The organism is Moraxella sp. TY6, assembly GCF_048551375.1.
Classification (GTDB): Bacteria; Pseudomonadota; Gammaproteobacteria; order Pseudomonadales; family Moraxellaceae; genus Faucicola.
The window spans coordinates 57,672-115,342 of sequence record NZ_JBLYZJ010000006.1 but is presented as its reverse complement, the minus strand read 5'-3'; the positions used below and the strand labels follow the sequence as shown (position 1 = coordinate 115,342).

The following is a 57,671-nucleotide window of genomic DNA, read 5'->3' as shown; positions in this document are numbered from 1 at the left end:
CCCAAACGCCCCATGTACATCATGCAACACGCTACTGGTCAATCCCACGCCATCTTTACCGATTTGCTGAACCGTTTCTAGCCCTAGCCATCGCCCTTGCGGTAAGCGATGCAAATGAATTTGTAAATCCAAATTGGGAAATAACCATTCAATACCATTTGGCTGATGAATACGTGGCACGATGCCATTGGCACTATCGACCATCCCCATCAGATGCACGAAGTCAGAGGTTGGCATGGCTTTGCCGTTTTCGGTGACCATCTCGACATCGGTATTCACCCACACGATGCCCTCACCTTGACGGTTATTGGGGTCGGCTTTGAGGTAGATACTATTGATAAATCCCCCACCCCAATGCTTCATGCCATCCCAATCAGAGTAATTTTCGGGATGTCCGATATGGTCATCTTCTAGCCCTGCCACTGCTGAGGTGTCACTGGTCTGCATTCGCCATGCACGAGCCACGATACAGGTTTTACCATTGGCTTCCATCTTGGCTTCTATCAGCTCGATGGTGCGTCCACCACGAATGACTTGGGTGGTAATGCTAAAATCACCAAAATGAATCAAGCCAAAAATATCAAGGCTAATCCGACCAATTCGCATATCGGCACGAGGGAAAAACTTCTCAAGTTCATAGCTGAGTACCCCTGTCGAGGCTGCCATGTGTTGTTCATGTTCGTTCCATGCCCCTTGTGAGGGGTAGTTGGCGGTATAGTGGGCGGTGGTGATGTTGTCGGTGGTTACTCGATTGATAAGGGTGTAAAAGGTTGTCATAAAAGTCCTTTTTATTGCTGTCTGTTAAGTGCCAAAAATTTTAGCATAAAGCCCTGCTAAAAGGTGAATATCATTACACATCCATGATTTTATGCTATATTAACTCAACATTATTTCCTATATTCCCTTTTTCACCATTGAGAATACCGATGTCCGAGTTTTTCACTAGCCCTGCCATGCAAACATTTTTGGTAAATATCAGCCATTACCCCACGGTGATTTTTACCGCCTTGGTGCTATTTGTCACCTTATATTGGCTAGTATCGGTGTTCGGTTTGGTCGATGTGGATACCGATTTTCACGCTGATATGTCTGGAGATACAAACGGTTTTCACCATGCCCCACATGCTGATTTGCACGCAGACGCAAATACCCACCACGCTCACCATACCCACGCCCACCACCATGACGGTGATATGGGGCTAATTGCCAGTATTTTGCTAAAGTTTGGTTTGCAAGGCGTGCCAATTTTTATCATTTTGACGTTGTTTGGCTTGGTAGGTTGGGTGTTAAGTTATCTCAATGGTGTGTTACTTGAGGCGATTTTACCGCCCAGTTTGGCAAGTGGGATTGGCTATTTTGTCATTGCGACTTTTACTTTGCTTGCCATTAGCATTGTTAGTTTAGCCATTAGTGGGCTGATTGTCGCACCGATTCGCAAGCGTTTTGCCAGTTCACCTGTGACCAGTCATCATACGTTGGTCGGTCAAGTGGCTGTGGTGCGGACGATGACGGTCGATGATACACATGGCGAAGCGGTCATCAATGATGGCGGTGCAGGGTTGATTTTAAAGGTGCGAGCGTTTGATAAAAATTTTGTGCAGGGCGATACGGTGGTTTTGGTGGAGTATTTGGGCGATAGTAATGCCTACCGTGTTAAAGGATTGAATTGACTGGTTTTTTGAATTAGAAATCAACATTATAAAACTTTTGAGATAAATAAATGACAGAAAACGAGCAGAAAATTCAATTATTACTCGAACAATTATTGAAAGGTGATTTGGCAGAAGAGCATCAAGCCAAATTATTTGAGCAAATTTCGCAACTATCACCCGACCCTTACTGGAGTGATTTGGTATTTTGGTCAAATGATTTTTTTAATACAGATAATCGTTTTGATTATGCTAAATTTTTTCAAAAAATCGCTGAATATCCTAATAGTGAGCATGGCAGGCTACGAGCAGAAATTCATAGACTTTTAACCAATCTGTTTAACAAAAACTTTAATGAAATTAGCGAAGTAGCAACTATTAATCAACTAAATACTTTAATAGGTCATAGTCACTGGATAGATGATATATTTGTTAAAAATGATTATAAAAATCAAGATGGTAGCTTTAATTATAGTGATTTTTTAAATCAAATTTTGCCCCAACCACATAAAGTAAGCGAGTTTTTTAACTGAATTTTTCATTAACGAAGGTTATGCTAAATAAATTGCAAAACCACGCTATGAAACCATTTTTCAAACAAAATAGTTAAACCAAAAAAATTTTAAAGAGGAAATAAACATGGATATTCTAATTATGGTCGGCGTGGTCGTGGTCATCGTATTTGTATTTGTGATGGCACTGCTACTCATGCTCAAAGCCTTTTATTACAAAATTGACCAAGGCAATGCCTTAATTATCAATGGTATCAACAAAATTTCTGTGCGGTTTGACGGTGGTCTGGTTTGGCCCGTCATCAACCGCAAAGAACTTATGCGGATTGCCCTAATTCGCCTTGAGGTCGATAAACGTGGCAAAGAGGGCTTGATTTGCCGTGACAATATCCGAGCGGATATCTCGGTCGCCTTTTATCTGCGTGTCAACGAAACTGCCGAAGACGTGCTAAAAGTCGCCAAAACGGTCGGTGTCGAGCGAGCGTCCGACAAAGATGCCGTCAATGAGCTGTTTAATGCCAAATTTGCCGAAGCCCTCAAAACCGTGGGAAAACAAATTGATTTTATTAAACTTTTTGAAAATCGCCATGAATTTCGTGAACGCATTATCCGTGAAATTGGTAATGACTTGGGAGGTTATGTCCTCGAAGATGTGGCGATTGATTACCTTGAGCAAACCCCCAAAATCTCGCTTGACCCCAACAATATCCTAGATGCGGAAGGTATTCGCAAAATCACCGAAATCACTGCTGTGCAGAACGTGCATACCAATGAACTTGAGCGAAATCAAGAACTGGCAATCAAAAAGAAAAATGTCGAAACCGCCGAAGCCATGCTAGAGCTAGAACGCCAACAAGCCGATGCCACCGCCAAACAACGCCGTGAAGTCGCCTCGTCTATCGCTCGTGAGGAAGCCGAAACCAAACGCATTCAAGAAGAAGAACGCAAAAAAGCCGAAAGTGCGGTGATTTTGGTCGAGCAAGATTTGGCGGTGCAACGTGAAATCCAACAACGTGAAATCGAAGTCGCCAGCCAAAACCGTCTGCGTGCGGTGGCGATTGAAGAAGAAAAAGTCACCAAAGCCCGTGCGTTAGAAATCGTCTCTCGTGAGCGTGAAGTCGAGCTACAACGTATCGAAGCCGAACGAGCCATTGAGCAAGAGAAAAAAGAAATCGCCAATGTGGTGCGTGAGCGTGTCGCCGTGGATAAAACCGTGGCAATGGAAGAAGAGCGTATCAAAGAAGTCCGCCAAATCTCTGAAGCCGACCGTGCCAAACAAACCAAAATCTTGGCTGCCGAAGCCGAAGCCGAAGAAATCAAAGTCCGTCAGGTCAAAGAAGCCGAGGCTCAAGAGCTATCCGCTCGCCATAAAGCCCAAGAAATCATCACCCTTGCTCAAGCCAAACTCGATTCTGCTCAAAAAGAAGCCGATGCCAAAATTAAACTGGCAGAAGGTATCAAAGCCGAAGAATCTGCTCATGGCGTAGCCGAAGCGGTGATTCAAGAAGCCAAAGCCGTTGCCCTTGAGAAAGAAGGACTTGCCAAAGCCAATGTCATCAAAGCCACTGGCGAAGCCGAAGCCGAAGCTCGCCTTAAATCTGGTCAAGCCCAAGCGGTTGCCGACCGTGAAATTGGCTTGGCAAATGCCGAGGTCATTGCCGTGCGTGGCGAATCCAACGCCAAAGCCGAGCGAGAAGTGGGACTTGCCAAAGCCGAAGTCACTCGTCAGCACTTCAAAGCCGAAGCCGATGGCTTGGTGGAAAAATTCAATGCGATGGGTAGCATGAGCCAATCTGCTCGTGAGCATGAAGAATACCGTATGGGGCTGGAAACCGCTCTACAAGAGGCATTGGCATCCATTGAAGCAGGCAAAGAAATCGCCAAAGAAAATGCCGAAGTGCTTGCCACTGCCCTACAAAAAGCCAAAATCGACATTGTGGGCGGTGAGGAACATTTCTTTGATAACTTTGCCAAATCCTTGTCGATTGGTAAGGCGATTGATGGATTGGCAGGTAAATCCAATGTGTTAAATGGGTTAATTAATCATGTCATTGCTGATAAAGTCGCTAAATCGGTGAATGGTTTAGATAACCAAAATTCGGCAACAAATAACTCAGCAAACAATGCAGAATAATTTTTCAAATTTCAAAGAGAATTAACCTATGCAAAATGCCGTAGAAATCTACACAGCCAACGATGGTACGACCCACATTGATGTACGGTTTGATAACCAGACGGTTTGGTTGTCACAAGCCCAAATGGGTGAGTTATTTGGTAGGAATCAATCCGTTATTTCTAGGCACATTAATAATGCAGTTGAAGAAGGCGAAATTGAAGAAAAAAGCAATATGCAAAAAATGCATATTGCAAATTCCGACCGTCCTGTGGTTTTTTATGATTTAGAAACTATTATTTCTGTTGGCTATCGTGTTAAATCGTCACAGGGTGTTGCTTTTCGCAGATGGGCGACCCAACGTCTAAAAGACTATCTCATTCAAGGCTATGCGATTAATCAGCAACGCTTAAAGGAAAATCGACAGCAGTTTTTGCAGACATTGGAAGATTTAAAAGCCCTAACGCACAACAATCCTAATATTGAAACCAATGAGATTCTATCATTAATTCAAAAGTTTTCAGACACTTGGTTTACGCTAGATAGTTATGACAAAAATGCATTTCCAGAACAAGGCAACTCGCAGTCGATAGAAACGTCTAGCGAGGCGTTGCAAGGGATTTGGCGTTATTGAAAACCGAATTGATAAGTAAAGGCGAAGCAACTGAATTATTCGCCCAAGAAAAAACCGAGGGGGCATTGGCAGGGATTTTTGGCAATGTATTTCAGAGTGTGTTTGGGCAGGATGCGTATGCCACGATTGAAGAAAAATCCGCTCATTTGCTATATTTTATCATTAAAAATCATCCGTTTAATGATGGCAATAAACGAAGTGGTGCATTTGCATTTATTTGGTTATTGCAGAAATTTGGCTATGATTTTCGGGATAAAATCAATCCGCAAACGTTGACAACGTTGACGATTTTGATTGCAGAATCTGACCCTGCGGATAAAGATAAGATGGTGGGTGTGGTGAAATTGTTGTTAAATCCGTTAGGCTTAACAGCGTCAATAGATGATTAATAGCATTCATTAAACAAGGAGCATTACGATGTTTTGTTATCAATGTAAGACCGAGAGCCTAAAACCCACCAAATTGGATTTGGGGTTGCCTGCGTTACGTTGCGAGAAATGCCACGGTACGCATCTTGATTTACTGACTTATCGTGCATGGTCGGAGGACAATGCGTCTAGTATCGAGGCGGACAAGCAAAGTGATGAGCCTGTGGTGATTGATGAGTTGACCAATACCGAAAACGCCCTAATCTGTCAGCATTGCCATAAATTTATGCTGAAATACCGTATCAATAATGAGCATAACAATACGATTAATGTTTGTCATACTTGTTATGATGTGTGGCTAGACCAAGGTGAGTGGGAGTTGTTAAAACAGCTCAAAATCCAAGATAAGTTGACGGAGATTATGAGCGAGCCGTGGCAAAAGGATTTGCGAGAGCAAGCCAAAGAACAGGCGGTGAGTGAGCATTATCATCAGTTGTTGGGGGATGATTTTGAGAGGGTGAGTGAGTTTGGGAAATGGCTTGATAGTCACCCAAAACGTGCTGAAATTCGTTCGTTATTATTCGCTTAGGATTGATAGCTATTGTTAAAACTACATAAGGGTAACCATGAATAATACACCTAAAGTTTTTATTTCATCAACAATTTATGACTTTAAAGATTTACGGTCTGCTTTAAAATTTTATTTGGAGCAACATGGATATATTGTTTTTACTTCAGAAAGTAGTGACTTTAAAGTTGATGGAAATGTTCATAGTTACCATGCTTGTTTAAATCTTATAGATGAATGTGATTATTTTATTTTGCTCGTTGGCACTAGAGTTGGCGGTTGGTTCGATAAGACAAACAAAATAAGTATTACTAGACAGGAATACAGACACGCTTACAAACTACACCAACAAGGGAAGCTTGAAATTATATCATTTGTAAGACGTGATGTTTGGCAATTAAAAGAAACTAGGAATGAATTGGCTAAATATTTAAATAAACTTGAGTTATTTGATAAGGATTTAATAGAAAATGTAATAAATGCACCTACAAAGTTTTCCAACGATGCAGTATATATCTCAGATTTTGTTGAGGAGATCGGAAGAAATACCGATACAAAGAATGCTCTATCGGGTAAAGGAGAGTTACCTTCTGGAAACTGGATTAGGCAGTTTGAGAGTTTTAGAGAAATTGTGGACTCATTATATTCATTAATTTATTTAGGAGATTTAGAAGCAAAACTTTATATTGAGATTTTATTAAATGAATTGAAAATCTTTCAAGATAGTTTAAGAAAAGATTTAAAAAATAATAGATTTCTTATCCATACATCTGCGGAAAACTTATTAGAAAAAATTCGTTTGCCCTGCTCAATTGATGAAACTATTACTTTGCCTAGTTCTGAGTGGCAATTTTTTTCATTATCATGCTTGATGAATTGTATGACATCAAAGATTTCGATTGATGTGAATGTTATAAATGAAGTTTTGACTTCAAAAGCTTTTTTTAAATACGATTTAAAAAAGAAATCATATTCAAAGACACCGATATATTTAGCATTATCCAAGCTTAAGAAATGTATATTACTATTTGAAGCGAATAATAGGGATGTAAGTGGTTGGATGATGAAAATAAAAGAGATAAATAATAGAGGAAAGCGTATTGGGAGATATGAAATATTAACTTCTGATTTGTTAAACCTATTCTTTATTGGCGGTTCTTTTTCAAATATAAACCTCATCTCTAATGCTATTATCGAAGCATTACAAGGGAATGAATACAAAGCACCTGTACTATTTGACCATTCGGATTTAATGAAAAATTGTAAAGAGCTTGATAAAGATGAAATTAAAAGTATAAATGAATAATTTATTTTGGATTGTTCTATGAATAATGAAACCCAAGACCAACAAAGTAAAGCCGTCGCCACAGGCAACGCTTACGACTTAATCAAGAAACGCCTCACCGAGCAAGGCAACCGCTTGAGCCAACAAACCCAAGCGTTAAATGACGCACGCCTGTCCGAATTTGGCAACACCCAACTTCAACTACTCGCTCGCACCCCCATCCGCACCGAACACAACGCCCTCGCTCGTGACCTCGTGCAAGTCGGCAATTACCTACTATTTGGCTACAACACCCAAACAGGTATCAAGCAAGACACCACCCTTGATGACGTATTTGCCCTGTATCGGCTGATTGACCCCAATCAAGTTAGCCTCATTTCGGCAGACCATACGGACACTGCCGACACTGGGAATATTGGGAATACTGGAAATACTGACGACAACACCAACCCCTCGCCAGCCGAATATCACCTGCAAGCGGTGGATTTAGCCACCTCATTTTTGAGCCAAGGCAGTTTTAAACAAGACTTTGACGAGCTATACCGCTACTACAAACAGACCAAACTGCTACAGCTTACCCTCAAGGATAGTAAACTACTGCTTGCCTTTCAGATTGGCGAACGCATTAGCGATATCCGAGTATTTCGTTTTGGCATTAGCTTTGATGCCAACGCCCCAGACGGCTTGGCGATTCAGTATATCGACAATCGTGGCGAGCGAGATATCGCCCTGCCCCCTGCCTATGATTTTGACTGGACGGCGGTCACTCGTGAGCAACTGGTCAATGGCAAATATCCGCATAGCAATATTTTGGACACGATTTTTGTGTCAACGGTGGGCGGTTCGTTGACCGTCAAGCTTGATAATAATCCGAATATAGCGACAGGCATTTATCAAGAAAACGTGCAAGACAGCACCCAAGCGGTGAGCGATGCCAGTGTGTTTTATGCCAAAGTTGGCAGTTTGATTTTATTAAAGATTTTGCCGTATCGTGAGGATAATTACCGCTATTTGGTGTACAACAGTCTGACCGAGCAGGTCACTCGCCTTGATGCGATTGGGCAATCGTGCGTGCAGTTGCCCGAAAATCACGGCATTGTGTTTCCCAATGGCTATTATTTGCAAACAGGCGAACACAAGCGGTTTGATGAGCCGAGCAACAGCCAACACACTGATAATGCGTTGAGTTTTTTCAAAAAAATCGCCTCACCCAATGGCGAGGATGTGCTGTTTGTGTTTTATGACAGTGTCGCAGGGCTGTATGGACTGTTTGGCTATAATTTAATCAAAAAACAATTACAAAATCCGATTTTTTGTCATGGTTTTGCCCTTGCCCCCAATGGCGTGATGGTGCTGTTTAGCAGTGACGAGGTCACTCGTATTCATCCGATGCAGATTTGGCAAACGCCTTTTACCTCCGAAGAATACGCCAGTCAACAGGGCGAGGCGACTGGGTTTTATGGCAAAATCGGCAATAAAGCCCTTGTGCGAGGGATTGCTGATTTGTACAGTGTGGCACGGCTGATTGCCAATCAAAGCGTATCGCAAAAGCTATATCAACAGCTTGCCTCGACCGCCAGTAAGCTGTTTGACAGTTATTATTGGCTTGCCGAACCGCAATTGGCGGAATTGGCAGACACCATTCGACAAATCATTGATACCAGTGGGTTGGTAATTGATGAATTTGCCAAAGTCCAAGCCATCCAAAAACAAACCCAAACTGCCCTCGACACCGCCCACAGTGAGCAGACCGACCTACTGCGTCAAGTCAGCACCACGACTTTTGTGAACATTGGCGATTATGTCAATGCGTTGAGCCAACTGCGTCAGCAACAAGGGCGATTGATTAGCCTTGAGGGACTTCGCTACCTTGATACCGCTCGCCTAGACAGCCTCAAGGCAGACCTTAGCCAAGCCGAAAGCCAACTTGCCGAGCAGACGGTGGCGTTTTTGAGCGATAGCCAAGCGTTTGCCAGTTTTGACACGCTATTGACACAGCTTGACAGTCAGCGAGATTCGGCGACCACCCATGCCGAGCTTGAGCCGATTTTGACCACCATCAATGACACGGCTCATGGGCTGGATGTATTGACCGAGATTTTGGCGACCCTTGATGTCGCTGATGCCACGGTACGCACGCAGATTATCGACCAAATTTCGCAGGTTTATGCCAAACTCAACCAGTCCAAAGCCAAGCTCAATCACCAACGCCAAAGTTTTGGGGCGACTGAGGCGGTGGCACAGTTTTCGGCACAATTTCGCCTATTTAGCCAGTCGATTGCCAATGCGTTGTCGCTTGCCAACACGCCAGAGCAAGCCGATGAGCAGTTGGCACGGTTGTTGGTGCAACTTGAAGAGCTTGAGGGGCAATTTGTCGATGTCGAGGCGGTGCAAGTTCAATTTGGCGAAGAATTACTGGCAAAACGTGAAGAGGTCATCGACAGTTTTAAAGGGCATAAACAACGGCTACTGGACGAACGCAACAAAAAAGCCCAAAACTTAAGCGATTCCGCCCAACGAATGCTTGCCAGTATCGCCAAACGTGTGATGGCTAGTGGCACGACAGGCTTTAGCGATGAGGCGAGCCTTAACACTTACTTTGCCTCGGATGCCTTGGTGCAAAAAGTTAAAGGCATTGGTAAAACCTTGCGTGAACTGGGCTTTAGTGTCAAAGCTGACGACATTGACGCACGCCTCAAAGCCATCGCCACCGACAGCTACAAGGCTTTAAAGGATAAAACCGAGCTGTTTGAAAATGATGGTAATGTGATAAAACTGGGTAAACATCGGTTTTCTGTCAATAGTCAACCGCTAGATTTGACCCTGTTATCACGCCAAAATGACGACAATCAAGCGGTATTGACCCTGCATTTGACAGGCACGAATTTTTACCAAGCCATTGACAATGCCGAGCTAAACAGCCTATCCGAGTATTGGGATATGAGCCTGCCTAGTGAAACCAGTGAGATTTATCGTGGGGAATATTTGGCGTACAGTCTGCTACAATCCGCCAAACAAGGGCAAGACGGTTTGACCACCCAAAAGCTGTATCAAGCCTTTGAAATGAGCCACAACCTTGCAAACCCCGAAAATGACAGTCCGCTACTGGATTTGGTCAAAACTTATATCACGCCAAGTTATCAATTTGGCTACGAAAAAGGCATTCATGACCATGATGCGGTGTTGATATTGTTGCAGATTTTGCCGTTGCTACAGACTGCCAATTTACTCACCTTTGAGCCGACTGTGCGAGCGTTGGCACAGATTTTCTTTGAGCAGATTACTTTACATCAGCAAAATAAAACGTTCGTGGTGAGCCTGTCGAACCATAACGTTTCAAATCCCACTACCAACCCTTCGACAAGCCCTTCACCAAGTTTAGTGCAAGCGGAAACAGCATGGTTCACCCCCCATCAAGCCGAAATTCGCCATTGGCAAGACCGAGCGATTACTGCTTATCAATTACAACAAGCCCTACACAGTGACACCGCCAAAAATCTATTGGTGGCGGATATTCGTGCGGTTTTGGGCGAATTTGTCCAAGCCAAAATGCCAAATTTATTTAGCCAATCACAGATTGACTTAGCCAGTGACTATCTCGCTCAAGTTTTGGGGTTAGCAAAAATAGATTTAACAGCAAATCACACCCTCAATCAAATACCAAAAGCAAAAAGTTCAATATCGAGGCAAACGAGCGAAGATAGTACAAGTAGTACATCAAGCGAGTTTGACAAAGATAGTGGACTTTTTGGGAATGGTATTTTTTGGCAAACCACCCAACAAGCGAACACACTTTATCAAAAACTTGAAACCACCGTTGGGCTAGAGCGTTTTAACTATTTACAATCGGTGTTGTCGAAACTGAGCCATGAGCCAAAATCAGCCTATGAACTGGCGACCACATGGCTTAACGCTTTGCTAGATTTACTTCGCCAAAGTGACAGCCAATTAGCCGATGGCGTATCAGCCGACAAGTTGTCAATGGATAATCTATCGCATTATGTTGCCGAAACGGTGGCTATGTTGATGATTCGCAGTGATAAACAAACGCCCAACTTTCAGCGTGACATCAGTCCGATTTCGCTTGAAGTCAGTGTCAGTCGCTTATTGGGCGAACATCCCAAATTGCCGAATCAGACGCTTACCTTTAGCTTAGACAGTTTTTTAAGCCAACTTTATCAGCATGAACATACCGCCATTCCGAAGTTTCGCCAGTACCAACGCCTACGCCATGACCTACTGACCCAAGCACGGTTGGATTTACGCCTTGATGAATTTGTCGCTCGTCCGCTATCATCCTTTGTGCGTAACCGTTTGATTAATGACAGTTATTTGCCGATTATCGGTGATAATCTTGCCAAACAAATCGGCACATTGGGCGACAGCAAACGCACCGATTTGATGGGGTTGTTAATGCTGATTTCGCCCCCTGGATATGGCAAAACTACCTTGATGGAATATGTGGCAAACCGTTTGGGCTTGATTTTTATGAAAATCAACTGCCCTTCGCTGGGGCATGAGGTGACTTCGCTTGACCCTGCCAAAGCCCCCAATGCCACCGCCAGTCGAGAGCTAGAAAAGCTGAATTTAGCCCTCGAAATGGGCAACAATGTCATGTTGTATTTGGACGATATTCAGCATACTCATGCCGAATTTTTACAAAAATTTATCTCATTAACAGACGGCACAAGACGCATTGACGGCGTATGGCAAGGCGAAAGCAAAACCTACGATATGCGAGGCAAAAAATTCTGCGTGGTGATGGCGGGCAACCCCTACACCGAAACAGGCGAGGTGTTCAAAGTCCCAGATATGCTTGCCAACCGTGCCGATATCTACAACCTCGGCGACATGATGAACGGTATGGAACAGGTGTTTGCGTTAAGCTACCTCGAAAACGCCCTCACCAGTAACGCCATTCTCGCCCCACTTGCCAACCGTGACATGGCGGATGTGTATCAATTTATCGACTTGGCACAAGGCAAAATCACCGCATTGGGCGAACTTACCCACCCCTACGCCAACAGCGAAATCCAAGAAATCGTGGCGATTTTGCAAAAAATGCTTGCGGTGCAACAGGTCATTTTACAAGTCAATCAGCAGTATATCGCCTCTGCCTCGCAAGATGACAAATACCGCACCGAGCCTGCCTTTAAGCTACAGGGCAGTTATCGCAACATGAACAAAATGACCGAAAAACTCTCTGCCGTGATGAACGACAGCGAACTGCAACAACTGATTGGCGACCACTATCAAGGCGAGGCACAACTGCTCACCACAGGGGCGGAAAGCAACTTGCTAAAACTTGCCCAAATCCGAGGCGTGATGACCGAGGCAGAACAGGCTCGTTGGTCGCAAATCGTGGCGGACTTTTTACGCAACAAAGCGATGGGCGGTGACAGTAGCGACACAGGCAACCGCATGGTGGCTCAACTGGTGGACTTGGTGGCAGGCGTGCAAGGCATGAATCAGCAAGTCGGGCAATGGGTACAACAGCAACAAACTGCCCCAAATCTTGACGAAACCCAACAAGCCGAACATGAATTATTGTTAAAAATCAATGAAGTGTATGCCAAACAACAGCTTGAGCAACAAATGCTACAACAAGCCCAACAACAGCAATGGGTCAGCCAAAACAGCCAACACCTTGAAAACAGCCTGAATGTATTTGTGGAAAAAAGTTTTGCCAAAATTGGACAACTCTACCAACACCAACGCAAAGTCGAACTCCAGCAACAACAACAGCAACAGGCATTGCTCAAAGAACTGGCACTGACCCTCGTCACCGCCATCAATGCGTTAAAAGTGGTAAATCCAACGGATGAATCGGTATTGGCAAATGGTGAAACTAGCGACAAGCAAGCTCAAAGTAACAGTCAAACTAATAGCCAAGCGAACAGCCAACTGATTGAGGGGTTAAAACAAGCGTTAGAACCCATCGTCATGCGGTTGGATGAGAAACTGCAAATCGACATCAGCACCGACCAAACAGGTAAGCTGATAGTCAATAACTTGCAAAAACTCAATCAGATTTTTAGTGATTAATAAGTTAAATCAATGGATTTGGCAAAGCCTGCGACTGGTGATAAATAACCATAGCTTTTTTGTGTGATTTTCCCTTATAATAGTAAGGAAAATGAATCTGTGTAACTTTTATCGCACAAACTGATACAATACAGCATAATTGATATTCTCGTTATTGTTAAAAGTGAATCGATAACCTATTTCACCTATTTTGAGAGAACGTGACGAATGAAAAAAGTAGTTATGTTATCAGCGGTCAGCTTGCTTAGTGTAGCAGGTATCGCTGTCAGCCAAGCCGCTAATGAAACCGTGGTTGCATCAACCACCACAACCACGACCACCACTGTCACAACCACGACCGCCAGTTCAGCCAGTGCGACTGCTTCTGCACCTGTGGCAAGTGTGGCATCTGCTCCTGCTTCTGCCCCAAAAAAAGAAGAGCCAAAAATCCCTCAAGACCCACCTCAAACCGCAAAATTAGTGGCATTGTACCCTAATCTGATTGCTCGTATCGCCCCACAAGGCAAGGTATGTTTTGAAGGTCAAGAGTGTGATATCACTATCGCCGCTACTTTAGGCCCAGCCGACCCAAATAACCCTCGTGAAGGCAAAATGATTTATGAGGGCGTTTGCCAAACTTGTCATGGTGCAGGTTTGTTAGGTGCTCCAAAATATGGCAACAAAGGCGACTGGTCAGCTCGTATTGGTAAAGGCACAGCCACACTGCACCAACATGCTTTACAAGGCTTTAACGCCATGCCTGCCAAAGGTGGTAAAACTGACCTGTTAGATGTCGAAGTTACCAATGCCGTTGACTATATGGTTAATAGTGCCAAATAATTCCGACAATTTAGCGTTTGATAAAACAGTCCATTTTTATGGGCTGTTTTTGTTTTTGGGTGTATAATTTGGCTTTAATTTTCATGTTTAGTCACTATTAATAGCCTACTGTTTATATTTAGATACGATTAAAAAATGAATGAACTTAATGCAAACACGCCAGCCCTACAAATCAAAGGCTTAACCAAAACCTACACCAACGGTTTTACCGCCCTTAAAGGCATAGACCTGACCGTGCCACAAGGCGGATTTTTTGCCTTGCTGGGGGCAAACGGAGCAGGTAAATCCACCACCATCGGCATTATCAGTTCATTGTTCAAGCCGTCTAGTGGCTCGGTGTCGATTTTTGGCATTGATTTGTTAAAAAATCCTGCCAAAGCCAAAGAGTTTTTGGGCGTTGTTCCCCAAGAATTTAACTTTATGCAGTTTGAAAATGTCGAAGATATTCTGATTACCCAAGCAGGCTATTTTGGTATCCCTGCTAAGGAAGCCAGACCAAGGGCGGAAAAACTGCTGAAAGCATTGGGACTATGGGAAAAACGTGCCAATAAAGCACGTATGCTATCAGGTGGGATGAAACGCCGTTTGATGATTGCTAGAGCATTGATTCATAAGCCAAAATTATTGATTCTTGATGAACCGACCGCAGGGGTGGATATTGAACTTCGCCGTTCGATGTGGGAGTTTATGCAACAAATCAATACGGAAGAAGGTACGACCATCATTTTGACGACCCATTATCTTGAGGAAGCCGAGCAGTTGTGTAAGCACATTGCGATTTTGGACAAGGGCGAGATTCGGATTAACACCGATATGAAAAGCCTGTTGGCAAGCCTTGATGTGGAAACTTTTGTGCTGGATTTGAGCCAACCTGTGCATGAGCCGATTGTGCTTAACAAGGTTATCAAGTCTTATCAGCCAGACCCATCAAGCCTTGAGGTGACGCTGAATAAAGGGGAAAGTTTGAACAATGTATTTGCCCAGCTTACCGCCCAAAATGTGCAAATTGCCAGTATGCGGAATAAGTCCAATCGCTTGGAAGAGTTGTTTTTGAGTGTGGTGGATAAAAATCTGACAGAAAAACTGGGGAATTAAATGAATTTTCAAAAACAATGGGTCGCCTTTACCACGCTGACGATTAAAGAAATCCGCCGAATTTTACGCATTTGGCCTCAAACCCTACTGCCCCCTGCCATTACCATGAGCTTATATTTTATCATTTTTGGTAAAATGATTGGCTCACGAGTGGGCGACATGGGCGGTGTGCCGTATATGCAGTTTATCGTACCGGGGTTGATTATGATGGCGGTGATTACCAATAGCTACTCCAACGTGGTATCGAGTTTTTTTGGGACGAAGTTTCATGGCAATATCGAAGAGATGCTCGTCAGTCCGATTTCTAAACACACGATTTTATTGGGTTTTATCGCAGGTGGGCTATTTCGTGGTTTGGCGATTGGTTTGATTGTCACGCTGTTGGCGTTATTTTTTACCAAACTGACGTTGGTTCATGCGTTTGTCACCGTGTTTACCGTGGTGATGACTTCTGCCCTATTTTCGCTTGGCGGTATGATTAATGCGGTGTTTGCTCGCTCGTTTGATGATATTTCGATTGTGCCGAGTTTTGTGCTGACCCCATTGACCTATTTGGGTGGGGTGTTTTATTCGCTCAAGGATTTGCCCGAGTTTTGGCAAAATGTCAGCTTGATTAATCCGATTGTGTATATGGTGAATGCGTTTCGCTATGGGATTTTGGGGCATTCGGATGTCAATGTGTGGGGGTCGTTGGTGGCGATTGGGATTTTTACAGGGATTTTTTATGCAATTGCGTATTATTTGCTAAAAGATGGGTCGAGAGTAAGGCTATAAAATGTCAATCCCAAAAAAAGGCTCTCGGAAAATTGTTGTTAATGATGTTGAATATCGTTGGCGAGTTCGCCATAAAACTGACTACTGGAATTTAATGTCTGGTGACGGTTTAAACTTTGCTGTTGAAAAACAAGAAAATGGCAATTGCGTATTACACGTTATGTTAGATGGTTTTGGACATTTTGGCTCTTGGGCTGATAATCTTGAAACTTTAGTCATTACTCCAAAATTAGTCGCCCAAGCTATTGAAATTGCGTTAGAAAAAGGCTGGCAACCCGAACAAAACGGTAAAACATTTGAATTAAGCTTAAATTCGGAAGAACATAACTTTTAACCAATAAGACAAAACATGAATATTAATCACACCCCAGAAAATTCCAAACTCGGTCAAAGCACCGATTACCCAAAAACCTACAGCCCCCAAGTTCTCTACCCCATTCCACGAGAACTGGGCAGAGCCAAACTCGCCCTACCTGCCGAAAATTTAAGTATTGGTATGGACTGGTGGCACGCCTTTGAAGTGTCTTGGCTCAACCCACAAGGCATTTCGCAAGTCGCTATGGCTCGCCTTGCCATTCCTGCCACTTCGCCCAATATTGTCGAATCAAAATCGCTAAAACTCTACTTTAACAGCCTAAATTTTACCGAGTTTGACAATCAACAAGCAGTTAAAAACACCGTTGAAACCGACCTATCAGCCTGCGTACAAGCCAAAGTGACGATTGATATTTTTGACGTTAAAACCACCCAAAGCCTACCGATTAGCGAACCGCAAGGTGAATGTATCGACAATGCGTTAGACAACTGTTTATTTAATGGGAATAAAAAAATTGCGATTAGCCAAGACGTTGATAATTCATGTTTAGCCTTTGCCAAAACTGCTGAAACAGCGAGCCAACCTCAAATTTTCCATTCGCATTTACTGCGTTCAAACTGTCCTGTGACCAATCAACCAGACTGGGGAACGGTGGAAATTGTGATAGATAGTTTGCCGATTGATAAGGCAAGTTTGCTTGAGTATATTTTGACTTTCCGTCAGCATAATGGCTTTCACGAGCAGTGTGTTGAGCAGATTTTTAGTGATTTGACACAAGCCTTTTCGCCCAAAAATCTGATGGTACGTGCGTGGTACACACGGCGAGGCGGTATTGACATCAATCCATGTCGAGTGAGTGATTTGGCACTTTTACCGAAACCGACTCGACTAAATCGGCAGTGATTTTGGTCATCGTTTGGCGTAAAATAAACCAATTTATCGTAAGCTTTGGAAAACACAATGACAACCCATTCAACCCCAAAAATCGGTCAACTCATGCTAGATGTAGCAGGCACGACCCTCACCACCGAAGACCAACAACTCCTCGCCGACCCTCATGTCGGTGGCGTTATCCTATTCGGACGCAATGTCGAATCACCGACCCAAGTCCGAGAGCTTACCGACAGCATTCGAGCCGTCAATCCCAATATCTTGATTGCCGTTGACCAAGAGGGCGGACGAGTGGCTCGCTTTCGCCAAGGCTTTTCACCCATTCCACCGATGGGAAAGCTGGGTGAATTGTTCGACACCAACCCCATTAATGCCCTAGAGCTTGCCTTTGCCAGTGGCTATGTCATGGCAACCGAAGTGCTAGCCGTGGGCGTGGATTTTAGCTTTGCCCCTGTGCTAGATGTCAATGGTGTGAGTGCGGTAATTGGCGACAGGGCGTTTCATGCTCACCCAACTGCCATCACTGCCTTGTCAGCCGAGTTTATGCGTGGCATGAAATCCGCAGGCATGGCGACCACAGGTAAGCATTTCCCCGGACATGGCTCGGTTGCACCCGATTCGCACCATGCTGATGCCCATGATGACCGCAGTTTTGATGAGATTTATCAACAAGATATGCAACCCTTTATGCGGAATTTGTCGTTATTGGATGCGTTGATGCCTGCTCATGTGGTGTTTACCCAAATCGATGATAAACCAGCAGGTTTTTCGCCAAAATGGGTGCAAGGCATCATTCGTGAGCAGTTGGGGTTTGATGGGGTGGTGTTTTCGGACGATTTGTCGATGAAGGCCGCCCATGTCGCAGGGGATGCAGGCGATAGACTGATGTCGGCACTCAAGGCAGGCTGTGATATGGGGCTGGTGTGTAACGATAGGGAATCGGCATTGGTGGCGTTTGAACGGCTACAGCATGAGCGGATGGTGGCGAGTAGTCAAATCCGCCTTAACCGTATGCAGGCAGTGATTCCTCGTTGGCAAGGGTCGCTTGTGGATACGGCTAGTCAGTCCAACGTTTGGCAGGGCTACCAACAGCAAGTGGCAAAGCAGTTTGGGCAGTTTGGTTAGTGAATGGCTATATGAGTTTTTTGAGGTAATTGTTCGTTGAACTGGGTGGAAAGTTGCTCAGTTTATGGGTAAGATACGGTAATGGTTTTTTATCCATAAATTCAAATAAATGGTATCGCTATGCACTTAGATTCTTTGACGATTAAAAACTTTCGGATTTTGGAAGATGTGACGATTGAGAAATTGGGTCATGTGAATTTGATTGTGGGGAAAAATAATTCAGGAAAAAGTACCGTCCTTGAGGCGTTGGCTTTGTTAGCGAGTGGTTTTGACCTTAAAACGGTTCAAAAGCTGGTTGATAACAGAAATGTAAATAGACATGGTGTTTTAAAAATAGAATCAGAGCAAACTGAAACAATTCAGCCAAAATTTGATGAAAAGCTTTTTCTAAATTTACTGACTAGAGGTGAAGATTCTTCTCAAAATGTTATTGATATTGGTAGTAAAAGTTTTTATTTACAAGTAGGTTATGCTCAAAATCGTTATATTGGCTTTTTAGATTCTTCAAAATACATTAATGAATCAGATAATTACTTTACCTTGAAAAATCAATTCCCTAGTAACGACTTAATGATTCGTAGTAGCTTTAAGCTAATAAATAGTGGTTTAGTCACAGGTGTTAGCGGTATTGATTACCCACCATTTCCTAAATATCAATTTGTTGATACAGGTTCTATTAACATTGAAACTTTAGCAACCGAATGGGAGCAAATAGCCTTAACAAATGAGGAAGATTTAGTTGTTAAAATGCTTCAATTAATTGACGAAAATATTCAAAATATAGCATTTCTAACTGATACTAATACGAATTTTCGAGTTCCTTTTGTTCGTTTAAAGGGAGTAGAAAATAGAATTCCTTTACATAGTATGGGGGATGGAATATTTAGACTTTTGCAAATTATTTTTAAGGTAATAAATTCTCGCAATGGTTTTTTATTAATAGATGAATTTGAAAACGGCTTACATTACAGTGTACAACCCGAAGTATGGCGACTAATCTTTGAACTCGCCCACCGCTTTAACATCCAAGTATTCGCCACCACCCACAGTTGGGACACTATCGAAAGCTTCGCTCAAATCGCCAAAGAACGCACCGACATGGACGGCGTACTATTTCGTATGGGTCACAGCGTCCGCAAATCAGACAATGGCAAACTTATCGCCACTGTATTTGATGAAGAAAAACTGTATCACCTCACCAAAATACAAATGGAAGTACGCTAATGAAAAACACTAGCAACAAGCTTTTATTGGTAGAAGGCTATGGTGATAAACACTTTATTGAGCAGTTTTTGCAGTTTGAACAGCTAAACTTATCGCTGAATATTCAAGTCGTTTTGCCTGCGGAATTGGCACTCACGACCCCTAACACGGCTGTCAGAATCCAAAACAGCAAACAGGGCATTATGAATGTTTTGGGTTATGCGATTGAAGACTTGCCTCAAGGTCGCTATACGCATATTGGGGCATTGATGGACATGGATTTTCACCAATCCCCAAAACGCACGATTCAACAGCAAAATATCGACCAGTTGAGTGACGTATGTGAGCAATATGGTTTTCGCTTACGACAGCCAGTTGAACCCAGTCATGGCTTAGTCTTTGAACATATTGATTTTAACCCAATTGGCGTATGGCTCATGCCAAACAATCAAGATGAGGGCTATCTTGAAACGTGGTTAAAACTTACCTTAAATCCAAACCAACTGACCCAATGGCAACAGATTGAGCAGTTTATAGAAAGTTTTGATAAAGAGCATTTTAAACCGCAAGCCTTTGATAAAGCAAAGGTTTATACTTGGCTTGCAACCCAAAGCAAACCAACGCAAGATATTTCAAAAGCCCTTAACTTGGTGAATCAAGACAACATCATTTACCAAAATTTTAAAAACTGGCTGATTACTACTTTTCAATAATGAATTGAAAAAGTGATTACCATAATTTTAGCTGATTGATTTCATTGGCAATATTTTCTCTCGCCTGCCCTTCAAATTTTTCAACAAAATCATCCGTAAAATACAACCGTTCTCTATTCAAAAAATGCTTTAACGCTTTTTTACGGCTAAAATTATACAAAAACTTCGGAACGTGTTGATATTCAAGGCGAATCGCTTGGGCGTAAGCTTGATAAATCGCCTCACTTTGCCCCAAAATACTCAAATCCATATCCAAAAAATACGCCATATCGCTATCGGTTTTATCCGCCATTTCGTGTTTTTCGGTAGCCATGATAAAATCCACCACACGATTAACGACATCGTTTGGCAAACATTCGCCTAATTCATGGATAAAAAAATCCGCACTTTGGCGTTCATTACTACTGGGATTTTTACCTTGGGTTTGATAAATCACATCGTGATAAAAAATCGCCAATAGTACAACGCTCGGCTGTGCCAGTTGCGGTTTTATCCGTTCAAAGTGACTGAGCAAGGCTTGGATATGGGTGAGATTGTGATAATGGCGGTGAAGTTCATCATAATGTTGGGTCAGATTGTGCCAACAGTCAGAGATTTTATGCGGTGGTATAGCAAGCTGATTGAGTAGATTATCCAAGACGCTTTGCATAAAATCCCCTTTAATCTGCTAGTTCATCACACCTGGCGTTGGATTATCCAAAATACTTTGGGTTTGTTTAGCACGGAAATCGCTGACTTGTTTTGCCAAAGCTTCATCGCTAATTGCGAGCATCTGCACCGCAAGCAAGCCTGCGTTGAACGCCCCTGCCGTACCGATGGCAAGCGTTCCCACTGCCACACCTTTTGGCATTTGCACGATGGACAGCAAGCTATCCCAACCGCTTAACATTGACGATTTCACAGGCACACCCAGCACAGGCAAATCCGTCTGACTGGCACACATCCCCGGAAGATGAGCCGCCCCGCCTGCCCCTGCGATGATGATATTTAGCCCACGAGCTTTGGCGGTTTTGGCATACTCAAATAGGCGGTCTGGCGTGCGATGAGCCGATACCACTTCGCACTCGAATGGCACGCCAAATTCGGCTAGCAGTTGGGCGGTGTGTTGCATGGTATCCCAGTCGGACTGTGACCCCATGATGATGCCGACCTTAGGTTTAAAATCTGGGTCTTGACCTTGTGGGGAAGTAATGGGTGGGGGTAAAGTGGCGTTTGACATTTTAGTGCCTTCAGAGATTCATAATAAAGTTAACGATAATATCGCCAATCAAGATAATTGACAATAACATAATAAAAGTTTTGATACGCTTTTATGGATTAGCGATATTTTGGTCGATAATATTTGAGGCAATCTTTAACGAAAACATCGTCAGAATATTTGTTAACAATACTGTACGCCTTGATATTCGGTGCTGATACGAGTACCTGATGTGCCTTGTACAATCGCTTCAATATTGGCAAGTGAGCCAATTACCGCCACTTTACCTGTGTTACGAGCAAATTCACAAGCAGCTTGGATTTTTGGACCCATCGACCCATCTGGGAAATTCATGGCTTCTAAGTCCGCTGGATTGGCTTGGGCGATGGCTTTTTGGGTGGGTTGTTTGAAGTCAATATAAGTGGCATCGACATCGGTGGCAATGACCAATAAATCCGCTTCTAGCTCTTGGGCGAGTAGGGCAGAACACAGGTCTTTGTCAATGACCGCCTCCACACCAGTGAGATGACCTGCTTGGTCATAATAGGTTGGAATACCACCACCGCCTGCACAAATCACCACTGTACCATTGTCCAACAGCCATTTAACAGGGCGGATTTCAAAGATACGTTTTGGGCGTGGGCTAGCCACCACACGGCGGAATTTATCGCCATCTGGGGCAATCGTCCAGTTTTTTTCTGTCGCAAGGCGTTCGGCTTCGTCTTTGTCGTACACAGGTCCAATCGGTTTGGTCGGACGCTGAAACGCTGGGTCTTGGCTATCGACTTCGACTTGGGTCAAGATGGTGGCAAGTGGCACTTCTTGAGGTAGTAGATTGCCCATTTCTTGCTCAATCATGTAGCCAATCATACCTTCGGTTTCTGCCCCTAGCACGTCAAGTGGGTAGGTTTCGACTTTTTCGTAAGCCGCCCCTTGCAGTGCCAATAGTCCAACTTGAGGCCCATTACCGTGAGCGATAACCAGTTGATTATTGGGATAAATTTTGGCGATTTGATTGGCGGCGATTCGCACGTTTTCACGTTGATTAGAGGCACTGAGTGCTTCACCTCGCCGTAGTAGGGCATTACCACCTAAAGCAACAACAATACGCATGGTGATTTCCTTTTAATTTTTTATACACACAATATTTTTGAATTCGTAGGATGCGTTAAGCGATTGATTTATAAAGGTGCGTTGAACGCACCCTACGTCTATCTAAAATTGACGATTATAATCCACCCAATGCTGATACCATGACAGCTTTGATGGTGTGCATACGGTTTTCAGCTTGTTCAAAGGCGATGTTGTATGGTGATTCAAAGACTTCTTCGGTCACTTCGATACCATTGGCAAGGGCTGGGTATTGTTCTGCGATTTGTTTGCCGACTTTGGTTTCGCTGTTGTGGAATGCAGGCAAGCAGTGCATGAATTTGACACGAGGATTGTTTGCCAATTTCATCATGTCCATGTTGACTTGATAAGGCATCAAGATGTCGATACGCTCGCCCCATGATTCGATAGGCTCACCCATGGATACCCAAACGTCAGTGTGGATAAAGTCCACGCCATTCACGGCTTGTTTGATGTCATCAGTGATGGTGATTCTTGCACCGCTTTGTTCGGCAAATTCTTGGCACATTTTGACCAAATCTTCACTAGGGTGTAGGGCTTTTGGGGCACAAATTCGCACGTCCATACCCAGTTTCGCCCCCACCAATAGCAATGAGTTACCCATGTTATTACGAGCATCACCCACATACACATAGCTGATGTCGTGTAGCGGTTTGTCGCTATTTTCTAGCATGGTAAGTACGTCAGCCAACATTTGGGTTGGGTGGAATTCATCGGTCAAACCGTTAAAAATTGGTACGCCTGCATATTTGTCAAGGTCAAGCACCAACTCTTGGCGAAAGCCACGGTATTCGATGGCATCATACATACGACCCAATACACGAGCGGTGTCTTTCATGGATTCTTTGTGACCGATTTGTGATGAGGTTGGGTCGATATAGGTAACGTTTGCCCCTTGGTCATAAGCAGCGACTTCAAAAGCACAACGAGTACGAGTTGAGGTTTTTTCAAAAATAAGGGCGATGTTTTTGCCTTTTAGGCGTTGTTGCTCAGTACCGCTGTATTTGGCACGTTTTAGGTCACGAGATAAATCAAGCAAAAAACGTAAATCACGAGATGAATGATGAACAAGGCTTAATAGGCTATGATTATGTAGATTAAATGACATGATATTTTCCTTTAATTTTATAATTTTACCCCCTCTAACTCCCCCTTAGCAGGGGGAGAACTGCTCCCTCCCCTGACAAGGGGAGGGCTGGGGAGGGGTTAAAAGTATTGGTATTTAATTTTGTTTCATTACTTAGTATAAAATAGTGTTATTAACCATTTTCCTTGAATCTCCCCCAACCCCCTCTTTACGAAAGAGGGGGCTTTGTCCTATATATCAATCTAATTCAAGGGCAAAGTCCCCCTTTTTTAAAGGTGAGGAATATATTCCGCAAGAGGGGGATTATAATTAGGACTTACGCATTTAACCAAATCGTAGGTTGGGTAGAGCTTGCGATACCCAACAATTTCAATGGTTTATGTTGGGTGTCATTCTTCCACCCAACCTACAAATGGCATTTTTGCGTAAGCCTTAATAATTTACAATATTTACATCAGCATCAAATTAATAATCCACCGCATCACGGATGATTGGACAGGTCATACAACGACCGCCCCCACGACCACGACCTAGCTCAGATGAGCTGATGGTGATGACTTCCACGCCTGCTTTACGAAGTAGGGTATTGGTATAAGTGTTGCGGTCATAGCCGACAACCACACCGGGTTCTAGGGCAAATACGTTATTACCATCATCCCATTGTTCACGTTCTGAGGCATATTCGTCACCGCCTGTTTGTACCACACGAAGCTGTTTTAGACCCAATGCTTCGGCGACAACATCAACGAATTTTTTGTCTTCTTTACGCACATCTAGCCCTTTGCCATCTTCGCTTGGACGTAAGCTAAATGAGGTAATATTGTCTACCACTTCTGGGAAGATATTGACCAAGTCACGGTCACAGAAGGTAAATACGGTGTCTAAGTGCATGGCAGAGCGTGATTTTGGTAAAGCAGCGACAATCACACGTTCGGCAGTTTTGTTTTTAAATAGGCTCAAGGCAAGTTGTTCAATTGCTTGAATGGATGAACGTTCGCCCATACCGACCAAGACCACGCCTTTACCGATTGGGAAAATATCACCGCCTTCAAGGGTGGCATTACCAAAGTATTCATCAGGATTGCCAAACCATACTTTGTAGTCTTCATTGGCAAACATGGGGTGGAATTTATAAATTGCAGAAGTTAGCAAGGTTTCCTGACGGCGAGCAGGCCAGTACATAGGGTTTAGGGTTACGCCACCATAAATCCATGCAGTGGTATCACGAGTGAACATGGTGTTGGGTAGTGGTGGCAAAGCAAAGCCTGCATGACCGTGAGAAATTTCGACCAAATCACGGCTACTACCGCCCAATTCTTTTGGTAAATCATGTACACTCACGCCACCAATCAAATACTCTGCTTGTTGGCGAGCAGTCAAGCCTTCAAACCAGCTTCGTAGTTCATTAAGGGTGGTGAGTTCTACACGGTTTGGGGTCAGTTTGCGGTCAAGAATCCATGTTAGGGCCTCTGGATTGGTGACGGTTTCGGCAAGTAGGTCGTGCATTTCTAATACTTCGACATTGCGGTCACGCATTTTGGTGGCGAAATCAAAGTGGTCACGTTTGGCTTGGTTGACCCATAATACGTCATCAAATAATAAGCTATCGCAATTTTCTGGGGTTAAACGAGTGTGTGCCAAACCGGGGGTACATACCATCACACGGTGAAGTTTACCGACTTCAGAGTGGACACCTAATTTTTTATTTTGATTTTGTTGTGTGGTCATGTTAAGACTCCTTTTGATTGTTGTGAATAATAATACTGCTTAGAATAAACGTTAATTTCATCGCTTTTTACAACTCAAGCGAACCGTTAAATAATCCAATCGCCGCTACAATCGCACCGATGACGGATAAGGCAAAATAGACTTTTTCGATATTGGTAAAGACCAGTTTGTTGTTTTCACGGCGAGCAATGTAATACACAATCGCACCGGGGGCATATAGCAAGGCAGATAATAGTAGGTATTTCGCACCTGCGGCATACAATAACCACATACTATATACCATCGCTACCACACCAATTACCAAATCACGAGTTTTATGGCGACTGTCGGTTTCGTAGCCATCACCTGTCAAAGCAAGTTTGACCGCATACGCTGTTGAGAAGAAATAAGGCATCAAAATCATCGAAGTAGCAAGATACAGCAATTGCAAATACGAGCTACTAGAGAATAAAGTGATGATTAAGAATAACTGAATTGCCCCATTTGATACCCATAACGCATTGGCTGGTACACCGTTTTTATTTTCTTTGCCAAAGAAATTTGGCATGGTGTGGTCTTTGGCAGCCGAGAATAAAATCTCACCTGACAATAGCACCCAAGATAACAACGCCCCTGTCAAAGAAATAATCAAGCCAATCGAAATAAACGCTGCACCCCAAGAGCCAACGACATGTTGTAATACAGACGCCATTGAAGGGTTTTTGAGTTCGGCAAGTTCAGGACGGCTCATCACACCAAGTGATAGCACGTTGACCAACACGAGCAATGCCAATACCCCAAAAAATCCCATCACAGTGGCTTTACCTACATCGCTACGTTTCTCGGCACGAGCAGAGTACACACTTGCACCCTCAATACCGATAAACACCCATACGGTGACTAGCATCATGCTTTTGACTTGGTTAGTGACACTGCCCAAATTGGCATCGGCATTGCCCCAAAAATCGGTGTTAAACACATCCGCTTTAAATGCCAAACCGACCAACACAATAAAGGTCAATAAAGGCACGATTTTGGCAATAGTAGTCACCAAATTGATAAAGGCGGCTTCTTTGATGCCTCGCAATACCAACAAATGCACTAACCACAATAAAATGGAGGCACACACAATGGCGATTGGCGTATTGCCCTCACCCAGTATAGGAAAGAAATAACCGAGCGTACCAAATAGCAACACCAAATAACTGACGTTACCAATCCACGCACTAATCCAGTAACCCCATGCCGATGAAAAACCAAGATAATTACCAAACCCTGCTTTGGCATACGCATACACGCCATTGTCCAGTTCGGGTTTGTGTAAAGCAAGATTTTGGAACACAAAAGCCAGCATCAGCATACCGACCGCAGTAATCGCCCAACCAATGAGCGTTGCACCTGCACCTGCACCTGAAGCCATATTTTGAGGTAATGAGAAAATGCCCCCGCCAATCATCGAGCCAACGACAAGGGCGGTTAAAGCACCGAGTTTGAGTTTGCTGTTGTCGGACATTGTTATTCTCCTAATAAGTCCCAAAAAATAAAAGAAATCTAGAATTATAGTTATTGGTCGCAAGAACGGTGATAAAGATTAGTTGTAATTAGTTGTAATTAGTTGTAATTAGTTGTAATGGTTATCGTAATAATTGTGGTTTTGACCAATAAGTTATAATATTTTTATTGCTGATTTATTACTTTTAGTAATTCATTGTAGGCTCATTTTGGGGTGATTATCAATCATATATAACAAAAAGTGATTAACAAATTTTTAATGTCTAAAAATTATTATCAAACAAATACAGGGTTGTTTAAGATTTAACCAATTTTTGTACAAAAAAACAGTAATGGCATTATTAGCGTATTTAACATACAATCTGAGCATAAATGGATATTAAAAGGCTGACCTTATGAACACACCCAATCACCAAGTTAACACCGCCGAATTTTGGCAAGACCGCTATGAACACGGCTATACAGGCTGGGATATTGGTAAAATATCACCGCCTTTACAAGCCTATATCGACCACCTAATCGCACAAGGCGTGGATAAAACCAGCCAAGTGCTTATCGCAGGGGCAGGCAATGCCTACGAAGCCCAATACCTACATGAGCAAGGTTTTACCAACGTCATCGTATTGGATTTTGCTCAACAGCCGTTAGCCAATTTTGCCAAAGCCAATCCCACCTTTCCGACCTCGCATTTGCTACAGGCAGATTTTTTTGCCTTGTCACCATCGGATTATCAATTTGATTTTATTATTGAACAGACATTTTTTTGTGCCATAGACCCAGACCGCCGAGTCGAATATGCCGAGCAAATGGCAAGACTGCTCAAGCCGACAGGGGAGCTGTTTGGCGTGTTATTTGACCGTGACTTTGAACAAAGTCCGCCATTTGGTGGTAGTTTGACGGAATATCAGTCCTTGTTGTCACGATACTTTACGATAGTCACCCTTGAGCCGTGCTATAATTCCATCACCCCTCGACAGGGTAGCGAGTTGTTTGTACGCTTGCGACCATAGGGGGAAGTAAAAGGACAAAATTAAATACAAGTATCAATGACCCCACCCCAACCCTCCCCTTCGCAGGGGAGGGAGCGGTTCTCCCCCTGTTAAGGGGGAGTTAGAGGGGGTTAATGGAGTTATCATTTAAAATTGTCTACTTACTTAAAAATAATAATTAGCACAATAATGAGGTACAAAAAATGATATTTCTTGAACTTGATGACGGCGATGTCACATTAGTAGATATCAAACGTATCGCCAAAAACTTGGTCGATAACAAATACGTGCTAAAACACATGACCCCAGAACAATACGAAGAAGTGGCGTATATCCTTACGCCCACTTTGGCGAGTGACCAAAATGAAGACAATATCCGCAAGCGTTGGGAGCATATTTTGGCGACCTTTAGCATGGCAGATAGCAAAGGCAATATGATGCGGTTTTATCAAGACCCACAGCATGGGCGGATTTATTTTGGTGATGAAGAGGGGTGGAAAGAAGCCCAAAACTTTATTCACCGAGAAAATGATAATGAGCTAAAAATGCCAAAAGGTTTGTGATTACTACAAAGAAAATTGTTTTATTACATTGAATTTTGGGGCGTATTGAATACGCCCTTTGATGCTAAGTCAACGCCAAAATATCCATCACCGAAAATGGATAATGCAGTGTACGATTTTGCGTGACTAACACAGGGATTTTATCCGCCAGTTTTAGCATGTCTACTTCGTCCAAATCAGCAATATCGACTTTATCAAAGCTAATATCCGCCACGCTTTGGGCTTGTTTGAGTAGATTTTCAGCATCTTCACACAGATGACAGCCAAGCGTACCATAAAGTTGCCATGTGTCATTCAAGTTAACGGATGGATTGGGGGGCATAGGGTGGGGCATGGCAAGTTTCCTTGGGATATTTTCGCAAAAAGATAGCCAAAAAATCGTGAATGGGGTATATTTTAACAATTGTATTGGCACAAGCGTAGCCAATTTTAATTTTTCCCTTTCTTTAGTTATACCAAATCCAAAAATTCAAGCCGTAGGGGCGTAATGCTTACGCCCTGTTTGAAAATTTAAAGATTGGGCTTATACAATAAGCCCCTACAATACGATATTTATTGGTATAAGTTTGCTAAAGGTTTTTTGTCAAGGAAATTCGTGTGAGCCACGCCTTACCCCAAACGTCCGACTCAACTCACCCATCACGCAAAGCCAAACCTCGCAAACCTGCCTCGCACGGTCTGCCCCCACCACCGCCCAAAACAGGCAAATTTAAACGCTTTGTCAAACGTTTGCTATTGACGATTGTAACGTTTTTTGTGGTATTTCATCTGATGGTGGCAGGGCTATTGTTTATTTGGCAAACCCAGCCGATTAATAACAGTATGTTTATGATTTTGCACCGTTTGGCCCATTTTGAAGGGGTAAGCCAAACATGGGTCGAAGACAATCAAATCTCGGTGAATGTCAAACGTGCGGCGATTGCCAGTGAAGATGCCAATTTTAGCAATCATGCAGGTTTTGATGTGCAAGGTATCGAAAACGCCATCAAAAAGAACCAAAAAGCAGGGGCGATTTCGGCAGGTGGCTCGACCATTAGCCAACAGCTTGCCAAAAATCTATTTTTATACCCCAATCGCTCTTATCTGCGTAAAGGTGAAGAGGCGATTATCACCTTGATGATAGAAAACATGTGGACAAAAGAACGGATTTTGACCGCCTATCTCAATGTCGCTGAGTTTGGTAAAGGCATTTATGGCATTGAATCCGCTTCACAGCATTATTATCAAAAATCCGCCAGTCGTTTGACCAAACGCCAATCCGCTTCATTGATTGCCATGTTACCCAATCCCAAGTATTATGAAAAAAATCGCAATGACAGACGCTTGCTCAATAAAACCCAAATTATTTTACGCCGTATGGGTGCTGCCGATTTACCAGATACTGAATAACTGTCATTAAATTGTCACACTTGTAATCAAATGGTCAACAAAGCCCATTATACTGAGCCGTTATTTATCATAGGACTTACGCCAATTGTAAATTTATCTTGCTAAATAAAGACGCTAGACCCCTGCCTACGCAGGGGTGACGATTCCGTAAAATTTTTCGTCATTCCTGCGAATGCAGGAATCCAGTGTCGTTTGCATAAGTCATATACCAAAAAATTAAGGAAATCCCATGACCACAGCCAAACCGACACCAACTGAACAAGCCGATATCACCACCCAAAAAGATAATGAATATATCAACACTATGGTTCATAATGCCTCGATGACCAGTATTAACTATCCTCAGGTATTTGAATATAGCAATAACCCCACTGATTTGTACTTTAACCGTGAGTTGTCGTTGCTTCAGTTTCATCAGCGTGTCCTTGCTCAAGCTCGCAATCCGCAACATCCTTTGCTAGAACGCTTGTTTTTCTTGATTATTTTTTCGTCCAATCTCGATGAGTTTTTTGAGATTCGTGTGGCAGGTTTGATGCAAAAAATGCAAATGGGCGATGTGGCGACCAGTATTGATGGGATGCGTCCAAGTAAAGTATTATCGTATATTTCTGAAATCGCCCATCAAGCGGTGGCAGAGCAGTACCGCATTTTGAATGAAGAAGTATTGCCAGCCCTTGCCGAGCAAGATATTCGCTACCTCAAGCGTGATGAGTTGACCAAAGAACAAGCTCAGTGGGTCAAGCGATATTTTGATGAGCAAGTCGCCCCAGTGCTGACGCCTATTAGTATTGACCCTGCCCACCCATTCCCACGCTTGGTCAATAAAAGCCTTAACTTTATGGTGAGTTTGACGGGCAAAGATGGCTTTGGGCGTGAGATTGATTTGGCGGTCGTGCCTGCCCCTCGCAGTCTGCCTCGTGTTATTCGCTTGCCAAATGAGCTGACAGGCGGTAAAGAACATCACATTATGCTGACTGCCGTGATACATGAGCATATTGGTGAATTGTTTACAGGGATGACGGTGACGGGCTGTAACCAGTTCCGCCTGACTCGTAATGCAGATTTGGACTTGTCTGATGATGTGGAAGACTTGGCAAAAGCCCTTGAGGGTGAGTTAGAAAACCGCCGTTTTGGGGCAAAAGTCCGCCTCGAAGTCACTACCAAATGCCCTGATAACGTGGTGCAATACTTGCTGAATGAATTTGGTCTGAGTAATGAGCAATTATACCGAGTCAATGGGCCTGTGAATCTGACACGATTGCTGTTTGATTTTAAAATTCCACACCTACGCTATCAGCCATTTACTCACATGATTCCTAAGGCGTTTCGCCGTGAGTCGATGGATAAAAACGAAAACGTCTTTCACACCATTCGTAAGCAAGACGTATTGATTCATCATCCGTTTCATTCGTTTGCCCCTGTGGTCAATTTACTGCGTCATGCCGCCAATGACCCTAGCGTGTTAGCGATTAAACAAACCCTATACCGCTCTGGTACAAACTCAGAAATCGTCAAAGCCCTAGCCGAAGCCGCTCGCAATGGCAAAGAAGTCACTGCCGTCATTGAGCTACGTGCCAGATTTGATGAAAAATCCAATATCGAAGTGGCGAACTTTCTACAACAAGCAGGGGCAGTGGTGGTATATGGCATTGTCGGCTATAAAACCCACGCCAAATTGATGATGATTGTCAAACGTGATGAAGATAAAATCCGCCGTTATGTGCATCTTGGTACGGGCAACTACCACGCTGGCAATGCCAAAGCCTACACCGACTATGGGCTATTCACTGCCAATGAAGCCGTGACCGATGACGTGCATAAAATTTTTAACGAACTCACAGGTATGGGTAAACCTGCCAAATTGCAAAAATTACTGCATGCACCATTCACCCTACATGACAAGTTACTTGACTATATTGATGATGAAATCGCCCATGTCAAAGCAGGGCGAGAGGGACGCATTATCATTAAAGTCAATGCCTTGACTGAGCAAAAACTCATTGACAAGCTATACCAAGCCTCACAAGCAGGGGTAAAAATCGACCTTATCACTCGCTCAATGTGTTGCTTACGTCCGCAACTGGCAGGCGTGTCGGATAATATCCGTGTACGTTCGATTGTTTCTCGGTTTTTGGAACATACCCGTGTGTATTATTTTGCCAACGGTAGCTATGAGCAAAATAGCCATAAACAAGAAAAAGGAAAGGCTCGCCTTTACTGTGCCAGTGCCGACTGGATGGAACGCAACTTGATGAATCGTGTGGAAGTGGCATTCCCTATCGAGGATAACACCGTGTTTAACCGTATCATGGAAGACCTACAAAACTATCTTAAAGATACCCTCAGTGCGTGGGAGCTAGATGCCAAAGGTACTTGGACTGCTGTCATGCCTAAAGATGGGGAAAAAGCATTTTCTGCCCAAGACTTTTTGTTGCAAAAGATTGTGTTTAATAAATCTTAAGAATCATTATCCTTTAGTAGCATGGTGCATAGACAGCGAGTGTGTTACATTAACGGCTCGCATTGTCCATCTTGACAAAACAAGGTCTGTCCCATGCAACAAATCAAATTACCCACCAAACGTCCTACCTCGCCCCATCCTGTACTCAATCTTGGATTTCGGATTTTTTTCTTGGGGGCGAGTGTATTCGCCATCTTGACCATGCTGAAATGGTCACATATCACCTTCGCCACTCACTTTGGTTTTGACCCCAATAGCCAAATGATGCCGTTTTATTGGCATGGACATGAGATGATTTATGGCTATGCGTTGGCGGTGATTGCAGGGTTTTTGCTTACCGCTGTCAAAACATGGACAAATCAACCCATGCCGTATGGCTATAAGCTATTGGCGATTTTCACCCCGTGGGCTATCGCTCGGCTGATTTTCCTAATCAATGGCATCAATCTTAACCAATGGACATGGCTGGCGATGATTGCCGATTTAGCATTTTGGCTACTCACGGCATTTTTTGTGATTAAGCCGATTTATACCGTGCGTCAAAAACGCCAAATTGGGATTGTTGCTAAGTTGCTGTTATTGCTGATTGGGCAAATTTGGTTTTATATCGCCCTTTTTCAAAACGCCCTACAGGGTCAGCAAATGAGCTTGTTGTTCGGTTTTTATCTGATTATTGGCGTGGTACTGACTATTGGTCGGCGAGTGATGCCGATGTTTATTGAACGAGGCATTGCCGAAAATGGCAAAGTCGAGCAGACCGTCAAAAATTCCGTGCTACTAGACCGCTTGAGCTTAGGGGCGTTTTTTGGGTTTTTTATCAGTGATATTTTTCTTGCTCAACTCGGTCAATTGGAATGGGCAAAATGGCTGATTAGTGGTTCGGCAATATTGGTGGCGGTGAGTAATGCCTTACGCCTTAAAAACTGGCATTTGAGTGGTATTTGGCAACGTCCGCTATTATGGTCATTGTGGTTGGCATTTTTTGGCATGGTGTTGGGATTTGGCTTATTTGCCCTTGTGCCTTTCGGTTGGGTCAGTCATAGCCTTGCCATGCACGGTGTGGCGATTGCAGGGATTGGGCTGATGACGCTTGCCATGATGGCACGGGTCAGTCTAGGGCATACAGGGCGAAGCGTCCATACACCGCCAAAAACCGTGAGCGTGATATTTATGGCAATGCTATTGGCGTGGCTAACAAGGGTGGTGTTAGGATGGTTATTACCCTCGCATTATCTGATGAGTCTTGGCTTGGCACAGGGCTTGTGGATAGTGGCGTTTGGGCTGTTTGTGGTCAGCTATGCCAATATCCTTAGCCAAGAAAGAACGGATAAATTGTTTGGTTAAGGGTGATGATAGGCTTGTTTAAATGAGTCATTAGATAGGCTTTGTAGGAGCGTGTTGTATACGCCCAACATATCAGAGGATTGGTTTTGCTGTAAAAAATCGCAAACTTTTAAACACTAAGCAATACTTTACAGCCTTTTGACAATTATCACATAGTTTAACCAATTATCAGCTTATCTTAACGTGGGAATTTGTTACCATCATTGGGCGTTATTTCAAAATACCAAACCCAATAGTTAAATATTGTAATGATGAATAAAAGGAACAAGATAATGAATAATCAATCACAGCCGACCCAACGAGTTTTAGTAGAAGATAGCGTGACCCACCAAGCAGGTGAGGGAATGACCGCAAGACGTCCAGACGCTATCGAAACGCCAGATATTTTTGATAACTCACCGCAATCAGCTATCAAAACCCAAACCAGTGATGATACATTGATTGACGATAAAGATGTGGTCGTGCTACCTGAAGCTACCACAGCCACGCTAAAAGAAGCCATTCAAGGGAATAATGATGTTGCCCCTATGTTGGAAACTTTAACAGATGGTTCGGTAGATATTCCACGTTAAGATTTTATTTGCTTATTACCTGTTTTTATAACCAACTATTTTTATAACCAACTAGGCACGCCACTATGAAAACGTAACTCATGGTCTGGCGTGCTTATCAGTTCATTTTCTACCGTCCTAAAAAATGACACACGCTCACTGATATCCTCATCACTAATCGACTGAGCGAGTGCCAAATAATCCTCAAAATGTCGGCTTTCTGACTTTAATAAATAGCGATAATACTTCGCCAAACGCTCATCATTGATGACTTCTGATAACGCAAAAAACCGTTCACATGAGCGAGCCTCGATATACGCCCCAATAATTAACGTATCAATCATCGCCTGTGGTTCATAGGTGCGTTTATGCTTGAGCATACCGCCTGCATAGCGACCTGCTGGAATATGTTGCCATGCTTGTCCACGCTCTGCCATCAAGCCCATTACTTGCTCATAATGAAGCATTTCCTCACGAATCAATTGGGCGAGTTTTAGCTGTAGCTCAGTGTGCGACATATAGCGAAAAATCAAATTCATTGCCGTGCCTGCTGCTTTTTTTTCACAATTGGCATGGTCTTGGATAATGGTCGGCAAATCCGCCAACGCACCATCTAGCCATTTTTGTGAAGTTTGCACGCCCAAAAACGCAATAATCGGTGAAATATCCACGCTTTTGGGTTGGTGTACCAAATTACCTTGGTCAAGGTCAATCACCGCAAGATTTTCAACATCGCTAAAATTTTCTTTCATGGGTGATTGCAATAAAGATGAGGTAGAGGTGGTGATATTCAAAATAGATTCCTTTTATTAACATTGACTATAATTCACAGTAACATCAATCATCGGGATAAGCGAAGCGTGGTCTTGGCTGTCGGTCATCACATTGATGGCTAATCCGCCCATTGAGGTTTCTTTATATTTTGACATCATATCCCTGCCTGTATCCTGCATGGTTTTGATGGCTTTATCTAATGACACCACATGATGCCCATTGCCTTTGAGTGCCAATCTTGATGCATTAATCGCCTTGACTGCTGCCATGGCATTCCGTTCGATACAAGGAACTTGAACCAACCCTGCGATGGGGTCACACGTCAAACCCAAATGATGCTCAATGCCAATTTCAGCCGCATTGGCACATTGTCGTGGTGTTCCGCCAAGTACATGGGTCAAACCTGCCGCTGCCATCGCACAAGCCGAACCGACCTCACCTTGACAACCCACCTCTGCCCCTGAAATACTGGCATTTTCTTTGATAACGATACCAATCGCTGCTGCCGTCAATAAAAATTCTTCCATGCCTTTTAGGTGATAATTTGGGCAAAAATCTCGATAATAATGCAACACCGCAGGGACAACCCCAGCCGCACCATTGGTCGGTGCAGTGACAATACGACCACCACTGGCATTTTCCTCATTCACCGCCAAGGCGTACAAATTAACCCAGTCCATCACTGCCAACGCATCATTAAAAGCTTTTCGGCTATCAGTGGCGGATAATTGCTGATAAATCGCCTTAGCTCGGCGAGGGACTTGCAAGCCCCCTGGCAAAATCCCATCTTGCTGACAGCCATCATTGACACAATCTTGCATCACTTGCCAAATGCGATGTAATTGCTGATTAAAATCGGCTTCACTTATATTGGCAAGTTCATTGGCCCGCACCACATCAGCAATGGATAGATGATGAGTTTCGCAAATATCTAATAATTGATTGGCATTGGCAAACGGATAGGGAACAGGCTTATTGACCGCTTGAATGACTGGCTCAATATTTTCCGCCTCTTGTTGGGTTTGAACAAACCCACCGCCAATCGAATAATAAGTATCTTGATAAAGGCTTTCACCCCTGCAAAAAGCCTCAATGGTCAACGCATTGGGGTGATAGGGTAAAGACTCTAAAGGCTTAAAAATCAAATCGCTAGATTCGATAAAGTCAATTTCATGGCAATCACCGCAAGCCTCATTAAGGCGAAGTTTTTGCTGTTCTCGGCTAGTTTGAATTTTCGCTGAAACGGTTTTGACATCAAGGGTCTGCGGTTCTTCTCCCATTAGCCCTAAAATGACGGCAATGTCACTGCTATGCCCTTTGCCTGTCGCCCCAAGCGAGCCGTAAAGCGTGATTTTTATGCTATCAACCTTTGATAACAGTTGTTGGTCTTTTAGGGCTTGCAAAAATAGATTGGCAGACTTCATCGGCCCTACGGTATGTGAGCTAGAAGGCCCAATGCCAATTTTAAATAAATCAAAAATGCTAATCATAACGCTATCCTTATTTGGGCTGTGTCGCCCCAATTGTTGTCTTGTCCAAAGGCTCATCAAATGCGATTATTATAAATGATAAATATAGGTTAGCGTAATAAACCTGTTGAATTGAGCCGAACTACAACCAAAACAAACCTACCGTATTTAATAGATATTTATTAACTAAATAACTTCTATTTCTTTATTTTTATTTTTGATAAACGTATAATCGAGAACGTATTAAACATATTACATGTTTTACCCAATGTATTACTTTAACAGCCGTACAACCATAAGGAAAATGCCATGTCACAGCGTGTTCAAAAGGGCAGTTTAGCCATTGATAAACAACTTTACGATTTTATCCAAAACGAAGTCATGCCTGTGGTCGGCTTAGACAGCGAAAAATACTGGCAAGATTTTGAAAAAGTTGTCAAAGACTTTACTCCACGCAACCAAGCCCTATTGGCAAAGCGTGATGAATTACAAAGCAAAATTGATGAATGGCACGGCAACAACCCTGCCAGCAATGGTGATTTTGACAAAGCCAGTTATACCGAATTTTTAAAAGAAATCGGCTATATCACACCAGAAGGCGAAGCCTTTAACATTGACACCCAAAATGTCGATGAAGAAATCGCCACCATCGCAGGGCCCCAATTGGTCGTGCCTGTGCGTAATGCTCGCTATGCGTTAAACGCCGCCAATGCACGTTGGGGTAGTTTATACGATGCCTTATACGGCACGGATGTGATTGACGGTCAGCCACAAGGCAAAGGCTACGACCCACTACGAGGGGCAGAAGTCGTCAAATATGCCAAAAATTTCCTTGATAGCCACTTTGCGTTAGTCAACGCCAGTTATAACGATGTCACAGGCTTTGCGGTGGAAAATGGTCAGTTGGTCGTCAAAACAGGCGATAGCACCACCCAATTACAAAACCTTGCCCAATTTGCAGGGTATGTTGGTGATGCTTCTAGCCCAACAGGGATTTTGTTAAAAAACAATGGCTTACACCTTGAGGTTCAAATTGACCCAACCAGTAATGTCGGTAAAGACGACCCTGCAGGCATCAAAGATGTGTTGATGGAATCTGCCGTCACTACTATTCAAGACTGTGAAGACTCCGTTGCCGCCGTGGATGCCGAAGAAAAAGTCGAAGTGTATCGCAACTGGTTTGGTTTGATGAAAGGCGACTTGGCAGAAACCTTTGACAAAAACGGCAAAACCATGACTCGCACCATGAACCCAGACCGTGAATACACCGCTCCAAATGGCGATAGCTTGACGCTACATGGTCGTTCGTTGATGTTGATTCGTAACGTGGGACATTTGATGACCAACCCTGCTATTTTGGTGGATGGTCAAGAAATTTATGAAGGTATCATGGATGCCTTGATTACCCCATTGTGTAGCTTACCAGACTTGGTTAAAAAAGACCAAAAACTTGCCAACTCTCGCACAGGCTCAATGTATATTGTCAAACCCAAAATGCACGGTGTCGAAGAAGTGCAGTTTAGCGTTGATTTATTTGGTGCGGTTGAAGGCGTGTTAAATTTACCAAAAAATACCTTGAAAGTCGGTATCATGGACGAAGAACGCCGTACCACCGTCAACCTAAAAGAATGTATCCGTGCCGCCAAAGAGCGTGTGATTTTTATTAACACAGGCTTTATGGACAGAACAGGTGACGAAATGCACACCAGTATGCAGGCAGGGGCATTCGTGCGTAAAAACGACATGAAAAACGAAGACTGGCTCAATGCCTATGAGCGTTGGAATGTCGATGTGGGCGTGGCGTGTGGCTTGCGCGGCAAAGCCCAAATCGGTAAAGGGATGTGGGCAAAACCTGACAGCATGAAAGAAATGGTAGCCACCAAATCCAATCACCCCAAAGCAGGGGCAACTTGTGCGTGGGTTCCGTCACCAACTGGAGCGACTTTGCACGCCATGCACTACCACGAAACCAACGTGATGGACGTGTTAGACGGTATCAAAAACCGTGAACCTGCCAAACTTGACGACATTTTGCACATCCCTTTGGCAAGCGATACCAACTGGACAGACGAACAAAAAACCCAAGAGTTAGAGAATAACTGTCAAGGAATTTTGGGCTATGTCGTGCGTTGGGTTGACCAAGGCGTGGGCTGTTCAAAAGTCCCAGACATCGAAAATGTCGGCTTGATGGAAGACCGTGCGACCTTGCGTATCTCAAGCCAACACGTTGCTAATTGGTTGGCTCATGGTATCGTCACTGCCGAGCAAGTCGATGACGTGCTAAAACGCATGGCAAAAATCGTGGATGAGCAAAATGCCGATGACCCTGCCTATACCCCAATGGCAAGCGGTGAAAATGCCTTTAACACCATCGCCTACAATGCTGCTCGTGACTTGATTTTCAAAGGTACAGTACAACCAAGTGGTTATACCGAGCCATTGCTCCATGAAGCACGCTTGAATTTAAAAGCCCAATCTTAATTGGGATAATCGCTAGAAATTAGCTAGCAGACAGGTATAATAGGGTGAGTTAACGTGATGTTGACTCACCTTTTTATTACCCATTCAACCCAACAAGGCAACCCCATGACCGATATCATTGTAGAACCCACCTTAGAACAACGCAAAGTCATCTACCGAGCCAGACGTGGGCTAAAAGAACTGGACTATTATTTTGACCCCTATGTGCGTGAGCATTACTTCACGGCTGACCTCCAAGAACAAGCCATCTTTGCCCAACTGGTTGAAGAAGAAGACCCAGATTTGCTGGATTGGTTTTTGCATAATCACCCTACCAAAGCGGAATATGCCCAGTTGATTGAACGGCTAAAATCGCTAAAAAATGTGGACTAATGCCTTCGATACTGCTCAAATTGCCCAAAAAAATGTGATTGCTATCGACACCACCCTAAAAATCAGCCACCTCAAAATCCTTGTATGGGGTGGGGTGATTGTATTGGTCATGTTAATGACTGGGCTGTTGCCGGTTCAGCTTAATTATCGGCTTGCCTTGATGGTACTAACTTTGGCGTGTGTGTGGCTTGCCCAATTGAGCCAATACCATCTTACAGTGGTTAGCACCTTACCCAATCGCAGAGCCAATGACATGATTGCCTACGATTTTTTGGATTGGCAATTGCAAGGGGTGGAGGGCAGTTTTATCATCCCTTATCAGCCAACCACCAATCCACAAGCCATGTTACTTCAAGCCAAACTATTGGCGATACAGGATATGGGCTGTTTATTGGTATTGACATTTGACATCATTGAACCATATCAAAAGCCACTCACCACCCACATTTGGCAAGACCAAGTGGATAATGACACATGGCGACAGCTCAAAATATTAGCCAGTCAAACAGATTAAATCGGTAAAGATTCAAGCGGTTTACCTTATTAACAAAACGTATCTATTCAGCATTGCTAAACTTGTTACAATACGGACAAGCCCAGTGAAGCTGATACTTTCAGTTCTATAAGGTCTAATCCCCCTAAATCCCCCTTTGAGAAAGCGGGACTTTGCCCTTTTATCAGATTGATATAGCGGATAAAGCCCATTCTTTTGTAAAGAGGGGGTTGGGGGAGATTCAAAACCATATTTTCATTGGAAGATTTAACATTCAGTTAATTTTAAGGAAAAAAGCATGAGTTTATTAACCAATTTAGTTACCCAAGTCGCCCAACAAGCCATCCAAAGCAAAATGGGTGGACAATCTGCACAAGCTCAAGACAGCATGGGCGGATTAGGTAATGTCCTAGGCGGTATGCTAGGTGGCGGTATGGGTGGTCAAGCATCAGGGGTCAACCTCAGCAACGGTTTTGGTCTTGATGATGTCATCGGTATGGCAGGTATGGCAATGAACGGCAACCAAGCCCAATCGCAAGGCGGTATGCTCGGTCAGGTGCTGGGTAGCGTGCTAGGTGGTGGCAACAGCATGGGCATGAATCAAGGCATGCAACAGCAACAATCAGGGTTTGGTGGTAAAGGCATGTTGATGGCGGCCTTATTGCCATTGGCATTGAGCTTTATCCAAAAAAATGGCGGTCTAAGCGGTGCATTGGGCAAAATCTCTGGTATGGGTTTTGGACAACAAGCCAATTCATGGATGAGTGCAGGTGAGCCAAACCAATCGCTAGATGCCAATGCCGTAAGTCAACTATTTGACAGCAATGAGCTACAACAAGTCGCCCAACAAGCAGGCTGTGGCACAGGCGATGTGTGTCAAGGTATGGCGGAGTTATTGCCACAAGTATTTGACCAATTGACCCCAAACGGCGACACAGGCACAGAAAGTCAAGCCAATGACGAAATCAGCCAAATTTTATCGCAATTGTCTAATTTGCGTTAATTATAAACTGAAGTTATGCAAAAAAATCTCGAATGTAGGCTGGGTAGAGCTTGCGATACCCAACAATTTCAATGGTTTATGTTGGGTGTCATTCTTCTACCCAACCTACAAATGGCATTTTTGCGTAAGTCCTATGAATATTAGTGCGTAACCTCAAAGTTATAAATATAACTAAGAAAGCCAATCATTTTACCGATTGGCTTTTTTATTGCAATTTTGTTAATGTTGACATGACTTTTTCACATAAAAAGCGTAAAGTAACAGTTAATAACAAATCGTTATTGTTTAAATAATAAAGTATAAAAAATCTTAACTTGTTGATAAATTGAAACTCTTTAACTATAACGAGGTATAAAATGACAACAACACCATCTGTACAACCGCCTTCCAGCCCACCGCCTGCCCCCAATGTGGTGGCTCAAAACGACCAAGTGACCCTTGGATTTAAGCCCATACCTAGCTTGATTGCGGTGGCGATTACCTTATTAATTTGGTTTGTGATTCCTGTGCCTGAGGGCGTAAAGCCTGAAGCATGGCATTTATTTGCGTTATTTGTCGGTACGATTACTGCCATTATTGGTAAAGCCATGCCCATTGGGGCGTTATCCATCATTGCCATCGCCTTGGTGGCGATTACAGGCGTGACCAACCCAAAACCTGCAGATGCCCTAAAAGATGCCTTATCGAGTTTTTCCAATTCACTGATTTGGTTGATTGGTATTGCCATTATTATTTCTTATGGCTTGACCAAAACAGGCTTGGGTAGTCGAATTGGTTATTATTTTATCTCATTATTTGGTAAAAAAACCTTGGGCATCGGCTATTCATTAGCGTTAGCCGAAACCGTACTTGCCCCCATTACCCCATCCAATACCGCTCGTGGTGGCGGTATTATTCACCCAATTATGAAATCCATTTCAGAATCTTTGGGTTCAAAAGGGGATAACGACCCCAGTCGCACCAAAGTTGGGCGTTATTTGGCATTGGTCAACTATAATGCCAACCCCATTACCTCAGCGATGTTTGTCACAGCGACTGCCCCTAACCCTTTGGTGGTTAAATTAGTCGCAGAAGCCACAGGCAAACAAATATCTTTGAGTTGGGGAACATGGGCGTTAGCTATGCTATTACCAGGGTTGGTGTGTTTGCTCATCATGCCCTTGGTGATTTATAAGCTTTATCCACCTGAACTCAAAGAAACCCCCAATGCCACCCAATATGCCAAAGAACGCCTTGCGGAATTGGGGGGGATGAAAAAAAGCGAAAAAATCATGTTAGGGGTGTTTGCCTTATTATTGGTACTTTGGGCAAATATTCCTGCGATGATTTTTGGTAAAGAATTTAGTATTGATGCCACTACCACGGCGTTTATTGGTTTATCTGTTCTGCTACTGTCAGGTGTGTTGACATGGGATGATGCCCTTAAACAAAAGTCTGCGTGGGATACCGTGGTTTGGTTCTCTGCCTTGATTATGATGGCGACCTTCCTTGATAAATTGGGCTTAATCAAATGGTTTGCCACCAATATCCAAACCATGATTGGTCATTTGGGTGTGGGTTGGGTCGGTGCGTGTGCGATTTTGACCTTGATTTATTTATACACCCATTATTTCTTTGCCAGTACCACCGCCCATATCACAGCGATGTTTGCTGCCTTCTATGGCGTGGGCATTGCGTTGGGTGCGCCTCCAATGCTGTATGCGTTGATTTTGGCGGCAGCAAGTAGCTTGATGATGAGCTTAACCCACTATGGTACAGGCACAGCCCCTGTGGTGTTTGGTTCTGGGTTTACCACCTTGGGTGAATGGTGGAAAACTGGCTTTATTATCAGTGTGGTCAACTTAGTCGTATGGCTAGCGGTTGGCTTGGTTTGGTGGAAAATTTTGGGCTTTTACTGATTTTTCTTTGCATCAAAAAAACCGTCATTTGAACTGCACCCCAAAAGTTATACGAAACTTTTGGGGTGTTTTTTTGTCAAAACTTTTGCATAGAAAAACTGTTAAAACGGATTACCCAATGCTTCTAAATCCACCTGTTTTCCCGTCCATAGCTCAAAACTTAACGCCCCTTGATTAATCAACATGCCTAATCCATCGGCAGTTTTGACATTTTTTGCCCTAAAAAAATCCAAAAATGCAGACGGTTTACCATACATCATGTCATAGGCAAAATCAGCCGTTAAATCCGCATTAAATGGCAAACTATCACCGCTCAACCCAATCGAAGTGGCATTAATCACCACATCAAAATTTTTTGGTAAATCAGCTAAACTTGAGAAAGTCACTTTTTTATTATCAAACAGTTTTGCCAAAGTTTCGGCTTTTTCAACAGTGCGATTAGCGATATGAAGCGATTGAATGTTGGCTTGAAGTAAGGGCAAAATCGCCCCACGAGTCGCCCCACCTGCCCCCAAAATTGCCACGTTTTTACCATCCAACACCACGCCTTTTGCCAATAAATCCGCCACCAGTCCACGCCCATCGGTATTATCGCCATACAGCTTGCCGTCTTTGATAGCTAGGGTATTAACTGCCCCTGCGAGCTTGGCATATTCGGACAATTCACCACGCTGGTTGACCAGTTCATACGCCATTTCTTTAAAGGGTACGGTAACATTCATGCCTGTGCCACCCCCTGCAAAAAACGCCTCAACTACCGCTACAAAGCTAGCTTCATCATTGGGGCAAAGTTGGCGTTGGTAGGATAGGCTGACCCCAGTTTGTTTGGCAAAGGCTTGGTGTAGCTCTGGGGATTTGCTATGGGCGATGGGGTTGCCGATGACCATGCAGTGGTAATGCGGATTTGACAGCATATCAGAGATAAAAACAGACATAAAAACTCACTCAGTGGCTAAAAGGACAGTTAAGGCAAAATTTTACTATACCATCTTTGTGGTTGATTGCAACCATTGCAAACAATCCGCCCAATTTTGTGAAAATATGATATGATTATGCCGTATTTTCCCCCAATTTTTAGACCCTGTAAGCCTCTTTTTTAAGGAAAATCTATGTACGCTGAAGAAACCACCACCACCAACCAAATTAAAGACATCATTGCCCGTGAAATCCTAGACTCACGTGGCAACCCAACCATCGAAGCAGACGTGATTCTTGCGGATGGTACGATTGGACGTGCGGCTGCACCATCTGGGGCTTCGACTGGCTCTCGTGAAGCGTTGGAATTGCGTGACGGCGACAAAGCTCGCTATCTTGGTAAAGGGGTCAAAAAAGCCGTTGCCAACGTCAATAGCGACATTCGTTCTGCCTTGGTCGATATGGATGTATCAGCCCAACAAGCAATTGATGATAAACTCATCGCCCTTGACGGCACAGAAAACAAAGAAAAACTCGGTGCAAACGCCATGCTTGCCGTGTCACTTGCTGCCGCCCGTGCTGCCGCCTTGTCACAAAAACTACCACTGCATCAATACATTGCCAATCTACGTGGACAAACCTCGCTATCCATGCCTGTGCCAATGATGAATATCCTAAACGGTGGGGCTCATGCTGATAATACCGTGGATATTCAAGAGTTTATGATTGAGCCAGTAGCGTTTGACAGCTTTGGCGAAGCCTTGCGTGCAGGTACAGAAGTATTCCACAGTCTAAAATCAGTGCTAAAAAAACAAGGTCTAAATACCGCTGTGGGTGATGAGGGTGGCTTTGCCCCAAATCTTCGCAGTAACGAAGAAGCCATCACCGTCATCATGCAAGCCATCGAGCAAGCAGGCTATAAAGCAGGCAAAGACATCTACTTAGCGTTGGACTGTGCATCAAGCGAGTTCTACAAAGACGGTCAATACATTCTTGAAGGCGAGGGCAATAAAGCCTTTACGTCACAAGGTTTTGCTGATTATCTAGGTGAGTTGGCACGTCAATATCCGATTATTTCAATCGAAGATGGTCTTGATGAAAGCGACTGGGATGGCTGGGCGTATTTGACCGAAAAATTGGGTAAAACCGTACAGCTAGTCGGTGATGACCTATTTGTGACCAATCCAAAAATTTTACAAGAAGGTATCACCAAACATATTGGTAATGCGATTTTGATTAAATTCAACCAAATTGGTACGCTATCTGAAACCCTTGATGCGATTTACCTTGCCAAAGAAAATGGCTATGCGACGGTCATCTCTCACCGTTCTGGTGAAACCGAAGACAGCACCATCGCTGACTTGGCAGTCGGTACAGCCGCAGGTCAAATCAAAACTGGCTCACTGTGCCGTTCTGACCGTGTTGCCAAGTACAACCAATTACTACGCATTGAGCAAATGGTCACCGCAAGCTACCACGGTGCGGATGAGTTTATCGGTCTTCGCAATCCAAAAGCGTAATATTTTACAAAATCATTCGCTTTGTAGGGGCGTATTGGATACGCCTAAAACTCAAAGTATTATTTGGCATTAAATCCAAAAAAAAGAGCATATTAACTATGCTCTTTTTTTATATGAATTGTGAACGAGTCATTTAATAAAATAACATTACCTATCTGTCGTTGACATTTTACTCGGTAATTCCAGCAAAAACGCAGGCTCAACTTCCAAGGCATTCGCCAGTTTATAAATATTCAATAAGGCAAGATTACGTTGTCCACGCTCAACCCCACTCAAATAGCTACGAGCCAGTCCACTTTCCAAAGCCAATCGTTCTTGTGATAATCCTTTTTGCTTACGTACTTCGACCAAACGTAAGCCAAAAATTTTTAATGGGTCAGTTTGCATGAGCTTTCCTTGATAGATAAAAACAAATGCTAACGAAAAATCACTTATAAAATAACGCTCTATAAGTACACTCTTTAAAAGTACACGCACTATAGTTGACATAAATAAAAAACAAATATATATTTCTCATTTTGGGAAACCCCTAGTGTTTTTAGGGAATTAATAGAATTAGGGATAGTGTTATCATGGTTGAGATTATCAGAAGTTTTTATATTAAATATTGTTTAATCGGTACAAAACAACTTAGAGATGTTATGGTATTAGCAGAAAGCTGTGAGCAAGCCAAACAACAGCTTGAAGAAGAATATCAGCAAGAAGGGTTGAAAGTCACCATCGTGTCGTGTATTGAATGCTAAAAAATTTTACGCCAATGTGTTGAATTTGCTACAATAGCCTCGCCTAGTATTTTGCGGTAATTAGGCGAAAATTTATCAGTTTTTAGCAATCACTCTTTTAGTAAACACCCTTGAGCCAACCCATGACCTATATTCGCCAACTTTTTATGATAATCTTTGCCATCGTTGTTCTATTGGCGTTGCAATATCAATATTGGTTTGGCACGAATGGGCGAAGTGACCTGAATCGACTTAACAAACAAATCCACGAGCAGACCTATATCAATAGTGAACAGCAAAAAGCTAACCAAGTGCTATTGGCGGATGTGCAAGACCTTAAAAGTGGGGTAGAAGCCGTGGAGGAACACGCTCGCTCAGATTTAGGGCTAATCAAACAAGGCGAAACATTCGTGCAAATGTCCACCGCACCAACGGTTTATTCCACTGAAGGCACGATTCCACCACAAATTGATAGCCAATACACTAACGCTACCCCTCAAGCCCCTATCAATCCAGAAGAGACGCATTGATGACGATTCATTGCATTGTGGTATCAGCAGGCGTGGGTAAACGCTTCGGCACGAGCAAACCCAAACAATACACCCCCATCCACGGCAAAACCGTGCTACAGCATAGCCTTTATGCGTTAAGCCAAGTGAATGATTTAACAGACTGCTATTTAGTCGTTTCAAATGAAGATGAGGTTGCCAAAACCCTTGATTTTGCGATGCCGATTCATTGGGTCATCGGTGGAGCAGAACGGATGAATTCGGTGTTTAATGGGGTGCAAACGATTTGGCAAAGTTTGGATACGCTAGCACAAAGCCAAGATTGGGTGCTGATTCACGATGCGGCTCGCCCTTGTGTGTTGCCCCAAGATATCGAGAAGTTGATACAGTCGGTGACGGATGCGGATATAGCGAGTAGTGCAGGGGGGATTTTGGCTGTACCTGTGCGAGATACGGTGAAGCAAATCATTGAACAAGATAATCAAGTGTTAGCCAAAACCACGATTGACCGTAGTCAGTTGTGGTTGGCACAGACACCGCAAATTTTTCCGCTTGCCAAGCTGTATGACTATTTAAGCCAAGCCATTGAGCAGGCTATTCCGTTTACTGATGAAGCAAGTTTGTTTGAGTATTTTGCCAATAAATTGGGGAATGAGGAATATCCGCTGTTGGTTGAGGGCAGTCATAGCAATATTAAACTGACCTTTCCAGAGGATTTGATGTTTGCGGAAGTGTTCCTAACACATCAGGGCGTTAATACGTTATGATTCAGTTTAGAGAAAAATAAAAATCAGCAAACAAAAAAGCCACTACAATGAAGTAATGGCTTTTATCATTTTACCGTCAAGTAAAAATTGGCGTCCCCACGGGGATTCGAACCCCGGTTACCGCCGTGAAAGGGCGATGTCCTAGGCCTCTAGACGATGGGGACACTAGACACTTTTAAGCAATTGCTTAATCGTGACTTCGACCGCTTTCACCGTTAATGTCGAAGTGGTGCGTATGATATAGATATTTGTTTTTTACGTCAAGTGTTTTTTGCAATATTTTTATATTTTTGCAAAAAATATTATATCGCCAGCTCAATGACAAATTAAAACCATTTTGTAGGGGCTTATTGTATAAGCCTTAAGCCCCAAAATAATTTTTCAACAGGGTTTATTTTATCAAACCACAATACAAACACATCACAAAGGCAATAATAGCGATGGCATAGAAAAATAACCGCACGCCATTGCCGACATGAATGTGCATATCATGCAAAATATAATAAAACCGATGCACGCCATGCCATAGCAAGGTAAAAATCAGCCCTACCAATACAACATAGACCAACGGATTGGCGATAAAATTATGCACATTTTGATAAAACGTGTCGGCATTACCCAAGATGCCTAACGGTAACAATAGACAAATGACCAACACCAGTGGGGCAAGGGCAAGGGCGGCGACTGTCCCACCGACCGAAAAGATACCCCAATAAATCGGCTTAAGATGTTTTTCGCTCATGGTTTAGACCTTTAATTTTTAATCTTTGTTATGAAAAATAGGCGACAATACCGCACAACGCCAATAAAATCACTGCCAATGTCGCCCAGCTACCGCCAATTAGCACGTTATTAGCGACAAATTTTTCGCCTTGTTGGATGCGTACGGCTTTTGGCATGGCTTCAAACCAAGTTTTGCTGTTAAACAATCCTGCAACAATGACAATCAGATGAAAAACTATCATCAATACATTGCTTTGTACATTGACCCAGTGTTGCCATTGGCTTGCACTGCCTGCTAGACTTGCCAAGCCCCAAAACAGATTAAGGGCTTCAAGGGCGACAGGCACGGCGGTGAGTTCTCGAAGCATATAGCGTTTAAAAAATCCATTATGCTGATACCAGTCGGCAGGCTGTGGCTTGATATAGGGCTTACGCACCTGCATACTCAGGTGATTGTCCGTTGCCAGTTGCTCATTAATGGCGGTATCAATGGCTTGGGGCATATTCGTTGGTGAAATATCGGTTTTTGTGGTTGTTGTCATATTATTTCCCCCTTTCAATGATAGTCATTTAAATTAAGAATAAAGCCGTTAGGGTTAGGTAGGGGCGTATTGCATACGCCCAAAATCTCAACGTATTATTCTTGATTTAATTCACTATATTATTTTCAATCAGTTATTATTACCAAATAGCGATTTTGCCCAATAGGGTACGGCGGCGGCTTTGGTTTGCTGAATCGCCCCTGCTGGGTCAACGTGTTTTGGGCAGACTTCGGAGCAGTAGCCGACAAAGGTGCAAGGCCAAATGCCATCGGCTTTGTTTAACACGCTAAAACGCTGGCTTGCCCCTGTGTCACGGTTATCAAGGTTGTAGCGATGAGCAAGGGCAGAAGCGGCTGGCCCTAAGAAGTTGGCGTTTAAGCCGACTTGCGGACAGGCTTGGTAGCATAGCAAGCAGTTGATACACATGGTATAAGGCTTGAATTTGGCAAGTTGGGCTGGGGTTTGTTTAAATTCTTTTTGGGGTGCGACTTGCTCTGGGATTTTGCTTGCCATCGCCCCATCTGCGTTGGCAATACTGGGATTGACCATCGCATTGATGATGTAGGGCTTGATGGATTCGAGTTTTTCGATAAATGGATTGACATCGACCACCAAGTCTTTTTCGATGGGGAGTTGGTCTAATGCCCCAATGCTGATTTTACCAAGGCTGGCGTAGTCACGGACAAAGGTCGAACACGCCAATTTAGGTACGCCATTGACCACCATGCCACACGAGCCACAGACTTCCATACGGCATGACCAACGAAAGGCGAGGTCTGGGGCAAAGCGGTCTTTGATATAAAGCAGTGCGTCAAGAATCGACATATCTTGCGTCCATTCGACCTCAAAGGGTTGCCACCATAATTCGCTGTCTTGTTCTGGACGGTAACGCAAAACTTCGATGGTGATGTTACCAAGCGTTTCGGATGTTATTTTGTTTTGCATAATATTCTCGTTTGATTATCAAAAAAGCCAATTATTTTATTTTTTCTCACCTGCTTCACCATAGGCTCGCTGTGCAGGTTGTGATTTGGTGATGGTCACAGGGGCGTAGCGGATATCGGGTGGTTGGCGGTCGTTATAATATGCCAAGCTATGGCGTAAAAAGTCGCTGTCATTGCGTTCGGTGTAGTCAAGGCGTTGGTGTGAGCCACGAGATTCGGTGCGAGCGTCCGCACTATAAATCATCGCTTCTGCGACATCGAGCAAAAAGCCAAGCTCAATCACGGTCAGCCAGTCGGTGTTAAATACAAGGCTTTTATCAGTGACTTTGACGTTTTGATAACGGGCTTTGAGGTCGGCAATTTTGCGTTTGGCTTGCTCACAATCGTCATGGCTACGATAAATACCGATATGGGTTTCCATTAACAGCCCCAAATCATGACGAATCAAGGCAGGATTTTCTTGCCCCTCGGTTTGGGTTAATAAGCGTAAAAATGGGGCAAAGCCCAGTTGAGCCAGTTGCATGAGTTGGTTTTTATCGGCAAAGGCTTGTTGACTGGCGTGTGCAAGGGCGTTTTCGCCTGCCACTTTACCAAACACCGATAGCTCTGCCAGTGAGTTTGAACCCAGTCGGTTTGCCCCATGCAAGCCCACAGACGCACATTCACCGATGGCAAATAGCCCTGCCAATGGGGTTTGGCAACGGATATCGGTTTTGATACCGCCCATCGTGTAGTGAGCGGTTGGACGTACAGGAATGGGGGCGGTCACAGGGTCAACGCCGACAAATTTTTTGGACAATGAGCGAATAAATGGTAAGCGTTCATTGATATAGGCTTCGCCCAAATGACGTAAATCCAAATTAACCACCGCCCCTCGAGCGGTTTCGATGGTGCGACCTTTTTTCCATTCGTGATAAAAGGCTTGCGATAAACGGTCACGAGGCCCCAGTTCCATGTATTTGTTTTTGGGTTCACCGAGTGGGGTTTCAGGCCCTAGCCCATAATCTTGTAAATAGCGATAGCCGTCTTTATTGGTCAAAATCCCACCTTCGCCACGACAGGCTTCGGTCATCAAAATCCCAGAGCCGGGTAAGCCTGTGGGGTGATATTGCACAAATTCCATGTCTTGCAATGGCAAGCCGTGACGATACGCCAACGCCATACCATCGCCTGTGACGATACCGCCATTGGTGTTGTACTGGAACACACGCCCTGCACCACCTGTGGCGATAATCACGCTTTTGGCAGCGATGGCACGCACCACGCCATTTTGCATATCAAATACCAATACGCCTTTTAACTCATAATTTTCCACCAATAAATCCAACGCAAAATGCTCATCGAAGCGTTTGATACTCGGATATTGTAGGGAAGTTTGAAAAAGGGTATGCAGAATGTGAAAGCCTGTTTTGTCGGCAGCAAACCAAGTGCGAGGGATTTTCATGCCCCCAAATCGGCGGACATTGGCACGACCATCCGGTAGGCGTGACCACGGACAGCCCCAATGCTCAAGCTGAATCATCTCTTCGGTAGCGTGTTCGACAAAATACTGCACAACATCTTGGTCGCACAGCCAGTCGCCACCTGATACAGTGTCATTAAAGTGATTGTCAAGGCTGTCATCATCACGCACCACACCAGCAGCACCGCCTTCAGCAGCGACCGTATGGCTACGCATGGGATAGACTTTGGAAATAAGGGCAATCGAGGCTTGTGGGTCATTGCGAGCGATTTCGATAGCGGCACGCAAACCTGCCCCACCTGCACCGATAATCGCCACATCGGCTTGGGCGTATTCAATGATAGGATTCATAAGTTGTTGTTCTCGTTGCTAAAAATATTGTTATGATGGGTTTTGATATGCGTTAAATCGTTATTTTTTTATAAACATTATTGTCATTGTGGATTATTTTAACACGATTTGACCGAAAAAGTTAGGGCAATCATTAGGCGAATAAGGGCTTGCAATTTTGCACTATTTACCAAAAGGGATTTACGTTAAGATAGCAGGATTGATTAAAAATAAGGAAAATTTATGAAAATCGCCATTAGCAACGATATTGAATACGCTCTTGAGTGCAAATACAAATTAATCGACCTTGAATCCACCGACTTTACCAATATTGCCAGTATCGTGGTGACAATGGCGGATTTGCCACGTGTTTATCAAGAAATCGAGGATTTGGGATTTAACATTCCGATTTTTGTCGCCCTGCCGTATGGCGATGTCGTGCCAGATGAGTGGCTACCCAATGTGTATGGCGTGCTTGAGCTTGCCGATGACCAAAAGTTTTATAACGGACAATTGGTCAATGCCGCCGCCAGTGATTATATCGACACGCTTGACCCACCGTTTTTCCAAGCCTTGATGGATTATACTGATTATGGCAATGCTGCCTTTGACTGTCCGGGGCATCAAGGCGGGCAGTTTTTCCGTAAGCATCCGTCTGGCAGACGTTTTTATTTGTACTTTGGTGAAACTTTATTCCGTGCCGATTCGTGTAATGCCGATGTGCGATTGGGCGATTTGCTCATCCATGAAGGCCCTGCGTTCGAGGCACAAGCCCACGCCGCTAAAGTGTTTAATGCGGATAAGACTTACTTCGTGCTAAATGGTACATCATCCTCCAATAAAATCGCCATTGGGGCATTATTGGCACATGGCGACTTGGTATTGTTTGACCGTAATAACCATAAATCAGTATATCAAGGGGCATTGACGATGGCAGGGGCGACCCCTGTGTATCTCGAAACCGACCGCAATGCGTATGGTTTGATTGGGGGAATTCCTGCCCATTGCTTTGATGAAGCCGAAATCCGTCAGCGTATTGCCGAAGTCGCCCCACAAAAAGCCGATAACGAGCGTCCATTTCGCCTAGCCGTGATTCAGCTTGGCACGTATGACGGCACGATTTATAACGCTCGCCAAGTAGTCGATAGAATTGGGCATTTGTGTGATTATATCTTGTTTGACAGTGCGTGGGTCGGCTATGAGCAGTTTATTCCGATGATGCGTGACTGCTCGCCTTTACTGCTTGAACTTAACGAAAATGACCCCGGAATTTTGGTCACTCAGTCTGTGCATAAACAACAAGCAGGGTTTTCGCAAGCCTCGCAAATTCACAAAAAAGACAACCATATCAGCGGTCAAGCTCGCTATGTCAATCATAAACGCTTTAACAATGCCTTTATGATGCACGTTTCGACTTCGCCATTTTATCCGCTATTTGCCTCGCTAGATGTCAATGCTAAAATGCACGAAGGCAAGGCAGGGCAACGGATGTGGCATGAATGTGTGGTCGGTGGTATTGAGGCTCGTAAAATGCTGCTTGATACCTGTACCATGATTTTGCCGTTTGTACCGCCCAAAATTGATGGCAAAAATTGGCAAGATTACGACACTGAAACGATCGCCAATGATATTCGTTTTTTCCGTTTTGAGGCAGGGGCAAGGTGGCACGATTTTGAGCATTATGCGGACGACCAATATTTTATCGACCCTTGTAAATTGCTATTAACCACGCCCGGTATTGACATGGAAACAGGTGAGTATGAAGAAACTGGTATTCCTGCTTCGATACTGGCTCATTATCTGCGTGAAAGCTCGGTGATTCCAGAAAAGGCGGATTTAAACTCGATTTTATTTTTGCTGACCCCTGCTGAAACTTTGGCAAAATTTCAGCATTTGGTCGCTCGCATTGTACGCTTTGAAAAGCATATTCGTGAAAATAGCCCAGTTAGCCAAGTATTGCCGACTCTTGCCAAAGCCTATCCGCAATATCGCAAGCTATCTATCAATGAATTGTGTCAAAGAATGCACAATTTTTATGCGAAAAATCAACTCAATAAACTGCAAAAACAAATGTTTGAGCGAGAACATCGCCCCAAAGTCGCCATGAGTGCTTTTGATGCTCATAATGCCTTTATTCGCAATGACATTGAACTTGTACCACTGCGTCAAATTCAAGGGCGTGTGGCGATGGAAGGGGCGTTGCCGTATCCACCGGGGGTATATTGTATCGTTCCGGGTGAAGTGTGGGATGGGGCGGTGCTGGAGTATTTCTTGGCACTCGAAGAGGGCGTGAATATCTTGCAGGGCTTTGAGCCAGAAGTGCAGGGGGTGTATTGGGAATACGATGATAAAGGACGTAAATTGGCTTATGCGTATGTATTAAAAAAATAAATCGTGAAATTTATGGGTTTAAGGTTCAGCGATAAAACCATCGGTTTTATCGCTTTTTGGTTTATTTATGACCAATAAAAGTCTAAATATGATACGGATTTAACCAGTTATGATGATTGATTTCAACGAATTGTCATTATTTGCTGTTTAAATATAGTCGTTTAAACTAGAAATAAGACTTTAAATTTTGGGCGTATTGCATACGCCCAAAATTTAAAGTCTTATTTTTGATTTAATTCACTGTAGTAGTAACAGGGCATTTAGTCATAAATATTTGATAATAACAACGTACCATTCAAAACAATCAAAACCATACCTATAAGGACTCGCACATGAGTATTTTCGATTTAACAGGCAAAAAAGGGCTTATCATCGGCATCGCCAACGACCAATCTATCGCTTACGGCTGTGCCAAAGCCATTGTCGCTCAAGGGGCGGAAGTGGCTGTCACCTACCTCAATGAAAAAACCAAAACCTACACCCAACCCTTAGTCGATGAGCTAAAGTGCCAAATTTTTGAACCTTGTGACGTGCGAGAAGAAGGGCATTTGGAAAACGTTTTTCACAAGCTCGAACAAGCTTGGGGCAAAGTCGACTTTGTGTTACATTCCATCGCTTTTGCTCCCAAAGAAGACCTACACGCTCGTGTGGTGGACTGTACAGCGGACGGCTTTAACCAAGCCATGACCATCTCAAGCCATTCATTTATCAAAACTGCCAAACTTGCCGAACCCTTGATGAAAGACGGTGGTTGCTTGCTAACCGTGACATTTTATGGCTCTGAGCGAGTCGTTGACCACTACAATATGATGGGGCCTGTCAAAGCCGCATTAGAAAGTAGCGTGCGTTATTTGGCGGCAGAATTGGGCAAAAAAGACATTCGTGTGCATGCGATTTCCCCTGGAGCAATTATCACACGTGCTGCCTCAGGCATTGACCGCTTTGACGAGCTACTACAGCGAGCAGCCGAGCAAGCACCGATTCATCATCATGTGCATGCCAGTGATGTGGGCGGATTGGCGGCATTTTTGGTCAGTGATGCGGCGAGCAAAATCACAGGCACGGTGATTCCTGTTGATGGTGGACAGCATATCATGGCGTGATAAACGGCTAACGAAACGATAAGCCTGCAAGATTCGGTTACTAAAAACACCTACAAATAATAGGGGGCGTTACATTATAATGCCCAAAATTTATTAAGATAAACTTAAAAATTTTAAAAACTATTTTTTTAGGATAGTCGTATCCTATTCATAAGGCTTGATTATGTTAGCAAAAAAATTAACTGGCGAGTTCCTCGGTACAATGTGGCTGGTGTTCGGTGGCTGTGGTAGTGCGGTCTTGGCTGCCAACTTTGGTGGTGATGGCAACCCATTAGGAATTGGCTTTTTGGGCGTGGCGTTGGCGTTCGGTTTGACCGTATTGACAGGGGCTTATACCTTCGGTCATATCTCTGGCGGTCACTTTAACCCTGCGGTCAGCATCGGTCTTGCGATGGGTAATCGCTTCCCCAAAAACGAACTTGCCCCATATATCGTGGCTCAAGTGTTGGGCGGTATCTTTGGTGCATTGATTTTATACATCATCGCATCAGGCACAGGGACATTCAGCATCGACCCAACCTCAGCAGGGGCATTTGCCACCAATGGTTTTGGTGATTTTTCCCCAGGTAAATACAGCATGATGTCAGCGTTTGTCACCGAAGTGGTGTTGACGGCGATTTTCTTGATTATCATTATGGGTTCTACCCATAAAAACGCCCCAGCAGGTTTTGCACCGATTGCGATTGGTCTAGGCTTGACCTTGATTCACCTCATCAGCATTCCTGTGACCAATACCTCAGTGAACCCTGCTCGCTCAACAGCGGTTGCCGTGTTCGTTGGCGGTCAGTCATTGAGCCAGTTGTGGTTGTTTTGGGTAGCCCCAATCATTGGCGGTGCGATTGGTGGTGCATTGTACGGCTGGCTAGGTGCTGACCGTCCAAATATTACTGGGCATGGCGAATAATCTTTAAAGTTTTTTTTAACTTTTATCAAGCCCCCTTTTTGGCAACAAGAAGGGGTTTTTATTTGCCTCTAAAAAATTAATTAAATGATAATGATTATAATTTACATTCTCATAAAAATATTGGATAATGGCAACAAATTTTTACTGGAGGATTGAGTTTATGACAATGAAAGACTTTCGGATTTGGATGCGAATTGGACATCGCTATATTGGGTTTTTTATGGCAGGGATTATGCTAGTGTATGCCTTGAGCGGTGTGATTTTGGTATTTCGAGATACCGATTTGTTAAAATCAGAAAAGACCATCATCACCAAAGTCGCCCCACAATTGGATGAGAAAAAACTGGCGAAAGAGTTACATTTAAAATTCATTGAATTTGGTAAACGTGAAGGGGATACGGCATTTTTTAGAGATGGACAATATAACACGGTGACTGGTGAAACGGTTTATACGGTCAAAAAATTGCCAATGGTACTTGAGAAAATGAATGATTTTCACAAAGCACCATCCAAAGGTAGTATGGGTGGATTAAATATCGTATTTGGGGTCGCTCTATTGTTTTTTGTATTGTCGAGTTTCTTTTTATTTGCCCCAAGTTCCAAGATTTTTAAACGTGGATTGGCATTTGTTGGGGTAGGGGCGATTTTGTCAGTGGTTTTATTAATGCTTTAAAATCATAAATTTAGCGAAACATGATTTCATTTTCGCTATAAAAAATCGGAACGGTAATGTCAAAAGGCTCTTTATTGGGTGGTTTGGCTTGCCATTTTGCCTTATCAATCAAATATAAATGCTCATTTTCATGGGCAAAAAAATAATCGTCCCATGCCTCACCATAATCACAGTTTGAGCCAATCGTTTCTGCTTCAAGGCAAAATTTGATATAAGCATTGAGTAACGTTTCTAATTCTGCATTAGGCAATGGTTGGCGTTGAAAATTGCCTATTGTACTTGGAAAATCGTAAACCGTTTGGGTGTAATCACCGACTTTATAACCGTTTAAAAAAATCTCAAATTGTTTCATATTTTTATCTTAACTTTGCAATAAAAAGTTTTTTAGCAAGCGTTTCGCCCCTTCCGTAGCAAAGGATTCTGGGTGATACTGCACGCCTTGAATTGGATAGACTTTATGGCGAATCCCCATGATTTCATCCCCTGCAAGACTGGCTTCACGCAGGGTTTTATCTTGATTCTGCTCACTCGATACAATACTGGTGACTTCAAGACGGTCAGGTAAACTTTCCGCTTCCACCATCAATGAATGATACCGCATGATGTCCATATTTTGTGGTAAGCCTTGATATACGCCTTGTTCATCATGGCGAATCGGTGAGGTTTTGCCGTGCATGGGGATTTTGGCTCGTACGACTTTGCCCCCAAAAAAGTGAGCAATTCCCTGCATACCAAGGCACACGCCCAGTAACGGTGTGGTTTTACCCATTTCGGTAATGACTTGTCCGCACACACCAAAATAGGCTTCATCGTCTGGCGACCCCGGACCGGGGGAGATGATAATGCGGTCTGGGTTCATGGCTTTGACTTGGTCTAAGGTGATTTCGTTGTTGCGTTTGACAATAACGCTAAATGGCTGAATCTGTTCAGATAAAATTTCGCCAACATATTGGTAAAGGTTAAAGGTAAAGCTGTCGTAATTGTCGATGATTAATACGTTCATGGTAAAGGTATGTCCAATTAGTAAAAAGGGTTCAGCAGTTGTACAGGCGTATCGCTAAAATGTTTAATGTTGCGAGTGACTAACGTCAAATCATAGACCAATGCCGTTGCACCGATTTGTTTATCAATGGGGTTTTGATTATTTTTACCCATGAGGGTTGCCCATACTTTGGCACATTCTTGGTTAAAATCTAAAATATTTGGTTGATAGGTATCCAAAAAAAGATGTATCCATTGTTCATAGCGTTTGGCTTGCTCAATGTCATTACGTTGGTACAGTTTTTCAACACCTGCCAATAATTCGCCTTGTGTAATCGCACTAATAAAAAAGGTCTTTTTACTTTCTTGGAGTTTTTCAAAAAACTTTATTACGCCTGCATTAGGTGGTCGTTTTTTGAGTTCACTAATCACATTGGTATCTAGCAGAAACATATTTTGTGCAAGTTTAAACGGTTTACTCTCGACAGGTAAAATCACAATGTTTCCCCAAAATCTAAATCATCCACGTCAATTTCCCTTGCTTCATCGTTACGCTCAAATAAATCATCATGTCCTTCAATAGCTGGCATCGCTAATAAATGCTGTAAAAAACTTGGTGTGTTATCAATCGCTTGTTGTAAGTTTGGAATAGT

The 57,671-nt window shown here is 43.5% G+C and carries 55 protein-coding genes and 1 tRNA gene (2 of these 56 cut by a window edge); 35 read left to right on the top strand and 21 right to left on the bottom strand.

The window, feature by feature from the left end; genetic code table 11:
* On the bottom strand, positions 1-777 hold the 5' portion of the coding sequence (locus tag ACK1U4_RS06250; RefSeq protein WP_419400755.1) for a thioesterase family protein. The gene continues 36 nt to the left of window position 1, outside the view; the window shows 777 of its 813 coding nt (coding positions 1-777); the start codon lies at positions 775-777; its stop codon lies beyond the left edge, outside the window.
* A gap of 149 nt (positions 778-926) precedes the next feature.
* Here ACK1U4_RS06250 and ACK1U4_RS06245 point away from each other — a divergent pair, with 149 nt between their 5' ends.
* From ACK1U4_RS06245 to ACK1U4_RS06170, 16 genes are all read left to right on the top strand, one after another.
* Positions 927-1,670 carry a hypothetical protein gene (locus ACK1U4_RS06245; protein ID WP_419400754.1) on the top strand — a complete coding sequence of 248 codons (744 nt, stop codon included), beginning with the start codon at positions 927-929 and terminating at the stop codon, positions 1,668-1,670.
* Between the two features lie 50 nt (positions 1,671-1,720).
* On the top strand, positions 1,721-2,182 hold the full coding sequence (locus ACK1U4_RS06240) for a hypothetical protein (RefSeq protein WP_419400753.1): 462 nt from the start codon (positions 1,721-1,723) through the stop codon (positions 2,180-2,182).
* A gap of 106 nt (positions 2,183-2,288) precedes the next feature.
* Positions 2,289-4,295 (top strand): hypothetical protein, encoded by a 2,007-nt coding sequence (locus ACK1U4_RS06235; protein WP_419400752.1) that lies wholly within the window; start codon positions 2,289-2,291, stop codon positions 4,293-4,295.
* A 28-nt stretch (positions 4,296-4,323) separates the two neighbouring features.
* Complete coding sequence (locus ACK1U4_RS06230; protein WP_419400751.1) at positions 4,324-4,908, top strand: virulence RhuM family protein; 585 nt, start codon at positions 4,324-4,326, stop codon at positions 4,906-4,908.
* A complete protein-coding gene (locus tag ACK1U4_RS06225; RefSeq protein WP_419400750.1) occupies positions 4,896-5,297 on the top strand; it encodes a type II toxin-antitoxin system death-on-curing family toxin in 402 nt (133 codons plus the stop codon). The genes ACK1U4_RS06230 and ACK1U4_RS06225 overlap by 13 nt, the downstream gene beginning before the upstream one ends.
* A gap of 28 nt (positions 5,298-5,325) precedes the next feature.
* The gene (locus ACK1U4_RS06220; protein ID WP_419400749.1) at positions 5,326-5,865 is read left to right on the top strand and encodes a hypothetical protein; all 540 of its coding nucleotides are present in this window, start codon (positions 5,326-5,328) and stop codon (positions 5,863-5,865) included.
* 37 nt (positions 5,866-5,902) lie between these two features.
* Positions 5,903-7,150: a DUF4062 domain-containing protein gene (locus ACK1U4_RS06215; RefSeq protein ID WP_419400748.1), complete on the top strand. Its 1,248-nt coding sequence runs from the start codon at positions 5,903-5,905 to the stop codon at positions 7,148-7,150.
* Positions 7,151-7,168: 18 nt separating this feature from the next.
* Complete coding sequence (locus ACK1U4_RS06210; RefSeq protein WP_419400747.1) at positions 7,169-13,174, top strand: DNA repair ATPase; 6,006 nt, start codon at positions 7,169-7,171, stop codon at positions 13,172-13,174.
* 207 nt (positions 13,175-13,381) lie between these two features.
* A complete protein-coding gene (locus ACK1U4_RS06205; protein WP_419400746.1) occupies positions 13,382-13,993 on the top strand; it encodes a c-type cytochrome in 612 nt (203 codons plus the stop codon).
* A gap of 135 nt (positions 13,994-14,128) precedes the next feature.
* Positions 14,129-15,088, top strand: a complete 960-nt coding sequence (locus ACK1U4_RS06200) for an ABC transporter ATP-binding protein (RefSeq protein ID WP_419400745.1) — start codon at positions 14,129-14,131, stop codon at positions 15,086-15,088.
* Positions 15,089-15,862 (top strand): ABC transporter permease, encoded by a 774-nt coding sequence (locus ACK1U4_RS06195; RefSeq protein WP_419400744.1) that lies wholly within the window; start codon positions 15,089-15,091, stop codon positions 15,860-15,862. It abuts the gene before it with no gap.
* A 1-nt stretch (position 15,863) separates the two neighbouring features.
* A complete protein-coding gene (locus tag ACK1U4_RS06190; RefSeq protein ID WP_419400743.1) occupies positions 15,864-16,196 on the top strand; it encodes a hypothetical protein in 333 nt (110 codons plus the stop codon).
* Between the two features lie 15 nt (positions 16,197-16,211).
* Complete coding sequence (queF, locus tag ACK1U4_RS06185) at positions 16,212-17,081, top strand: NADPH-dependent 7-cyano-7-deazaguanine reductase QueF (protein WP_419400742.1); 870 nt, start codon at positions 16,212-16,214, stop codon at positions 17,079-17,081.
* Positions 17,082-17,138: 57 nt separating this feature from the next.
* Positions 17,139-18,194, top strand: a complete 1,056-nt coding sequence (gene nagZ / locus ACK1U4_RS06180) for a beta-N-acetylhexosaminidase (protein WP_419400741.1) — start codon at positions 17,139-17,141, stop codon at positions 18,192-18,194.
* 120 nt (positions 18,195-18,314) lie between these two features.
* Positions 18,315-19,418, top strand: a complete 1,104-nt coding sequence (locus ACK1U4_RS06175; RefSeq protein WP_419400740.1) for an AAA family ATPase — start codon at positions 18,315-18,317, stop codon at positions 19,416-19,418.
* Entirely contained in the window at positions 19,418-20,110 is a 693-nt protein-coding gene (locus ACK1U4_RS06170) for a DUF3226 domain-containing protein (protein ID WP_419400739.1), read from the top strand. The genes ACK1U4_RS06175 and ACK1U4_RS06170 overlap by 1 nt, the downstream gene beginning before the upstream one ends.
* A 16-nt stretch (positions 20,111-20,126) precedes the next feature.
* Here the strand turns inward: ACK1U4_RS06170 and ACK1U4_RS06165 are convergent, their stop codons facing one another.
* From ACK1U4_RS06165 to arcD, 6 genes are all read right to left on the bottom strand, one after another.
* Positions 20,127-20,759: a hypothetical protein gene (locus ACK1U4_RS06165; protein ID WP_419400738.1), complete on the bottom strand. Its 633-nt coding sequence runs from the start codon at positions 20,757-20,759 to the stop codon at positions 20,127-20,129.
* A gap of 18 nt (positions 20,760-20,777) precedes the next feature.
* Positions 20,778-21,329: a 5-(carboxyamino)imidazole ribonucleotide mutase gene (gene purE / locus ACK1U4_RS06160; RefSeq protein ID WP_419400737.1), complete on the bottom strand. Its 552-nt coding sequence runs from the start codon at positions 21,327-21,329 to the stop codon at positions 20,778-20,780.
* A 162-nt stretch (positions 21,330-21,491) separates the two neighbouring features.
* Positions 21,492-22,421, bottom strand: a complete 930-nt coding sequence (gene arcC, locus ACK1U4_RS06155; RefSeq protein WP_419400736.1) for a carbamate kinase — start codon at positions 22,419-22,421, stop codon at positions 21,492-21,494.
* 115 nt (positions 22,422-22,536) lie between these two features.
* A complete protein-coding gene (locus ACK1U4_RS06150; protein ID WP_419400735.1) occupies positions 22,537-23,547 on the bottom strand; it encodes an ornithine carbamoyltransferase in 1,011 nt (336 codons plus the stop codon).
* Positions 23,548-23,991: 444 nt separating this feature from the next.
* The gene (arcA, locus tag ACK1U4_RS06145; RefSeq protein WP_419400734.1) at positions 23,992-25,254 is read right to left on the bottom strand and encodes an arginine deiminase; all 1,263 of its coding nucleotides are present in this window, start codon (positions 25,252-25,254) and stop codon (positions 23,992-23,994) included.
* A 67-nt stretch (positions 25,255-25,321) separates the two neighbouring features.
* Positions 25,322-26,746 (bottom strand): arginine-ornithine antiporter, encoded by a 1,425-nt coding sequence (gene arcD / locus ACK1U4_RS06140; protein ID WP_419400733.1) that lies wholly within the window; start codon positions 26,744-26,746, stop codon positions 25,322-25,324.
* Positions 26,747-27,140: 394 nt separating this feature from the next.
* Here arcD and ACK1U4_RS06135 point away from each other — a divergent pair, with 394 nt between their 5' ends.
* Together ACK1U4_RS06135 and ACK1U4_RS06130 are read left to right on the top strand one after the other, a co-directional pair.
* Positions 27,141-27,755: a methyltransferase domain-containing protein gene (locus ACK1U4_RS06135; protein ID WP_419400732.1), complete on the top strand. Its 615-nt coding sequence runs from the start codon at positions 27,141-27,143 to the stop codon at positions 27,753-27,755.
* Between the two features lie 182 nt (positions 27,756-27,937).
* Entirely contained in the window at positions 27,938-28,297 is a 360-nt protein-coding gene (locus ACK1U4_RS06130) for a hypothetical protein (RefSeq protein WP_419400731.1), read from the top strand.
* 64 nt (positions 28,298-28,361) lie between these two features.
* On the opposite strand, the gene ACK1U4_RS06125 is transcribed toward ACK1U4_RS06130, so the two are convergent.
* Entirely contained in the window at positions 28,362-28,631 is a 270-nt protein-coding gene (locus ACK1U4_RS06125; protein WP_419400730.1) for a glutaredoxin family protein, read from the bottom strand.
* Between the two features lie 344 nt (positions 28,632-28,975).
* Here ACK1U4_RS06125 and mtgA point away from each other — a divergent pair, with 344 nt between their 5' ends.
* The 4 genes from mtgA to ACK1U4_RS06105 all read left to right on the top strand — a co-directional run bounded on the left by mtgA (position 28,976) and on the right by ACK1U4_RS06105 (position 34,063).
* Positions 28,976-29,686 (top strand): monofunctional biosynthetic peptidoglycan transglycosylase, encoded by a 711-nt coding sequence (mtgA, locus tag ACK1U4_RS06120; RefSeq protein WP_419400806.1) that lies wholly within the window; start codon positions 28,976-28,978, stop codon positions 29,684-29,686.
* A gap of 322 nt (positions 29,687-30,008) precedes the next feature.
* Positions 30,009-32,147 (top strand): polyphosphate kinase 1, encoded by a 2,139-nt coding sequence (gene ppk1 / locus ACK1U4_RS06115; protein ID WP_419400805.1) that lies wholly within the window; start codon positions 30,009-30,011, stop codon positions 32,145-32,147.
* Positions 32,148-32,240: 93 nt separating this feature from the next.
* A complete protein-coding gene (locus tag ACK1U4_RS06110) occupies positions 32,241-33,491 on the top strand; it encodes an NnrS family protein (RefSeq protein ID WP_419400729.1) in 1,251 nt (416 codons plus the stop codon).
* 272 nt (positions 33,492-33,763) lie between these two features.
* Entirely contained in the window at positions 33,764-34,063 is a 300-nt protein-coding gene (locus ACK1U4_RS06105) for a hypothetical protein (protein ID WP_419400728.1), read from the top strand.
* Between the two features lie 41 nt (positions 34,064-34,104).
* Here the strand turns inward: ACK1U4_RS06105 and ACK1U4_RS06100 are convergent, their stop codons facing one another.
* Together ACK1U4_RS06100 and ACK1U4_RS06095 are read right to left on the bottom strand one after the other, a co-directional pair.
* Positions 34,105-34,794, bottom strand: coding sequence for a tRNA-(ms[2]io[6]A)-hydroxylase (locus ACK1U4_RS06100; RefSeq protein ID WP_419400804.1), 690 nt, complete (start codon positions 34,792-34,794; stop codon positions 34,105-34,107).
* 57 nt (positions 34,795-34,851) lie between these two features.
* Positions 34,852-36,306, bottom strand: a complete 1,455-nt coding sequence (locus ACK1U4_RS06095; RefSeq protein WP_419400727.1) for an L-serine ammonia-lyase — start codon at positions 36,304-36,306, stop codon at positions 34,852-34,854.
* A gap of 288 nt (positions 36,307-36,594) precedes the next feature.
* Between ACK1U4_RS06095 and ACK1U4_RS06090 the strand changes: the two genes are divergently transcribed.
* The 5 genes from ACK1U4_RS06090 (at position 36,595) to ACK1U4_RS06070 (ending at position 42,532) form a co-directional block, all read left to right on the top strand.
* Positions 36,595-38,766, top strand: a complete 2,172-nt coding sequence (locus ACK1U4_RS06090; protein WP_419400726.1) for a malate synthase G — start codon at positions 36,595-36,597, stop codon at positions 38,764-38,766.
* Positions 38,767-38,880: 114 nt separating this feature from the next.
* Complete coding sequence (locus ACK1U4_RS06085) at positions 38,881-39,138, top strand: succinate dehydrogenase assembly factor 2 (protein ID WP_419400803.1); 258 nt, start codon at positions 38,881-38,883, stop codon at positions 39,136-39,138.
* Positions 39,128-39,652: a hypothetical protein gene (locus ACK1U4_RS06080; RefSeq protein WP_419400725.1), complete on the top strand. Its 525-nt coding sequence runs from the start codon at positions 39,128-39,130 to the stop codon at positions 39,650-39,652. The genes ACK1U4_RS06085 and ACK1U4_RS06080 overlap by 11 nt, the downstream gene beginning before the upstream one ends.
* Before the next feature lie 277 nt (positions 39,653-39,929).
* The gene (locus tag ACK1U4_RS06075) at positions 39,930-40,634 is read left to right on the top strand and encodes a YidB family protein (RefSeq protein WP_419400724.1); all 705 of its coding nucleotides are present in this window, start codon (positions 39,930-39,932) and stop codon (positions 40,632-40,634) included.
* Between the two features lie 356 nt (positions 40,635-40,990).
* Positions 40,991-42,532 (top strand): anion permease, encoded by a 1,542-nt coding sequence (locus tag ACK1U4_RS06070; protein ID WP_419400723.1) that lies wholly within the window; start codon positions 40,991-40,993, stop codon positions 42,530-42,532.
* A gap of 101 nt (positions 42,533-42,633) precedes the next feature.
* On the opposite strand, the gene aroE is transcribed toward ACK1U4_RS06070, so the two are convergent.
* Positions 42,634-43,467: a shikimate dehydrogenase gene (gene aroE, locus ACK1U4_RS06065; RefSeq protein ID WP_419400722.1), complete on the bottom strand. Its 834-nt coding sequence runs from the start codon at positions 43,465-43,467 to the stop codon at positions 42,634-42,636.
* Between the two features lie 174 nt (positions 43,468-43,641).
* On the opposite strand from aroE, the gene eno reads away from it, so the two are divergent.
* Complete coding sequence (gene eno, locus ACK1U4_RS06060) at positions 43,642-44,967, top strand: phosphopyruvate hydratase (RefSeq protein ID WP_419400721.1); 1,326 nt, start codon at positions 43,642-43,644, stop codon at positions 44,965-44,967.
* Positions 44,968-45,114: 147 nt separating this feature from the next.
* Here eno and ACK1U4_RS06055 read toward each other — a convergent pair whose 3' ends face one another.
* On the bottom strand, positions 45,115-45,354 hold the full coding sequence (locus ACK1U4_RS06055; protein ID WP_419400720.1) for a helix-turn-helix domain-containing protein: 240 nt from the start codon (positions 45,352-45,354) through the stop codon (positions 45,115-45,117).
* A 185-nt stretch (positions 45,355-45,539) separates the two neighbouring features.
* Here ACK1U4_RS06055 and ACK1U4_RS06050 point away from each other — a divergent pair, with 185 nt between their 5' ends.
* The 3 genes from ACK1U4_RS06050 to ispD all read left to right on the top strand — a co-directional run bounded on the left by ACK1U4_RS06050 (position 45,540) and on the right by ispD (position 46,965).
* On the top strand, positions 45,540-45,710 hold the full coding sequence (locus ACK1U4_RS06050; protein ID WP_419400719.1) for a hypothetical protein: 171 nt from the start codon (positions 45,540-45,542) through the stop codon (positions 45,708-45,710).
* A 122-nt stretch (positions 45,711-45,832) separates the two neighbouring features.
* Complete coding sequence (locus ACK1U4_RS06045) at positions 45,833-46,219, top strand: septum formation initiator family protein (RefSeq protein ID WP_419400802.1); 387 nt, start codon at positions 45,833-45,835, stop codon at positions 46,217-46,219.
* Positions 46,219-46,965 carry a 2-C-methyl-D-erythritol 4-phosphate cytidylyltransferase gene (gene ispD / locus ACK1U4_RS06040; RefSeq protein ID WP_419400718.1) on the top strand — a complete coding sequence of 249 codons (747 nt, stop codon included), beginning with the start codon at positions 46,219-46,221 and terminating at the stop codon, positions 46,963-46,965. The genes ACK1U4_RS06045 and ispD overlap by 1 nt, the downstream gene beginning before the upstream one ends.
* 88 nt (positions 46,966-47,053) lie before the next feature.
* Here the strand turns inward: ispD and ACK1U4_RS06035 are convergent.
* From ACK1U4_RS06035 to frdA, 5 genes are all read right to left on the bottom strand, one after another.
* A tRNA-Glu gene (locus tag ACK1U4_RS06035) sits at positions 47,054-47,129 on the bottom strand.
* A gap of 227 nt (positions 47,130-47,356) precedes the next feature.
* Positions 47,357-47,707, bottom strand: coding sequence for a fumarate reductase subunit FrdD (gene frdD, locus ACK1U4_RS06030; RefSeq protein ID WP_419400717.1), 351 nt, complete (start codon positions 47,705-47,707; stop codon positions 47,357-47,359).
* A 28-nt stretch (positions 47,708-47,735) separates the two neighbouring features.
* Positions 47,736-48,230 carry a fumarate reductase subunit C gene (locus ACK1U4_RS06025; protein ID WP_419400716.1) on the bottom strand — a complete coding sequence of 165 codons (495 nt, stop codon included), beginning with the start codon at positions 48,228-48,230 and terminating at the stop codon, positions 47,736-47,738.
* A gap of 129 nt (positions 48,231-48,359) precedes the next feature.
* On the bottom strand, positions 48,360-49,175 hold the full coding sequence (locus tag ACK1U4_RS06020) for a succinate dehydrogenase/fumarate reductase iron-sulfur subunit (RefSeq protein ID WP_419400715.1): 816 nt from the start codon (positions 49,173-49,175) through the stop codon (positions 48,360-48,362).
* A 36-nt stretch (positions 49,176-49,211) separates the two neighbouring features.
* On the bottom strand, positions 49,212-50,987 hold the full coding sequence (gene frdA / locus ACK1U4_RS06015) for a fumarate reductase (quinol) flavoprotein subunit (RefSeq protein ID WP_419400714.1): 1,776 nt from the start codon (positions 50,985-50,987) through the stop codon (positions 49,212-49,214).
* 222 nt (positions 50,988-51,209) lie between these two features.
* On the opposite strand from frdA, the gene ACK1U4_RS06010 reads away from it, so the two are divergent.
* The 4 genes from ACK1U4_RS06010 to ACK1U4_RS05995 all read left to right on the top strand — a co-directional run bounded on the left by ACK1U4_RS06010 (position 51,210) and on the right by ACK1U4_RS05995 (position 56,037).
* Positions 51,210-53,357 carry an ornithine decarboxylase gene (locus tag ACK1U4_RS06010; protein WP_419400713.1) on the top strand — a complete coding sequence of 716 codons (2,148 nt, stop codon included), beginning with the start codon at positions 51,210-51,212 and terminating at the stop codon, positions 53,355-53,357.
* 332 nt (positions 53,358-53,689) lie between these two features.
* Positions 53,690-54,460: an enoyl-ACP reductase FabI gene (gene fabI / locus ACK1U4_RS06005; RefSeq protein WP_419400712.1), complete on the top strand. Its 771-nt coding sequence runs from the start codon at positions 53,690-53,692 to the stop codon at positions 54,458-54,460.
* Between the two features lie 163 nt (positions 54,461-54,623).
* Positions 54,624-55,364, top strand: a complete 741-nt coding sequence (aqpZ, locus tag ACK1U4_RS06000; RefSeq protein WP_419400711.1) for an aquaporin Z — start codon at positions 54,624-54,626, stop codon at positions 55,362-55,364.
* Between the two features lie 160 nt (positions 55,365-55,524).
* Positions 55,525-56,037 carry a PepSY-associated TM helix domain-containing protein gene (locus ACK1U4_RS05995; RefSeq protein WP_419400710.1) on the top strand — a complete coding sequence of 171 codons (513 nt, stop codon included), beginning with the start codon at positions 55,525-55,527 and terminating at the stop codon, positions 56,035-56,037.
* 10 nt (positions 56,038-56,047) lie between these two features.
* Here ACK1U4_RS05995 and ACK1U4_RS05990 read toward each other — a convergent pair whose 3' ends face one another.
* The 4 genes in view from ACK1U4_RS05990 to ACK1U4_RS05975 are tightly spaced (at most 17 nt apart) and all read right to left on the bottom strand, a layout consistent with a single transcriptional unit that may run on beyond the window.
* Entirely contained in the window at positions 56,048-56,389 is a 342-nt protein-coding gene (locus ACK1U4_RS05990; protein ID WP_419400709.1) for a hypothetical protein, read from the bottom strand.
* Between the two features lie 9 nt (positions 56,390-56,398).
* Positions 56,399-57,040 (bottom strand): anthranilate synthase component II, encoded by a 642-nt coding sequence (locus ACK1U4_RS05985; protein WP_419400708.1) that lies wholly within the window; start codon positions 57,038-57,040, stop codon positions 56,399-56,401.
* A gap of 17 nt (positions 57,041-57,057) precedes the next feature.
* Positions 57,058-57,516 (bottom strand): type II toxin-antitoxin system VapC family toxin, encoded by a 459-nt coding sequence (locus tag ACK1U4_RS05980; protein WP_419400707.1) that lies wholly within the window; start codon positions 57,514-57,516, stop codon positions 57,058-57,060.
* Positions 57,513-57,671 carry the end of a hypothetical protein gene (locus ACK1U4_RS05975; RefSeq protein WP_419400706.1) on the bottom strand. It continues 210 nt past the right edge of the window, so 159 of the gene's 369 nt are visible here — the last part of the coding sequence; the start codon falls outside the window, past its right edge; its stop codon occupies positions 57,513-57,515. Before ACK1U4_RS05975 ends, ACK1U4_RS05980 begins: the two co-directional genes overlap by 4 nt.

Excerpts from the sequence above, each read along its gene's own strand:
- ACK1U4_RS06130 (WP_419400731.1), top strand. The coding sequence starts at position 27,938 with ATGATATTTCTTGAACTTGATGACGGCGATGTCACATTAGTAGATATC.
- ACK1U4_RS05985 (WP_419400708.1), bottom strand. The coding sequence starts at position 57,040 with ATGAACGTATTAATCATCGACAATTACGACAGCTTTACCTTTAACCTT.
- ACK1U4_RS06230 (WP_419400751.1), top strand. The coding sequence starts at position 4,324 with ATGCAAAATGCCGTAGAAATCTACACAGCCAACGATGGTACGACCCAC.
- ACK1U4_RS06080 (WP_419400725.1), top strand. The coding sequence starts at position 39,128 with ATGTGGACTAATGCCTTCGATACTGCTCAAATTGCCCAAAAAAATGTG.
- arcD (WP_419400733.1), bottom strand. The coding sequence starts at position 26,746 with ATGTCCGACAACAGCAAACTCAAACTCGGTGCTTTAACCGCCCTTGTC.
- ispD (WP_419400718.1), top strand. The coding sequence starts at position 46,219 with ATGACGATTCATTGCATTGTGGTATCAGCAGGCGTGGGTAAACGCTTC.
- ACK1U4_RS06050 (WP_419400719.1), top strand. The coding sequence starts at position 45,540 with ATGGTTGAGATTATCAGAAGTTTTTATATTAAATATTGTTTAATCGGT.
- ACK1U4_RS06235 (WP_419400752.1), top strand. The coding sequence starts at position 2,289 with ATGGATATTCTAATTATGGTCGGCGTGGTCGTGGTCATCGTATTTGTA.
- ACK1U4_RS06070 (WP_419400723.1), top strand. The coding sequence starts at position 40,991 with ATGACAACAACACCATCTGTACAACCGCCTTCCAGCCCACCGCCTGCC.
- ACK1U4_RS06105 (WP_419400728.1), top strand. The coding sequence starts at position 33,764 with ATGAATAATCAATCACAGCCGACCCAACGAGTTTTAGTAGAAGATAGC.
- ACK1U4_RS06010 (WP_419400713.1), top strand. The coding sequence starts at position 51,210 with ATGAAAATCGCCATTAGCAACGATATTGAATACGCTCTTGAGTGCAAA.
- ACK1U4_RS06170 (WP_419400739.1), top strand. The coding sequence starts at position 19,418 with ATGAAAAACACTAGCAACAAGCTTTTATTGGTAGAAGGCTATGGTGAT.
- ACK1U4_RS06020 (WP_419400715.1), bottom strand. The coding sequence starts at position 49,175 with ATGCAAAACAAAATAACATCCGAAACGCTTGGTAACATCACCATCGAA.
- ACK1U4_RS06135 (WP_419400732.1), top strand. The coding sequence starts at position 27,141 with ATGAACACACCCAATCACCAAGTTAACACCGCCGAATTTTGGCAAGAC.
- ACK1U4_RS06200 (WP_419400745.1), top strand. The coding sequence starts at position 14,129 with ATGAATGAACTTAATGCAAACACGCCAGCCCTACAAATCAAAGGCTTA.
- ACK1U4_RS06175 (WP_419400740.1), top strand. The coding sequence starts at position 18,315 with ATGCACTTAGATTCTTTGACGATTAAAAACTTTCGGATTTTGGAAGAT.
- ACK1U4_RS06025 (WP_419400716.1), bottom strand. The coding sequence starts at position 48,230 with ATGACAACAACCACAAAAACCGATATTTCACCAACGAATATGCCCCAA.
- arcC (WP_419400736.1), bottom strand. The coding sequence starts at position 22,421 with ATGCGTATTGTTGTTGCTTTAGGTGGTAATGCCCTACTACGGCGAGGT.
- ACK1U4_RS06045 (WP_419400802.1), top strand. The coding sequence starts at position 45,833 with ATGACCTATATTCGCCAACTTTTTATGATAATCTTTGCCATCGTTGTT.
- nagZ (WP_419400741.1), top strand. The coding sequence starts at position 17,139 with ATGACAACCCATTCAACCCCAAAAATCGGTCAACTCATGCTAGATGTA.
- queF (WP_419400742.1), top strand. The coding sequence starts at position 16,212 with ATGAATATTAATCACACCCCAGAAAATTCCAAACTCGGTCAAAGCACC.
- frdA (WP_419400714.1), bottom strand. The coding sequence starts at position 50,987 with ATGAATCCTATCATTGAATACGCCCAAGCCGATGTGGCGATTATCGGT.
- aqpZ (WP_419400711.1), top strand. The coding sequence starts at position 54,624 with ATGTTAGCAAAAAAATTAACTGGCGAGTTCCTCGGTACAATGTGGCTG.
- ACK1U4_RS05990 (WP_419400709.1), bottom strand. The coding sequence starts at position 56,389 with ATGAAACAATTTGAGATTTTTTTAAACGGTTATAAAGTCGGTGATTAC.
- ACK1U4_RS06090 (WP_419400726.1), top strand. The coding sequence starts at position 36,595 with ATGTCACAGCGTGTTCAAAAGGGCAGTTTAGCCATTGATAAACAACTT.
- ACK1U4_RS06095 (WP_419400727.1), bottom strand. The coding sequence starts at position 36,306 with ATGATTAGCATTTTTGATTTATTTAAAATTGGCATTGGGCCTTCTAGC.
- ACK1U4_RS06125 (WP_419400730.1), bottom strand. The coding sequence starts at position 28,631 with ATGCCCCACCCTATGCCCCCCAATCCATCCGTTAACTTGAATGACACA.
- ACK1U4_RS06245 (WP_419400754.1), top strand. The coding sequence starts at position 927 with ATGTCCGAGTTTTTCACTAGCCCTGCCATGCAAACATTTTTGGTAAAT.
- frdD (WP_419400717.1), bottom strand. The coding sequence starts at position 47,707 with ATGAGCGAAAAACATCTTAAGCCGATTTATTGGGGTATCTTTTCGGTC.
- purE (WP_419400737.1), bottom strand. The coding sequence starts at position 21,329 with ATGTCAAACGCCACTTTACCCCCACCCATTACTTCCCCACAAGGTCAA.
- eno (WP_419400721.1), top strand. The coding sequence starts at position 43,642 with ATGTACGCTGAAGAAACCACCACCACCAACCAAATTAAAGACATCATT.
- ACK1U4_RS06190 (WP_419400743.1), top strand. The coding sequence starts at position 15,864 with ATGTCAATCCCAAAAAAAGGCTCTCGGAAAATTGTTGTTAATGATGTT.
- ACK1U4_RS06100 (WP_419400804.1), bottom strand. The coding sequence starts at position 34,794 with ATGAAAGAAAATTTTAGCGATGTTGAAAATCTTGCGGTGATTGACCTT.
- aroE (WP_419400722.1), bottom strand. The coding sequence starts at position 43,467 with ATGTCTGTTTTTATCTCTGATATGCTGTCAAATCCGCATTACCACTGC.
- fabI (WP_419400712.1), top strand. The coding sequence starts at position 53,690 with ATGAGTATTTTCGATTTAACAGGCAAAAAAGGGCTTATCATCGGCATC.
- ACK1U4_RS05995 (WP_419400710.1), top strand. The coding sequence starts at position 55,525 with ATGACAATGAAAGACTTTCGGATTTGGATGCGAATTGGACATCGCTAT.
- ACK1U4_RS06210 (WP_419400747.1), top strand. The coding sequence starts at position 7,169 with ATGAATAATGAAACCCAAGACCAACAAAGTAAAGCCGTCGCCACAGGC.
- ACK1U4_RS06220 (WP_419400749.1), top strand. The coding sequence starts at position 5,326 with ATGTTTTGTTATCAATGTAAGACCGAGAGCCTAAAACCCACCAAATTG.
- ACK1U4_RS06215 (WP_419400748.1), top strand. The coding sequence starts at position 5,903 with ATGAATAATACACCTAAAGTTTTTATTTCATCAACAATTTATGACTTT.
- ppk1 (WP_419400805.1), top strand. The coding sequence starts at position 30,009 with ATGACCAGTATTAACTATCCTCAGGTATTTGAATATAGCAATAACCCC.
- ACK1U4_RS06240 (WP_419400753.1), top strand. The coding sequence starts at position 1,721 with ATGACAGAAAACGAGCAGAAAATTCAATTATTACTCGAACAATTATTG.
- ACK1U4_RS06205 (WP_419400746.1), top strand. The coding sequence starts at position 13,382 with ATGAAAAAAGTAGTTATGTTATCAGCGGTCAGCTTGCTTAGTGTAGCA.
- ACK1U4_RS06055 (WP_419400720.1), bottom strand. The coding sequence starts at position 45,354 with ATGCAAACTGACCCATTAAAAATTTTTGGCTTACGTTTGGTCGAAGTA.
- ACK1U4_RS06165 (WP_419400738.1), bottom strand. The coding sequence starts at position 20,759 with ATGCAAAGCGTCTTGGATAATCTACTCAATCAGCTTGCTATACCACCG.
- ACK1U4_RS06195 (WP_419400744.1), top strand. The coding sequence starts at position 15,089 with ATGAATTTTCAAAAACAATGGGTCGCCTTTACCACGCTGACGATTAAA.
- arcA (WP_419400734.1), bottom strand. The coding sequence starts at position 25,254 with ATGACCACACAACAAAATCAAAATAAAAAATTAGGTGTCCACTCTGAA.
- ACK1U4_RS06110 (WP_419400729.1), top strand. The coding sequence starts at position 32,241 with ATGCAACAAATCAAATTACCCACCAAACGTCCTACCTCGCCCCATCCT.
- ACK1U4_RS06075 (WP_419400724.1), top strand. The coding sequence starts at position 39,930 with ATGAGTTTATTAACCAATTTAGTTACCCAAGTCGCCCAACAAGCCATC.
- ACK1U4_RS06150 (WP_419400735.1), bottom strand. The coding sequence starts at position 23,547 with ATGTCATTTAATCTACATAATCATAGCCTATTAAGCCTTGTTCATCAT.